This is a genomic window from Microbacterium sp. C5A9, from assembly GCF_022627955.1.
Classification (GTDB): Bacteria; Actinomycetota; Actinomycetes; order Actinomycetales; family Microbacteriaceae; genus Microbacterium.
Map to the genome: position 1 here is coordinate 230,687 of NZ_JABXGD010000001.1, position 56,632 is coordinate 287,318.

General features: G+C 69.4%; 54 protein-coding genes and 1 tRNA gene (1 of these 55 only partly in view). 37 read left to right on the top strand and 18 right to left on the bottom strand.

The window, feature by feature from the left end; all coding sequences use genetic code 11:
* The 3 genes from HWD99_RS00980 to HWD99_RS00990 form a co-directional block, all read left to right on the top strand.
* Positions 1-1,081 carry the 3' portion of a SpaH/EbpB family LPXTG-anchored major pilin gene (locus HWD99_RS00980; RefSeq protein WP_241794373.1) on the top strand. 401 nt of this gene lie to the left of the window's left edge, so only the last 1,081 of its 1,482 coding nucleotides appear in the window; its start codon lies off the left edge, out of view; the stop codon is at positions 1,079-1,081.
* Between the two features lie 139 nt (positions 1,082-1,220).
* Positions 1,221-2,162 carry a class C sortase gene (locus HWD99_RS00985; RefSeq protein WP_241794374.1) on the top strand — a complete coding sequence of 314 codons (942 nt, stop codon included), beginning with the start codon at positions 1,221-1,223 and terminating at the stop codon, positions 2,160-2,162.
* The gene (locus tag HWD99_RS00990; protein WP_241794375.1) at positions 2,159-2,791 is read left to right on the top strand and encodes a hypothetical protein; all 633 of its coding nucleotides are present in this window, start codon (positions 2,159-2,161) and stop codon (positions 2,789-2,791) included. The genes HWD99_RS00985 and HWD99_RS00990 overlap by 4 nt, the downstream gene beginning before the upstream one ends.
* On the opposite strand, the gene HWD99_RS00995 is transcribed toward HWD99_RS00990, so the two are convergent.
* Positions 2,792-4,378, bottom strand: coding sequence for a CdaR family transcriptional regulator (locus HWD99_RS00995; protein WP_241794376.1), 1,587 nt, complete (start codon positions 4,376-4,378; stop codon positions 2,792-2,794).
* Between the two features lie 175 nt (positions 4,379-4,553).
* Between HWD99_RS00995 and HWD99_RS01000 the strand changes: the two genes are divergently transcribed.
* The 15 genes from HWD99_RS01000 to HWD99_RS01070 all read left to right on the top strand — a co-directional run bounded on the left by HWD99_RS01000 (position 4,554) and on the right by HWD99_RS01070 (position 18,393).
* The gene (locus HWD99_RS01000; RefSeq protein ID WP_241794377.1) at positions 4,554-4,802 is read left to right on the top strand and encodes a hypothetical protein; all 249 of its coding nucleotides are present in this window, start codon (positions 4,554-4,556) and stop codon (positions 4,800-4,802) included.
* Positions 4,799-5,455 (top strand): transporter substrate-binding domain-containing protein, encoded by a 657-nt coding sequence (locus HWD99_RS01005; RefSeq protein WP_241794378.1) that lies wholly within the window; start codon positions 4,799-4,801, stop codon positions 5,453-5,455. The genes HWD99_RS01000 and HWD99_RS01005 overlap by 4 nt, the downstream gene beginning before the upstream one ends.
* Before the next feature lie 5 nt (positions 5,456-5,460).
* Entirely contained in the window at positions 5,461-6,384 is a 924-nt protein-coding gene (locus HWD99_RS01010; protein ID WP_241794379.1) for an amino acid ABC transporter permease, read from the top strand.
* Positions 6,381-7,148: an amino acid ABC transporter ATP-binding protein gene (locus HWD99_RS01015; protein WP_274617895.1), complete on the top strand. Its 768-nt coding sequence runs from the start codon at positions 6,381-6,383 to the stop codon at positions 7,146-7,148. Before HWD99_RS01010 ends, HWD99_RS01015 begins: the two co-directional genes overlap by 4 nt.
* A gap of 28 nt (positions 7,149-7,176) precedes the next feature.
* Positions 7,177-8,343, top strand: coding sequence for an alpha-hydroxy acid oxidase (locus HWD99_RS01020; RefSeq protein ID WP_241794380.1), 1,167 nt, complete (start codon positions 7,177-7,179; stop codon positions 8,341-8,343).
* Positions 8,340-10,409: a sigma-70 family RNA polymerase sigma factor gene (locus HWD99_RS01025; RefSeq protein WP_241794381.1), complete on the top strand. Its 2,070-nt coding sequence runs from the start codon at positions 8,340-8,342 to the stop codon at positions 10,407-10,409. Before HWD99_RS01020 ends, HWD99_RS01025 begins: the two co-directional genes overlap by 4 nt.
* Before the next feature lie 49 nt (positions 10,410-10,458).
* Complete coding sequence (locus tag HWD99_RS01030; protein WP_241794382.1) at positions 10,459-11,781, top strand: SufS family cysteine desulfurase; 1,323 nt, start codon at positions 10,459-10,461, stop codon at positions 11,779-11,781.
* The gene (gene sufU, locus HWD99_RS01035; RefSeq protein WP_241794383.1) at positions 11,778-12,212 is read left to right on the top strand and encodes a Fe-S cluster assembly sulfur transfer protein SufU; all 435 of its coding nucleotides are present in this window, start codon (positions 11,778-11,780) and stop codon (positions 12,210-12,212) included. Before HWD99_RS01030 ends, sufU begins: the two co-directional genes overlap by 4 nt.
* A 4-nt stretch (positions 12,213-12,216) precedes the next feature.
* Complete coding sequence (locus HWD99_RS01040) at positions 12,217-13,227, top strand: N-acetyltransferase (RefSeq protein WP_241794384.1); 1,011 nt, start codon at positions 12,217-12,219, stop codon at positions 13,225-13,227.
* A 27-nt stretch (positions 13,228-13,254) separates the two neighbouring features.
* Positions 13,255-13,896, top strand: coding sequence for an NADPH-dependent F420 reductase (locus tag HWD99_RS01045; RefSeq protein ID WP_241794385.1), 642 nt, complete (start codon positions 13,255-13,257; stop codon positions 13,894-13,896).
* A 70-nt stretch (positions 13,897-13,966) separates the two neighbouring features.
* Positions 13,967-14,626 carry a GntR family transcriptional regulator gene (locus HWD99_RS01050; RefSeq protein WP_241794386.1) on the top strand — a complete coding sequence of 220 codons (660 nt, stop codon included), beginning with the start codon at positions 13,967-13,969 and terminating at the stop codon, positions 14,624-14,626.
* A 121-nt stretch (positions 14,627-14,747) separates the two neighbouring features.
* Entirely contained in the window at positions 14,748-14,957 is a 210-nt protein-coding gene (locus HWD99_RS01055) for a heavy-metal-associated domain-containing protein (RefSeq protein WP_241794387.1), read from the top strand.
* 8 nt (positions 14,958-14,965) lie between these two features.
* Entirely contained in the window at positions 14,966-17,200 is a 2,235-nt protein-coding gene (locus HWD99_RS01060; RefSeq protein ID WP_241794388.1) for a cation-translocating P-type ATPase, read from the top strand.
* Between the two features lie 73 nt (positions 17,201-17,273).
* Positions 17,274-17,519 (top strand): hypothetical protein, encoded by a 246-nt coding sequence (locus HWD99_RS01065; RefSeq protein WP_241794389.1) that lies wholly within the window; start codon positions 17,274-17,276, stop codon positions 17,517-17,519.
* A 10-nt stretch (positions 17,520-17,529) separates the two neighbouring features.
* Complete coding sequence (locus HWD99_RS01070) at positions 17,530-18,393, top strand: hypothetical protein (protein WP_241794390.1); 864 nt, start codon at positions 17,530-17,532, stop codon at positions 18,391-18,393.
* Between the two features lie 30 nt (positions 18,394-18,423).
* Here the strand turns inward: HWD99_RS01070 and HWD99_RS01075 are convergent, their stop codons facing one another.
* Positions 18,424-19,263, bottom strand: a complete 840-nt coding sequence (locus tag HWD99_RS01075; protein ID WP_241794391.1) for an SDR family oxidoreductase — start codon at positions 19,261-19,263, stop codon at positions 18,424-18,426.
* Positions 19,264-19,387: 124 nt separating this feature from the next.
* Between HWD99_RS01075 and HWD99_RS01080 the strand changes: the two genes are divergently transcribed.
* Together HWD99_RS01080 and HWD99_RS01085 are read left to right on the top strand one after the other, a co-directional pair.
* The gene (locus HWD99_RS01080) at positions 19,388-19,966 is read left to right on the top strand and encodes an asparagine synthase (RefSeq protein ID WP_241794392.1); all 579 of its coding nucleotides are present in this window, start codon (positions 19,388-19,390) and stop codon (positions 19,964-19,966) included.
* A 66-nt stretch (positions 19,967-20,032) separates the two neighbouring features.
* A tRNA-Arg gene (locus tag HWD99_RS01085) sits at positions 20,033-20,105 on the top strand.
* A gap of 78 nt (positions 20,106-20,183) precedes the next feature.
* On the opposite strand, the gene HWD99_RS01090 is transcribed toward HWD99_RS01085, so the two are convergent.
* On the bottom strand, positions 20,184-21,116 hold the full coding sequence (locus tag HWD99_RS01090; protein WP_194762796.1) for a LysR family transcriptional regulator: 933 nt from the start codon (positions 21,114-21,116) through the stop codon (positions 20,184-20,186).
* Positions 21,117-21,187: 71 nt separating this feature from the next.
* On the opposite strand from HWD99_RS01090, the gene HWD99_RS01095 reads away from it, so the two are divergent.
* A complete protein-coding gene (locus HWD99_RS01095) occupies positions 21,188-22,918 on the top strand; it encodes an L-aspartate oxidase (RefSeq protein WP_241794393.1) in 1,731 nt (576 codons plus the stop codon).
* Positions 22,919-23,060: 142 nt separating this feature from the next.
* On the opposite strand, the gene HWD99_RS01100 is transcribed toward HWD99_RS01095, so the two are convergent.
* Positions 23,061-23,372 carry a hypothetical protein gene (locus HWD99_RS01100; RefSeq protein WP_241794394.1) on the bottom strand — a complete coding sequence of 104 codons (312 nt, stop codon included), beginning with the start codon at positions 23,370-23,372 and terminating at the stop codon, positions 23,061-23,063.
* A gap of 132 nt (positions 23,373-23,504) precedes the next feature.
* Here HWD99_RS01100 and HWD99_RS01105 point away from each other — a divergent pair, with 132 nt between their 5' ends.
* From HWD99_RS01105 to HWD99_RS01120, 4 genes are read left to right on the top strand one after another with little or no spacing between them, the layout of a single operon-like run.
* Complete coding sequence (locus HWD99_RS01105) at positions 23,505-25,001, top strand: L-serine ammonia-lyase, iron-sulfur-dependent, subunit alpha (RefSeq protein ID WP_241794395.1); 1,497 nt, start codon at positions 23,505-23,507, stop codon at positions 24,999-25,001.
* Positions 25,002-25,046: 45 nt separating this feature from the next.
* On the top strand, positions 25,047-25,799 hold the full coding sequence (locus tag HWD99_RS01110) for an AAA family ATPase (protein WP_241794396.1): 753 nt from the start codon (positions 25,047-25,049) through the stop codon (positions 25,797-25,799).
* Between the two features lie 37 nt (positions 25,800-25,836).
* Positions 25,837-26,613: an ABC transporter ATP-binding protein gene (locus HWD99_RS01115; RefSeq protein WP_241794397.1), complete on the top strand. Its 777-nt coding sequence runs from the start codon at positions 25,837-25,839 to the stop codon at positions 26,611-26,613.
* Positions 26,610-27,344, top strand: coding sequence for an ABC transporter permease (locus HWD99_RS01120; RefSeq protein ID WP_241794398.1), 735 nt, complete (start codon positions 26,610-26,612; stop codon positions 27,342-27,344). Before HWD99_RS01115 ends, HWD99_RS01120 begins: the two co-directional genes overlap by 4 nt.
* Positions 27,345-27,394: 50 nt before the next feature.
* Here HWD99_RS01120 and hrpB read toward each other — a convergent pair whose 3' ends face one another.
* From hrpB to HWD99_RS01165, 9 genes are all read right to left on the bottom strand, one after another.
* On the bottom strand, positions 27,395-29,947 hold the full coding sequence (gene hrpB / locus HWD99_RS01125) for an ATP-dependent helicase HrpB (RefSeq protein ID WP_241794399.1): 2,553 nt from the start codon (positions 29,945-29,947) through the stop codon (positions 27,395-27,397).
* A gap of 98 nt (positions 29,948-30,045) precedes the next feature.
* A complete protein-coding gene (locus HWD99_RS01130) occupies positions 30,046-31,650 on the bottom strand; it encodes an SPFH domain-containing protein (RefSeq protein ID WP_241794400.1) in 1,605 nt (534 codons plus the stop codon).
* Between the two features lie 107 nt (positions 31,651-31,757).
* Positions 31,758-32,186, bottom strand: a complete 429-nt coding sequence (locus tag HWD99_RS01135) for a MarR family winged helix-turn-helix transcriptional regulator (RefSeq protein WP_241794401.1) — start codon at positions 32,184-32,186, stop codon at positions 31,758-31,760.
* A gap of 240 nt (positions 32,187-32,426) precedes the next feature.
* Complete coding sequence (locus tag HWD99_RS01140; RefSeq protein ID WP_241794402.1) at positions 32,427-33,023, bottom strand: DUF1349 domain-containing protein; 597 nt, start codon at positions 33,021-33,023, stop codon at positions 32,427-32,429.
* Between the two features lie 41 nt (positions 33,024-33,064).
* The gene (locus HWD99_RS01145; protein WP_241794403.1) at positions 33,065-33,763 is read right to left on the bottom strand and encodes an ABC transporter ATP-binding protein; all 699 of its coding nucleotides are present in this window, start codon (positions 33,761-33,763) and stop codon (positions 33,065-33,067) included.
* A gap of 5 nt (positions 33,764-33,768) precedes the next feature.
* Positions 33,769-36,036, bottom strand: coding sequence for an FtsX-like permease family protein (locus HWD99_RS01150; RefSeq protein WP_241794404.1), 2,268 nt, complete (start codon positions 36,034-36,036; stop codon positions 33,769-33,771).
* Between the two features lie 53 nt (positions 36,037-36,089).
* Positions 36,090-36,767 carry a TetR/AcrR family transcriptional regulator gene (locus tag HWD99_RS01155; protein ID WP_241794405.1) on the bottom strand — a complete coding sequence of 226 codons (678 nt, stop codon included), beginning with the start codon at positions 36,765-36,767 and terminating at the stop codon, positions 36,090-36,092.
* Positions 36,767-37,534, bottom strand: coding sequence for an ABC transporter permease (locus HWD99_RS01160; protein WP_241794406.1), 768 nt, complete (start codon positions 37,532-37,534; stop codon positions 36,767-36,769). Before HWD99_RS01160 ends, HWD99_RS01155 begins: the two co-directional genes overlap by 1 nt.
* Entirely contained in the window at positions 37,521-38,471 is a 951-nt protein-coding gene (locus HWD99_RS01165; RefSeq protein ID WP_241794407.1) for an ABC transporter ATP-binding protein, read from the bottom strand. Before HWD99_RS01165 ends, HWD99_RS01160 begins: the two co-directional genes overlap by 14 nt.
* Before the next feature lie 265 nt (positions 38,472-38,736).
* Between HWD99_RS01165 and HWD99_RS01170 the strand changes: the two genes are divergently transcribed.
* Entirely contained in the window at positions 38,737-39,312 is a 576-nt protein-coding gene (locus HWD99_RS01170) for a VanZ family protein (protein WP_241794408.1), read from the top strand.
* A gap of 50 nt (positions 39,313-39,362) precedes the next feature.
* Here the strand turns inward: HWD99_RS01170 and HWD99_RS01175 are convergent, their stop codons facing one another.
* From HWD99_RS01175 to HWD99_RS01185, 3 genes are all read right to left on the bottom strand, one after another.
* Positions 39,363-40,016 carry a GNAT family N-acetyltransferase gene (locus tag HWD99_RS01175; protein ID WP_241794409.1) on the bottom strand — a complete coding sequence of 218 codons (654 nt, stop codon included), beginning with the start codon at positions 40,014-40,016 and terminating at the stop codon, positions 39,363-39,365.
* Between the two features lie 79 nt (positions 40,017-40,095).
* A complete protein-coding gene (locus tag HWD99_RS01180) occupies positions 40,096-41,391 on the bottom strand; it encodes a type II toxin-antitoxin system HipA family toxin (RefSeq protein WP_241794410.1) in 1,296 nt (431 codons plus the stop codon).
* Positions 41,388-41,675 carry a helix-turn-helix domain-containing protein gene (locus tag HWD99_RS01185; RefSeq protein WP_241794411.1) on the bottom strand — a complete coding sequence of 96 codons (288 nt, stop codon included), beginning with the start codon at positions 41,673-41,675 and terminating at the stop codon, positions 41,388-41,390. Before HWD99_RS01185 ends, HWD99_RS01180 begins: the two co-directional genes overlap by 4 nt.
* 263 nt (positions 41,676-41,938) lie before the next feature.
* Here HWD99_RS01185 and HWD99_RS01190 point away from each other — a divergent pair, with 263 nt between their 5' ends.
* The 4 genes from HWD99_RS01190 to HWD99_RS01205 all read left to right on the top strand — a co-directional run bounded on the left by HWD99_RS01190 (position 41,939) and on the right by HWD99_RS01205 (position 46,502).
* On the top strand, positions 41,939-43,210 hold the full coding sequence (locus HWD99_RS01190) for an ABC transporter substrate-binding protein (RefSeq protein ID WP_241794412.1): 1,272 nt from the start codon (positions 41,939-41,941) through the stop codon (positions 43,208-43,210).
* An 82-nt stretch (positions 43,211-43,292) separates the two neighbouring features.
* Positions 43,293-44,216 carry a carbohydrate ABC transporter permease gene (locus HWD99_RS01195; RefSeq protein WP_241794413.1) on the top strand — a complete coding sequence of 308 codons (924 nt, stop codon included), beginning with the start codon at positions 43,293-43,295 and terminating at the stop codon, positions 44,214-44,216.
* Complete coding sequence (locus HWD99_RS01200; protein ID WP_241794414.1) at positions 44,213-45,151, top strand: carbohydrate ABC transporter permease; 939 nt, start codon at positions 44,213-44,215, stop codon at positions 45,149-45,151. The genes HWD99_RS01195 and HWD99_RS01200 overlap by 4 nt, the downstream gene beginning before the upstream one ends.
* Positions 45,152-45,179: 28 nt before the next feature.
* Positions 45,180-46,502 carry an L-fuconate dehydratase gene (locus tag HWD99_RS01205; protein WP_241794415.1) on the top strand — a complete coding sequence of 441 codons (1,323 nt, stop codon included), beginning with the start codon at positions 45,180-45,182 and terminating at the stop codon, positions 46,500-46,502.
* Between the two features lie 23 nt (positions 46,503-46,525).
* Here the strand turns inward: HWD99_RS01205 and HWD99_RS01210 are convergent, their stop codons facing one another.
* The gene (locus tag HWD99_RS01210) at positions 46,526-47,275 is read right to left on the bottom strand and encodes a FadR/GntR family transcriptional regulator (protein WP_241794416.1); all 750 of its coding nucleotides are present in this window, start codon (positions 47,273-47,275) and stop codon (positions 46,526-46,528) included.
* Between the two features lie 146 nt (positions 47,276-47,421).
* Between HWD99_RS01210 and HWD99_RS01215 the strand changes: the two genes are divergently transcribed.
* Genes HWD99_RS01215 through HWD99_RS01245 form a run of 7 tightly spaced genes read left to right on the top strand, consistent with a single transcriptional unit; the run spans position 47,422 to position 55,043 of the window.
* Positions 47,422-49,806, top strand: coding sequence for a glycoside hydrolase N-terminal domain-containing protein (locus HWD99_RS01215; RefSeq protein WP_241794417.1), 2,385 nt, complete (start codon positions 47,422-47,424; stop codon positions 49,804-49,806).
* A gap of 41 nt (positions 49,807-49,847) precedes the next feature.
* Entirely contained in the window at positions 49,848-50,870 is a 1,023-nt protein-coding gene (locus tag HWD99_RS01220) for a zinc-binding dehydrogenase (RefSeq protein WP_241794418.1), read from the top strand.
* Between the two features lie 5 nt (positions 50,871-50,875).
* Complete coding sequence (locus HWD99_RS01225) at positions 50,876-51,844, top strand: aldo/keto reductase (protein ID WP_241794419.1); 969 nt, start codon at positions 50,876-50,878, stop codon at positions 51,842-51,844.
* On the top strand, positions 51,841-52,707 hold the full coding sequence (locus HWD99_RS01230; protein ID WP_308220667.1) for an amidohydrolase family protein: 867 nt from the start codon (positions 51,841-51,843) through the stop codon (positions 52,705-52,707). Before HWD99_RS01225 ends, HWD99_RS01230 begins: the two co-directional genes overlap by 4 nt.
* 13 nt (positions 52,708-52,720) lie before the next feature.
* Positions 52,721-53,479, top strand: coding sequence for an SDR family oxidoreductase (locus HWD99_RS01235; protein WP_241794421.1), 759 nt, complete (start codon positions 52,721-52,723; stop codon positions 53,477-53,479).
* Positions 53,476-54,078, top strand: a complete 603-nt coding sequence (locus tag HWD99_RS01240) for a bifunctional 4-hydroxy-2-oxoglutarate aldolase/2-dehydro-3-deoxy-phosphogluconate aldolase (protein ID WP_241794422.1) — start codon at positions 53,476-53,478, stop codon at positions 54,076-54,078. Before HWD99_RS01235 ends, HWD99_RS01240 begins: the two co-directional genes overlap by 4 nt.
* Positions 54,075-55,043: a sugar kinase gene (locus HWD99_RS01245; RefSeq protein WP_241794423.1), complete on the top strand. Its 969-nt coding sequence runs from the start codon at positions 54,075-54,077 to the stop codon at positions 55,041-55,043. The genes HWD99_RS01240 and HWD99_RS01245 overlap by 4 nt, the downstream gene beginning before the upstream one ends.
* 94 nt (positions 55,044-55,137) lie before the next feature.
* On the opposite strand, the gene HWD99_RS01250 is transcribed toward HWD99_RS01245, so the two are convergent.
* A complete protein-coding gene (locus HWD99_RS01250; protein ID WP_241794424.1) occupies positions 55,138-56,436 on the bottom strand; it encodes an ABC transporter substrate-binding protein in 1,299 nt (432 codons plus the stop codon).
* Positions 56,437-56,632 lie beyond the last annotated feature (196 nt).

Consider the following 56,632-nt stretch of genomic DNA (forward strand, 5'->3'; position numbering starts at 1 on the left):
CACCCTCGCGGGCCTCGACCTCGGTGTGTACTTCGTCGTGGAGACCGCACCGCTTGCAGGCTCGACCGGCGTGGCCCCGTTCCTCGTGACGGTCCCGCTCACCGATCCGGCGAACGACGACAACTGGCTGTACGACGTGCACGTCTACCCGAAGAACGCGCTGACCGAGGCCACCAAGACGGTCGAGGACTCGGAGGATGTCAAGGTCGGCGACGAGATCGACTTCACGATCACGACCGACATCCCCAACGTCGCGGTCATCGACGGCTACAAGGTCGTCGACACCCTCGACACCAAGCTCGACTACGTCGATGCCGCCGTCACCCTGGTCGACGGGACGGCGCTCGCCGCGAGCGACTACACGGTCGTCCATGACGCAGCCACCAACACGGTCACGGTCGAGTTCACCGCCTCAGGTCTCGCGGTCCTCGCCGCTCACCCTGCCACGCAGGTCCAGGTCGTGCTCACCGCTGCGGTGAACGCGGTCGGCGAGATCAGCAACACCGCGGTGCTGTACCCGAACGCCGGTTCTTACACGGTCGAGCCGGGCGAGCCCGGTGGGCCCGTGGTCACTCCCGAGGTCATCACCAAGTGGGGCGACATCACGATCGAGAAGACCGACAAGGCCGGCGCACCGCTGACCGGTGCGGTGTTCTCGGTCTACCCGACTCAGCAGGACGCGCTCGACGGCACCAACGCCATCACGCTCGGCGGGGCGACCGAGTTCGCGGTCGGCGCCGACGGCACCGCGACCCTCTCGGGCCTGCGCTACTCCGACTGGGCCGACAACGCGACCGTCGCTCCGGGCGAAGACGGCTACCAGACCTACTGGCTCGCCGAGGTCGTCGCTCCTGACGGCTACGAGCTGCTCGCGGCTCCGATCGAGTTCACCATCACGGCTGCCACCACGGCCGCCGGGGTCGATCTCGAGGTCGTCAACGTCCCGTCCAACGCCGGCTTCAAGCTGCCGCTGACCGGTGGTGCAGGAACGACCCTGTTCCTCGCCGGCGGCGTGCTGCTCCTCGCCGGAGCGGTCCTGCTCGCCATCCGCAACCGCCGCAAGGCCAGCGCCGAGGCGTAAGCGAGAACCGGCCGTGCGGGGGAGGTGTCGAGGTCCCTTCCCCCGCACGGCCCATCGCTGTCTGAAGTCCATCGCGCACGCCTCCACCGCGCGCACCGCCGAGACCCGTGCGCCGCGCCCCTCCGAGCAGAGAGCCGTCATGACCGTCACCCACCCGCCCGCGCCCAATGCTCCTTCGCGGTCACGACCCCGCATCCGGCGCACCTCGTGGGGGTGGAGCCAGACGATCATCGTGCTGATCGCGACGATCGGGATCGGCGTGCTCGTCTATCCGACCGCCGCATCGTGGTTCTCCGCCTGGAGTCATGACACCGATGTCGACGGCTACGTCTCCGCGGTCGAGCAGATCCCCGACGGCGAGGTCGTCGAGATGCGTGATCGAGCAGAGGCCTACAACCAGAACCTGCCGACCGGGCCGCTGCGCGATCCCTACGCACTGGGATCCGACGGTCAGCAGACGGCCATCGGCGAGGGCGCCGACGCGTACTTCAACACCCTCGTCACCGAGGGCGCCGAGGCGATGTCGCGCGTGCGCATCCCTGCGATCCACGTCGATCTCCCGATCTTCCACGGCACCGACGAAGACGTCCTCGCCCGGGGCATCGGCCATCTCTACGGGTCCTCGCTGCCGGTCGGCGGCCCGGGCACGCACGCGGTGCTCACCGGGCACAACGGCTTCGTCCAGGCCACGCTGTTCGACGACATCGACGACCTCGTCGAGGGCGACCTCATCGTCATCACGACCCTCGGCGAAGACCTGTACTACGAGGTCGATCAGACCGAGATCGTGGTCCCGGACGACACCGACTCTCTGAGGCAGGTGCCGGGGCGGGACTACATCACTCTGGTGACCTGCACGCCGACGGGTGTCAACACGCACCGACTCCTCGTGCGCGCCGAACGGGTCGATGCGCCCGCTGACGACGCTTCCGTCATGACGATCGACGACTCCACGGATCCGGCAGGGCTCCCGTGGTGGGCGCTGCTCGTGATCGGCGTGCCCGCCCTCACCGCCATCGTGGTGATGCCGCGCCGACATGCCCGTCGCCGGTCGAGCGCCGACGAGCCGAGCATGCCGTGACCACCGAGCTGCTGCCGGCGCGCGATGAAGAATACGCGCCTGGCGCGCCGGGGCCGCCCCGCGGGCGGACCCCCGAGGCCACCGCCCTCGTGCGGCCCCGGGGGCGTGGTCGCAGCGGGCTCCTGCTCGCCAGCATCGCGCTCGTCGGTCTCGGACTGAGCTTCCTGGTCGCCTCCACGGCGGCTCCGGATGCCGTCGACCGGGTCACAGGCGAGATCAAGGTCTCCGTGCAGAAGCAGCTGCAGCAGATCTTCGCGCCGGCCGCCCTTCCCGAGCTCCGCCTCGGGGCGGAGGGAGGACTCGTGCAGCTCGACGAATGCGACGGCACCTTCACCGAGATGGTCAGCTACCGGATCGACGGTGTACCCCCGCTCTTCGCCGCGCACAACAACTGCGGCGGAGACATCATCCTCGGCTGGGAGCTCGGGCAGCGCGTGACGGTCGAGGGGTCCGACATCGTCTACGAGGTCGTCGAAGAGCGCCACACGCCGAAGTGGTCGGACATCGAGGCGCTCGTCGGCATGTCCGGCGAGTTCATGGTGCAGACCTGCTACTACGGCGAGAATCGCATGCGCTTCCTCGCGCTCGCTCAGGTCGACCGCAGCCCCGCGCGGACTGACTCAGGGTGATCAGCGCGGAGCCGCCGAGAGACGCAGCCAGAGCCACAGCCGGGTGTCGGGCGAATCCAGGTCGACGCCGAGCTCCGTGCGGATGACGTCGAGCCGATAGCGCACGGTGTTCTGGTGCACGTGCAGTGCCATCGCCGTCTCGCGCACGCTGCCGAGGAGGTCGAGGTAGGTGCGCACGGTGCGGATCAGATCGGTGCCCTGCGCCGCATCGTGCTCCGTGATGATGCTCGCGGCGTCGCCGACCGTGGAATCCAGGCCGTCGATGAGGTCGGTGACCTGGAGGACTGCCAGGCGATCGCGCATCTCGTCGAACGTGGCGATGCGGGCCGGGCGGGTGCGTTCGAGACCGTGGGGTGCGCCCAAGAGCATGCTCACAGCGGCGCTGGCCTCCCGATACGACCGCGCGATGCCGGCCATGTCGTGCGCCCGGCTCCCGATCCCCGCGATCAGGGAGGTGTCGGTGCGGATCACCGACTGAGCGAACGTGCGGATCCGTGCCGTGGGGGAGCCGGGTACCAGCGTCACGGCCTGGGAGCCGATGACGGCGGTATGCGAACCGGGGAACGCCGCGCTCGAGACACTGATCGCCAGGTGCTGGAGGCGGTGGATGCCGCGCACGGCTTCGACGTCGTCGAACGTGTCCACCCGGAAGCACACGAGGGTGCAGCCCGCTTCGGGACGGATGAGCAGCTGTGCGGCGGCGCTGCGGGCATGACGCTCGTCTTCGAGCAGTGTGCGCAGCAATGCGGAGTTGCGGTGATCGCGCTCTGCCGCGTTCTCGCGTGCCCGGAGGAGGTGCTGAGCGGCGATCGGCTCCGCCTCCTCCAGCAGTTTCTGCGTGCGCGGCGCGAGCTCCGGGTCCACCTGGATCACCCAGATCGATCCCAGCAGTTCACCGGCGGCGCGCACCGCGACTCCGACGCGGCCGAACTGATCGGTGTCCGAGGGGAAATGGCGAGACGTCGGGGCGCGAAGGAGGGCGTGATAGTCGGGATCGTGCGAGACGGGCACCTCTTCCTGCAGCATCAGGGTGCTGCGTCGGCGGATGTCGTCGATCGGCTGATCGCTGTGCGTCGAGTACCCGACGACCTGCCCCGAGGCGTCGACGACGCTCACCGCGCCCTCGGCGAGGGTCGCCAGCGCGTTGGCGAGTCCGAAGACGTCGCCCAGCCGCACGCCGGTCATGTGGCCGACGGAGTGCGCGCTCAGCAGGGATCGGAGCACCGCGGCGAGCTGCGCCCAGTCGGCGTCGTGATGCCCCAGAACGGGCGTGCGCAGACCGGCGTCCCGGATCGAGGGAACGCCGTCGTCGTTCGCGTTGCGACGGACGACGATCGCTGCGACGCCGACCTCGTCGACCGCGACGGCCAACGCAGCGGCGTCGGCAGGGGAGACACCTGATGCGAGCACGATGCGATCCCGGTAGTCGGTCACGGGGGTGGCGGGGTCGTAGAACATCACCCCCGTATAGGTCCTCGAATGCGCGGTCGAATCCGCGGTGAGAGGCGAGAGCATGCCGTCGGCGACAGTCAGGGCATCGTGCAATGTCGGCATACCGAAATCCTGCGGGTCAGGTCGTGAGGTCATGGACAGTCCTCCATCTAGAGTCGTCAACTGCCAGAGGAATCTACATATCGGTTATATCGGTGTCTCGCGAGACTGGGAAGACGAGGGCGACGAGGCACCTCGTGGGAATCGGATCGTCGTTCTCGCACGTCACCCAGATGGATTCCGGGTACCGCCGCCTCGACAGGACACCCACATGAACAGTTCACCGTACCTCCCGCTGCGCAGATCGATACCGATCGCCGCAGCCGTCGTCCTCCTCCTCACCGGATGCTCCACCTCGACGGGCGGCGCTCCGGCCGCACCGGACGAACCGACCATGGACCCCGTCCCCGAGGCGATCGCTCTCCTCCCCGACGAGCTGCAGCAGGGCGGCACCCTGCGCGTGGCCATCCCCACCAACGAGCCGCCCACGCAGTTCTACCGCGAGGGACACAGGACATGACGGGGATCAATCCCGACATCGCGCGACTCCTCGCCGGAGCCCTGGGGCTGGACCTCGACATCGAGGTCACCACCTTCGACACGATCATCCCGGGCATGAGCGCCGGTCGATACGACCTGACGGTCTCGTCGATGACGCCGACCGAGGAGCGCATGGAACAGCTCGACTTCGTCGACTACGTGCAGATGGGCAGCGCACTCGCCGTGCCGGCCGGAAACCCTCAGCAGATCGACTTCGATGCTCTCTGCGGTACGCGGGTCGCGGTTCTCAAGGGCTCCTACCAGCTGACGGTGAACGTGCCCGGCCTCGACGACGCATGCCTCGCTGCCGGGGAGGAGCCGCTGAACGTGCTGCAGTTCCAGGACACACGTCAGGCCATCTCCGCCCTCCTCAGCGATCGGGCCGATGCGGTCTACGCGGATTCGCCGATCCTCGGCTACGCGGTCGCGCAGGACTCGAAGCTCGAGGTCGGCGACGAGAACGACTTCGCTCCCGTCGCTGTCGGCATCCCGCATGAGGCGGGGACGCTCGAGGCCGTCGCGGCCGCGCTCGAGGCCGTGATCGACTCGCCGGAGTACGCGGACATGCTCGCCGACTACGGGCTCGAGTCGATGGCTATCACCGAAGCCCGCGTCAACGTCCCCCAGGGATGATCGGCATGGATCCCGCAGAGACGGCCCCGGGCAGCGTCACGGGACTCCAGCAGACGCTCACCTCGCTCCAGGTGCAGAAGCGCCGCCGTGTCGGCACCCTGGTCGGCGGCGTGGTGCTCAGCCTGCTCGTGGCGTTCTTCCTGATCGACGTCGCGACGAACCCGCGATTCGGCTGGCCGGTCGTCGGCTCCTACCTGTTCGACCCGCAGGTCCTGCAGGGCATGCTGCTCACCCTGGTGCTCACGGTCGTCTCGATGACGGCCGGCATCATCCTGGGCGTGGTCCTCGCGATCATGCGCGTCTCGGGCAATCCGGTGTTCGCCGCGGTGAGCGGGGCGTACGTGTGGTTCTTCCGCGGCACCCCTCTGCTGGTGCAGCTCATCTTCTGGTACAACATCGCCGCGCTCTACCCCGTGATCGCCCTCGGCCTTCCGTTCGGCGGCCCGAGCATCGTGCTCGGTTCGGCGAACGTCCTGGTCACTCCGCTCGGGGCGGCCCTTCTCGGACTCTCGCTGAACGAGGCGGCCTACATGGCCGAGATCATCCGCAGCGGCATCTCCTCGGTCGACGAGGGGCAGCTCGACGCGGGACGAGCGCTCGGCATGACCCGATCGAAGCTGCTGCGCCGGGTGATCCTGCCGCAGGCGATGCGGGTGGTGATCCCGCCCACCGGCAACCAGGTCATCTCGATGCTCAAGGGCACCTCCCTGGTCAGTGTGCTGGCGATCTCCGACCTGCTCTACGCGGTGCAGTCGATCTACTCGCTCAACTACGAGGTCATCCCGCTGCTCCTGGTGGCGTGCATCTGGTACCTCGTGCTCACCACCGTGCTCAGCGTCGTGCAGTCGCGCCTCGAGGAGCGCTACGGACGCGGTTTCGCTCCTCGGCGTTCCCGACCCGCGAAGCGAACGAAGGAGGCTGTCGCATGACCGCGAACATGGTCGAGATCCGCGGGGTGCAGAAGTCCTTCGGGCACACCCCGGTGCTCACCGACGTGTCGCTCGTGATCCCGACAGGGAGCGTGACCTGTCTGATCGGGCCGAGCGGATCGGGGAAGACGACGCTCCTGCGCTGCGTGAACCGTCTGGAGACGGTCGACGCGGGGATCATCCTCGTCGACGGCGAGCTCGTCGGGGCGACACGGCACCGCGGCCGTCTGATCGAGGCCAAGGAGTCGGCGATCGCCAAGACGAGGCGCCACACGGGCATGGTCTTCCAGCGGTTCAATCTGTTCCCGCATCGCACGGCGCTGGAGAACGTGACCGAGGGGCCGACGCAGGTGCTCGGACGGTCGCGAGCCGAGGTGGCGGGGGAGGCCATGGTGCTCCTCGAACGCGTCGGCCTCGCCGACAAGGCGTCCGCGTACCCGCAGGAGCTCTCCGGAGGACAGCAGCAGCGCATCGCGATCGCGCGTGCTCTCGCGATGAAGCCGAAGCTCATGCTGTTCGACGAGCCCACCTCGGCTCTGGACCCCGAACTCGTCGGGGAGGTCCTCGCCGTGATGAAGGATCTCGCTCTCGAGGGCATGACGATGATGGTCGTCACGCACGAGCTGGGCTTCGCGAGAGAGGTCAGCGATCAGGTCGTGTTCATGGCCGGCGGCGTGGTCGTCGAGAGCGGACCGCCCGGCGAGGTGCTCACCCGCCCCCGACACGACCGCACGCAGGCGTTCCTCGCCCGGATCCTGCACTGAATCCCCACACACCACAGGAGAGTGCGTCATGCGCGACATCCACAGCATCGATGACCTCCGCCGCCGCGCGAAGAGGCGCCTGCCGGCGATGGTCTACGACTTCATCGAAGGAGGGGCTCTGGACGAGCTCACCCTTCGCCGCAACCGCGAGGCGCTCGAGGCCCAGCTGCTCCCCCAGCGGGTCCTCGTCGACACCTCGCAGCGCCACGCGACGGCGAGCATACTCGGAACCCGACTCGACCTTCCCCTGGTCGTCTCCCCGATGGGGCTCCTGACGGTGTGCCACCCCGACGCCGACGTGGCCATCGCGCGGGCAGCCGCGACCGCCGGGAGCGTGTTCACCCACAGCCCGTGGTCCGGCTGCTCGCTCGAGGAGGTGACAGACGCGGCCCCGGGTCGCGTCTGGGCGCAGATCGCCTTCTGGAACGACGCGTCGGAGACCGAGCGCCACATCGACCGCGCCGCCGCACTGGGCATCGACACGCTGGTCGTGGCGGGGGACGTCGCGGTGTCGAGCAAACGCGACCGCGATCTGCGCCACGGCACCGGCATGCCGCCGAACCCGCCCCTGCGCGACGTGATCGACACCGCGCTGCACCCCGGATGGGTGCTGCGCTGGCTGCTCGGACGGCGCATCACCTGGGGCTCCTACCGCATCGACGGGCGCCCCATCCGCATGGGCGAGATGGATGCGTGGATGGACCGGAACTCGAACCAGGCGGCGACCTGGGGCGACGTCGCGCGTCTGCGCAGTCGGTGGAAGGGCAACCTCGTCATCAAGGGGGTGATGACCCAGGCGGATGCACGGCTCGCCGTCGAGCACGGGGCCGACGGCGTGTTCGTGTCGAATCACGGAGGTCGCCAGTTCGACGGCCAGCTCGCGACGATCGAGGCTCTGCCGTCGGTCGTGGATGCGGTCGACGGGCGTGCCGCCGTGATCATGGACGGCGGCATCCGTCGGGGGAGCGACATCGCGAAGGCGCTGTCGCTGGGGGCCGACGTGGTGGCGGCAGGTCGCCCCTTCGCGCTGGGTCTCGCGGCCGGTGCGCAGCCAGGCGTCGAGAAGGCCTTCGAGCTGCTCCGTGACGAGCTGCTCACGGTCATGGGCTTCCTCGGCGTGGTCCGCATCGACGGTCTCCCCGACTCGCTGTGCGCATCGCACGACGCCAGAGAGGGCATCGAGGTGGCTCCGTGAGTCGACCGCTCTTCCGTCCCTGGCATGTCGATGCGGAACTCAGCGATCACGATCTGGTCGAGGCGACGCGCGCGGGTGACAGCAACGCCTACGGGGTGCTCTGGGACCGGCACTCGCCGGCCGCGCTCCGCGCGGCGCGCGCCATCACGAGCTCGATCGATCCGGAGGATCTCGTCAGCGAGGCCTTCGCCAAGACCTTCAGCGCGATCAAGAACGGCGGAGGCCCGACCGATGCCTTCCGGCCGTATCTGTTCGCCGCGGTCCGCAGCGCTGCGGCCACTTGGGGCGGCAGGCAGAAGGACGTCGCCTTCGAGCACATCGACGAGCTGCCGGTCGACGAGACCGACGACTCTCTCGACCTCCTCTCGGACAAGGCGCTGCTGAAGACCGCGTTCCACGACCTCCCCGAACGATGGCGCACGCTGCTGTGGTACCTCGAGGTCGAGGGCATGAAGCCTCGAGAGATCGCACCGCTGATGGGACTCAGCCCGAATGCGGTGTCCGCCCTCGCCGCCCGCGCGCGAGAGGGGTTCAAGACGGCGTGGCTGCAGGCTCACATCGCCGACCCCGAGCGGGACGCCGAATGCCGGTGGGTGTGCGAGCGGCTCATCGCGCAGGGTCGGCGACGTCACATCGCCCGTGCCGACAGGGCGCGCTTCGACGCCCACCTCGAGACGTGTCATCGCTGCGCCATCGCGGGTGCGGAGATCGCCGAGGCCTCATCGAAACTGCGCGCGCTGCTGCTGCCGATGATCATCGGAGCACCGGCCGCGGCACTCTACTCGGCAGGGGCGCCCGCTCCCGCCTCCGCCGGGGTCACGAGCGGTGCGGCGACGCCCGCCGGACCGCTGCTCGTCGCGGCCGGTGCGATCGTCGTGGTGGGTGTGGGCGCCGTGGCGTTGACCGCGCAGTTCCTCTCCGCCGGTGGGCCGGAATCCGGCGCGGGTGCGCCGACCTCGGTGCTCGTCGAGTCGCCGAGTCCGATCGTTCCCTCCGGTTCCGGCGACGGGGATGCGGCGGCGCCGGCGCCGTTCCTCTCGCCGCTGGTTCCGGCTCCGGATGCGTCATCGGTTCCCGTGCCTCACTCCGACATCGTGCCGGGGGCCGAGGTCGATGACGAGCCCGACGGCGACGCCCCGGAGCGGTCGTCGACCCGGGTCGACGCCACGAGACCCGTCGACTCTGCGCCGATCGCGCTGCCGACGCCGCGGACGATCCTTCCGGCGGGTCCCGACTCACCCTCTGAGCCCACGGAGGGGCCGACTCCGGCGCCGACAGCACCTCCGCTGATCGAGCCGTCCGCGCCGCCCGTCCCGCGCCCGACGCTCGAGCCGACTCCGGGTCCGACCGCCGAGCCGACGCCGCGCCCGACGGTCGAGCCGACGCCGCGCCCGACGGTAGAGCCGACGCCGCGCCCGACGGTAGAGCCGACGCCCACCCCGGGCCCGACGGTCGAGCCGACGCCGGGCCCGACGGTCGAGCCGACGCCGACCGGCGGGCCAAGGGAGCGCCCCCTGACGATCGCGTGGGTGGTCCCGCCGCACGTGACGATCGCGCCGGACGTCACCGGCTCCGGGACACCCGGAGCAGAGGTGGTGATCGTCGACGAGGGCGGAGTCCCGGTGGGCTCGGCAGTGATCGCCGACGACGGGTCGTTCGCCGTCGCGATCGATCCCGCATCCCTGCACCAGGGCATGACGATCACGGCCCGACAGACGTCTCCGATCACGGGGGAGGAGACGCGGAGCGACCCGGTCGGTCCGGTCGTCTTCGACCTCCCCGCGGTGCTCGGTGCGGGCGGGGTCCGCGTGGTGGAACGGATCGACCTCGATCTCGACGGCAGGAGCGACGACGTGGAGCTCACTGTTCTCGGGCTCGCGGGGACGTCCGTGCTCGTGTCCGTCGACGATCGTCCGCTGCCCGAGGCGGTCCTCGTGAGCGGATGGCGGCGGGAAAGCCTGCTCGACGTGCATCCCGGCCTGCACCGCATCACGCTGCGCTACATCGATCCCGTGTCGGGCGACCTCGGACCCGAGGCGGTCGAGCACATCATCGTCCGCCCCTGACCGACGCGGATGCGACCCCGCCGGAGGCGCCAGATGAGAAGCTAGAAGGATGAGCACTGCGCCCGAAGCCGATGTCATCGCCCTGTCGAGCGGCCGTCCGCTGACGGAGGAGGAGGTGCAGGGGCTCCGCCGCGATTTCCCGATGCTTCAGGCGGAGGTGAACGGACACCCGCTCGCGTATCTCGATTCCGGAGCCACGTCGCAGCGTCCGCTCGCCGTTCTCGACGCCGAGCGGGAGTTCGCGACCACCCTCAACGCCGCCGTCCACCGCGGAGCCCACACGCTCGCCGCCGAGGCGACCGAGGTCTTCGAAGACGCCAGGGCGACGGTCGCGCGCTTCGTCGGCGCCGACGAGGGCGAGATCGTCTGGACATCGAACGCGACCGAGGCGCTGAACCTCATCGCCTATTCGATCTCGAACGCCTCGCTCGGCCGCGGCGGCTCCGCAGCAGAGCGCTTCCGGCTGCGCGAGGGCGACGAGATCGTCACGACCGAGATGGAGCACCACGCGAATCTCATCCCGTGGCAGGAGCTCGCCGCACGCACCGGCGCGACGCTGAAGGTGATCCCGCTCGACGACGACGGCGCCCTGCGTCTCGACGCCGCTGGCGACATCATCGGCGAGCGCACCAGGATCCTCGCCGTCACGCATGTCTCCAATGTCCTCGGCGTCATCAACCCCGTCGAGCAGCTCGTGGCGTCGGCGCACGCCGTCGGAGCGCTCGTCGTCCTCGACGCGTGCCAGTCGGCGCCGCACCTGCCGCTCGACGTGCGGGCCCTCGACGTCGACTTCGCCGTGATCTCCGGGCACAAGATGCTCGGCCCCACCGGCATCGGCGCCCTCTACGGCCGCCGGGAGCTGCTCGAGGCGATGCCGCCCTTCCTCACGGGCGGGTCCATGATCACGACGGTCACCACGACCGAGGCCGCGTACCTTCCGCCGCCGCAGCGCTTCGAGGCCGGCACGCAGCGCGTGTCGCAGGCGGTCGCGCTCGCCGCCGCGATCGACTACCTCTCGGCCGTCGGCCTCGCGCGCATCGCCGCTCATGAGGCCGAGCTCGGTCGTCGCCTCGTCGACGGGCTGACGGCGATCGACGGAGTCCGTGTGCTCGGCGCCGGCATCGCGCTGCCGCGCGTGGGCCTCGCGAGCTTCGATGTCGAGGGGATCCACTCCCACGACGTGGGCCAATTCCTCGACGACCTCGGCATCGCCGTGCGCGTCGGGCATCACTGCGCTCAGCCGCTGCATCGCCGACTCGGGGTCACCTCGTCGACGCGCGCGAGCACGTATCTCTACACGACCAGGGCCGAGGTGGATGCCGTGATCGACGGTGTCTCCGGAGCCATCGACTTCTTCCGGAGGGGCGCATGAGCGACCTGCAGGGCCTGTATCAGGAGCTGATCCTCGACCATTCGCGCACGCCGCACGGCTACGGCCTGCGGGGCGAGATCGCCGCGCAGTCGCATCAGGTCAACCCGACCTGCGGCGACGAGGTGACCCTGCAGGTGCATCGTGCGGGTGACGGTTCGATCGAGGCGATCGCCTGGGAAGGGCACGGCTGCGCGATCTCGCAGGCATCCGCGTCGCTCCTCGCCGAACTCGCCGAGGGGCTCACGGTCGACGACCTCGAGGTCCGGATCGCCGCATTCCGCGAGGCGATGCGGTCGAGGGGCAAGATCGAACCCGACGAGGAGCTGCTCGGCGACGTCGCGGCACTCGGCGGCGTCTCGCGCTACGTCGCGCGGGTCAAGTGCGCCATGCTCGCCTGGGTGGCGGTCGAGGACGCACTGCACAAGGCATGATGACATGCAGCTGACACCGGTCGACGGACACCGTTTCGACACGTGGCGCGAGCAGACCAGAGCGCGTCTCATCGCGCTGCGGCAGGAGTCGGGAATCCTCCGGGGTGAGGACGCGGTCGTCGACGCCGAGGCGTTCCTCGACCAGCTTCTGCCCGAGGGGCGCGACACCGAGACGTCGAGCATCGTCCGCATCATCGACCGCGGTCGCGAGATCGGCACGCTGTGGATGGTCGCGGCGGGCGGCATCCTGCACCTGGTGGACCTCGCCATCGACGACGTGCCCGAGCGGAGAGTGGCGGACGACCTGTTCCAGGCGATCACCACGATGGCCCGGCGCAACGGAGTCGAACGTCTGAGCATCTCGCTGCACTCGACGGACGCCGCCGGGCTGTCCTTCGTCGAGGGTCGCGGATTCCGCTGCGCCTCGATTCGGATGCTGCTCGAGCCGCTGCCGGATCGGCTGTCGTCGCCGCCGGGCGCCGTGTCGCAGGACTCGGCAGCGCAGGCGCGGGGTGGGAGCGTCGAGCTGCACCCGATGACGGGGGAGCGGTTCGAGACCTTCGCCGCGGCGTCCGAAGCGGCCTTCAGCGCCGATCTGGTCGCCTCAGGCCGGTACTCCGAGCACGATGCCCGCGTGGAATCGGCTCGGCAGATGGCGCTCGAGCTGCCGGACGGTCTCGACTCGGCCGGACAGGAGCTGTTCACGGCGCAGGTCGACGGCGCCGAGGTGGGAGTGCTCTGGATCGGCATGCGGGTGCGCGACGGGCGTCCCCACGCGTTCATCCTCGACATCGAGGTGGCCGACGGGCACAGACGCCGCGGCTACGGACGCGGCATCATGCTCGCAGCCGAGGAGGAGGCCCGCAGACTCGGTGCCGACTCGATCGGACTGCACGTGTTCGGCTTCAACGAGCAGGCGATCCGGCTCTACGAGGGGCTCGGGTACCGGAGGGTCGAGGAGCGATTCCTCCTCGACATCGACGGGGACGACATCGGCGGTCATCCCCGGGAATAGTCGCGCGCCGGCGGTGTTGGCCCCGACATGACCACTCTCGGAATCATCGGTGCAGGACACATCGGCAGCCAGGTCGCGCGCGTCGCGGTGGCGAACGGATACGACGTCGTGATCGCGAACTCCCGCGGTCCCGAGACCCTCGCGGACCTGGTGTCCGAGCTGGGGTCGCGGGCGAGGGCGGCGACCGCGGCGGAAGCCGCCGAGGCGGGCGACGCCGTGGTCGTCACGGTGCCCCTCGGCAGGATCGGCGAGCTGCCCGTCGAGCCGCTCGCCGGCAAGATCGTGCTCGACACGAACAACTACTACTTCGAGCGCGACGGCCACATCGAGGCCCTCGACAAGGGTGAGACCACGACCTCGGAGCTGCTGCAGGAGCAGTTGCCGACCTCGCGCATCGCCAAGGCGTTCAACCACATCTTCGCGGCCGACATCACGACCGACGGCGCACCCGCAGGGACCCCGAACCGTCGCGCCCTCGCGACGGCCGGAGACGACCCCGAGGCGGTCGCCTTCGTCACGCGCTTCTACGACGAAGCCGGCTTCGACACCGTCAACGTCGGTCCGCTGAGCGAGTCGTGGCGTGTCGAGCGCGGCCGCCCCGCATACGTGGTGCGTCAGAACGCGGAGGAGCTCGAGGCGAATCTCGCGCTCGCGAACCGTCTGCCCTGACGCCGAAACGGGATACGGGATACGGGATACCAAACTTGTCCCCCCGATCCGCGAGTGAGAGAATCCCGGTATGGCGGATGTGGGGGCTGCCGGCGAACTCGAGTCGGTGCGGGTGACGCGCATTCTGCGTGACGACATCATCCTGGGGCGCCGCGCGCCCGGATCGCGCCTGGTCGAACGGGACATCGCCGCGGAGCTCGAGGTCTCCCGGCTGCCCGTGCGCGAGGCCATCCGCGCTCTCGTCGGCGAGGGGATCGTGATCGCGCGACCCCGCACCTGGGCTGTGGTCCGCGAGTTCACTGCAAGAGACATCCAGGACTTCGGCGAGGTCCGCGAGGCGATCGAGACGCTGATCTTCGTGTTCGCCGCGCAGCGGCACTCCGACGAGGGGCTTGCGCGACTGCGGTCCGCCTACGAGCGGGAGGTCGTCGCCGCGGAGGCGGATGACGCAGAAGGTGCGCGGGTCGCCGCCGCGGAGTTCCATGAGATCGCGGCACGGCTCGCCGGCAACGAGATGCTCGGCGAGCTGATCGGCGTGTTCATCACTCGGCTCCGGTGGCTGTTCGGGCAGCACGACGACCTGCCTGCGATGGCGGATGAGCACCGGGTCATCCTCGAGGCCGTGGCCGCTCGCGACGTCGACGCCCTGCGCGTGTTGATCCCGCGTCATCTCGCCAGCGGACAGGCAGCGGCGGAGAGTCGACTGGCCGCACGGTCGTCGTCGCGCTGACGTCCCCCGTCTCGCTCGGGCCTCGGCGGATCCCCGGTGCGGGAATACCCCGAGGAGGGGTACAGTTATGCCTGATGGGATACCCCTGGGGGGTATGCAACCCGGATCGAGAGGACAGAGAATGACCACCACCACGTACGCCGTCACCGGAATGACCTGCGGACACTGCGAGGGCTCGGTGCGCAGTGAGGTCTCCAAGCTGCCCCACGTGACCGACCTCGCGGTCAGTGCCGCGTCCGGCACCCTGGTCATCACGTCGGACGCTCCGGTCGACGATGCCGCCGTGCTGGCCGCCGTCGACGAGGCCGGCTACAGCGCCGCGCGAGTCTGAGTCACGCCATGACCGACACCGCCGTCTCGTACGACCTCGACATCAGCGGCATGACCTGTGCGTCGTGCGCCGCGCGGATCGAGAAGCGACTCAACCGCATGGAAGGTGTGTCGGCGTCGGTCAACTATGCGACGGAGAAGGCCCACGTCGACGCCGGCGCGGGCGTCGCCGTCGACGACCTGATCGCCGAGGTCGTCCGCACCGGGTACTCCGCGGCGGTTCCCCGTGAGGATGCCCACGACATCGCCGACCCTGCCTACCGGCGGCTTCGGCTGCGCCTCATCATCGCCGCGGCTCTCGCGGTCCCGGTGATCGCGCTGTCGATGATCACGCCCCTGCAGTTCCCGGGCTGGCAGTGGGTCTCGCTCGTCCTCGCCACGCCCGTGGTCACCTGGGCCGCCTGGCCCTTCCATCGCGCAGCCGTGCTGAACGCGCGGCACCGCGCCGTCACCATGGACACGCTGATCTCGGTGGGGGTGACCGCCGCCTACCTCTGGTCTCTCTACGCCCTGTTCTTCGGCACGGCGGGGATGTGGGGGATGACGCATCCGTTCCGCTTCGCCATCGAGCGCGGCGACGGTCTGGGCAGCATCTATCTCGAGGTCGCGGCCGGCGTCACGATGTTCCTGCTGCTCGGTCGGTTCCTCGAGCAGCGATCCAAGCGGCGCGCCGGCGCCGCACTCCGCGCGCTGGGCGAACTGGGCGCGAAGGACGTCGCCGTCCTCCGCGACGGTGTGGAGGAGCGGATGCCTCTCGATCGGCTCCGGGTCGGAGACGCGTTCGTCGTGCGACCGGGAGAGAAGATCGCCACCGACGGCATCGTCCGCGATGGCACCTCCGCTCTCGACGCCTCCATGCTCACCGGGGAGTCCGTGCCCGTCGAGGTGCGGCCGGGCGACTCCGTGACGGGCGCCACCGTCAACGTGGGCGGACGCCTCGTGGTGACGGCGACGCGTGTCGGGGCCGACACCCAGCTCGCGCGCATGGCCCGTCTCGTCGAACAGGCGCAGTCGGGCAAGGCCGAGGCGCAGCGTCTCGCCGACCGGCTCTCGACCGTGTTCGTGCCCATCGTCTTCGCGATCGCGGCGCTGACGCTGGTCGTCTGGCTGGCGATCGGGGGAGGCGCGGCGGCCGCGTTCACCGCCGCCGTCGCCGTCCTCATCATCGCGTGCCCGTGCGCGCTCGGACTCGCGACGCCGATGGCGCTGCTCGTCGGCACCGGACGTGGTGCCCAGCTCGGGGTCCTGATCAAGGGGCCGGAGGTGCTCGAGTCGACCCGTCGCGTCGACACCATCGTGCTCGACAAGACCGGCACCGTCACGACCGGGCGGATGACGCTGCTCGAGGTCATCCCCGCGGCGGGTGAGGACTCCGACGACGTGCTGCGAGCGGCGGCAGCCCTCGAGGACGCATCGGAGCATCCCATCGCGCAGGCGATCGTGCGTGGTGCGCTCGAACGCGGCGGCGATCTGTCGACGGCCACCGACTTCCGGTCTTTCGGCGGACGCGGTGTCACCGGGGTCGTCGACGAGCGTGCGGTCGTCGTCGGGCGACCCACCTTCCTCGCCGACTGGGCTCTCACCCTCGACGACGAGCTCGCGACGGCGTTCGCGAACGCCGAAGACGATGCGCGCACCGCCGTCGTGGTGGCCTGGGACGGTCGGGTGCGAGGGGTGCTGGTGGTCGCCGATCAGGTCAAGCCCTCCAGCGCCGAGGCGATCGCCGCGCTGCGCGGCCTCGGTCTCGACCCCGTGCTGCTCACCGGCGACAACGCCCGCGCCGCCGAGAGGGTCGCCGACGGCATCGGCATCAGTCAGGTGCGTGCCGGGGTGCTCCCCGAGGGCAAGGTCGCGGAGATCGTGGCGCTGCAGCAGCGGGGGCGGGTCGTCGCGATGGTCGGCGACGGCGTCAACGATGCTGCGGCGCTCGCGCAGTCCGACCTCGGCATCGCGATGGGCACGGGCACCGACGCCGCGATCGAGGCATCCGATCTCACGCTGGTGCGCGGCGACCTGTGGGGCGCGGTCGACGCCATCCGCCTCGCGCGGCGCACACTGGGCGTGATCCGCGGCAACCTCTTCTGGGCGCTCGCCTACAACGTGGCGGCGATCCCGCTCGCCGCGCTCGGGCTGCTGAACCCGATGCTGGCGGGGGCCGCCATGGCGTTCTCCAGCGTGTTCGTGGTGCTGAACAGTCTGCGCCTGCGGCGATTCCGCTCGGCAGCACCCGTCGCCACGAGGTAGCAGGCGCTCTGGTCGAGGGTTATATTGACCCTACGGAATCGTTCCGGACGCACATCTTCATCTGGGGAGCGATATGCGGGGTGTCGCTGTGGTCTGCGGGGGGCTGCTGGTGATCGGCGGAGCGGTGCTCGTGGTGGTCGCTGACCAGCAGCGCGTCGATGCCCTGGGCGACGCACGCTCGGCTGTCGTCGAGGCGAGGGAGCAGCTCGATGCGGCGCGCGAGGTGAACCTCGTGCTGGCCGAGAAGCTCACGGAACTCCGCGCGCGCATCTCCGCACAGGATGCACAGCTCTCCGACGACACGGGGTTCCTGCAGTGAGGTCCGCTGCATGATCAGAAGGGTCGTGTCGGTCGCGGTCGTCGCCGCCGTGCTTCTCGCCGGCGGGGCCGTCAGTCGCGCGGCGGCACTCGACTCCGAGCGCGCGCAGGTGATCGCCGAGCTGCAGGCGCTCACGGAGTCCGCCCGCGCCACCCTCATGCGCACCGATCATCTCGAGGGGTCGATCTCGATCGCCGAGAGGGAGTCAGCCGAGCGAGCGGCCGTCCTCGAGGTGCGACCCGCGTTCCTCGCCGAGATCGTGGCCTTCGACGCCGCCATGACGGGGGCCGAGGGAACGGTCGACACGGCGGCCCATCGGGCGGCCGCGCTCTCGGCGCAGCAGACCGTGCTCGCCGAGCGCCGCGACCCGGCCGCCGTCGTGGCGGCGACCGCGACCGTGCACGCGCTGACCGATCGGATCGGCGACGAGGTCAGCGCCTGGCAGGCCGCGCAGTACGCGGCCCCCGCCGGGCCCGCGTGGACGTCGAGCGGACCAGACGGCTACGCCCGGGTCAGGGCCGCTCTCGATCGCGTCGGCGGGCAGGGCGTCGGGCTCTATGAATCCGCATCCTGCGCCGGGGGGACGGCCCCGGCGTGCGCCAACAGCAACGGCTACATCAAATACCGGTCCGACGTCACGGGGTGGAGCGCCGACCGTCTCGAATGGGCGATGGCGCACGAGCTCGCGCACATCTACCAGTTCCGGGTGTGGGGTGCCCTGACCTCGTCCGACGCCTACGGGGCGATGTTCGGCGGAGATCCCGAGCTCCTCGCGAACTGCATGGCCGTGGTCCGCGGCTTCCCGGGCTCGGTCGGCTGCGACGCCGCTCAGCAGCAGTGGGCGTCGGGAATCTGGGTCGGCGCCGTCGGGTGAGCGGACGCCCGGGCGTCGGGCGTCGCATCGTCAGTCGGCCGGAGTCGTCGTGTCCACGGCCTCCCGCAGGGGACGCCGCATCACCCGCCAGTAGCCGGTGGGCCAGAGGCGCGTCAGAACATCGACGAGTCGTGCCTGGCGTCCGACCATGGTCCGTGCGCGGCGTCGCTCGGTCGCCGCGACGATGATCGCCGCGGCATCCGCGGGCTCCGTGCGGTACATCGCCGCCTGTGCCGCCGCCGCGCGTGCGGCCACCGCGGGGTCGACCCCCGCGGCATAGCGCCCGTGCAGGATGATGCCGGTGCGCACCCCCGCCGGGTATACCGCGCCGACCGTCACCGAGGTGCCCTCGAGCTCGTGACGCAGCGCCTCGGAGAAGCCGCGGACCGCGAACTTGCTCAGCGAGTAGGGGATGCGACCTGCGGGCGCCGCCAGGGCGTACACGCTGGCGAGGTGGGTGATGTGCGCGGCCGGCGCGGTGCGCAGAGCCGGCAGCAGTGCTTTGGTGATCGACACCGTGCCCCAGAGGTTCACATCGGTCAGCCAGCGCATCTCCTCCATGGTCAGCTGGTCGAGTGTGCCGAGCATCGAGGATCCGGCACAGGTGATCAGCGCGTTGATGCGCGGATGCCGTCGGATGATCTCATCGGCCGCGGCGGCGACCGCGGAGTCGTCGCGCAGATCGACGACGTGCGTCGTCACGGTGGTGTCGCCCAGCGACGCGGCCACGGCGGACAGCGCCGTCGCATCGTGGTCGATCAGCGCGAGGTGCACTCCGCGTCGGGCGAGGAGGCGGGCGATGTCGGCGCCCATCCCGTGGGCTGCGCCGGTGATGACCGTCGTGTTCCCGGCCAGCGCGAGTCGCGCCATGGGCCCTCCTCCCTCGATGGGTCGCCGCGAGCCGAGTCCGTCCGGCGACTCGGGCCGATTGCGAAACATTCTGGCCCACAGCAACCGGGAGCGGAACGGGTACGCTCGATGCAAGGAGGTTGCGGTGGGACGAACTGCGGATGCCATCGCGGAAGGCGTCGCGATTGCGACCGCTGCCGCGCGCCTCGCCGTCAAGAATCACATCCTGATCGGCACGATCGCCGAGAACGGGATCTTCGACACGGACAAGTACATCGCCGATGCCCGCGAGGCGCTCCGGGCGATGGCCGAGGAGTCCGAAGAGGTCGAGCGCAATCTCGTCGCTCTGCGCAAGCGAGCACGTGGACGCCACTCCGACCCGTCGGGAACCCACGACTACCGCGATCGCGACGTGCGCAACCTCCGGCGTCGCGCCAAGCAGTCGCACGGCGTCGCCACGAAGCTGCGCGAGCTGATGGGCGACGACGCGGCGTTGCGCACCATCGTCGAGGAGGCCCGCGCGGGTGCCTGGGCCGATGTGCGGCACAACCTCGATCGTCGGCTCCGCGTCGAGGGGATGCGTCCCGACCAGGACCCCGATTACGACCGCATGCGCGAGGCGCGGATGCAGGCGCTGCGGCTCGTCGACCTGCAGGCCCTGTCGTCGCAGCAGCGCGCCAAGGCGAAGCGCAACGCGGCGAAAGAGGCGGACGAGGCCGACTGAGGCGCCGATTCGCATTCACGCTGAGACTGTTATAGGCTGTTCCACGGCCCGCTGAGCGGTCCAGGAGCGCCCGTAGCTCAATGGATAGAGCATCTGACTACGGATCAGAAGGTTAGGGGTTCGAGTCCCTTCGGGCGCACATCACCCGGAATCCCCGTCGCGAGAGCGGCGGGGATTTCTGCGTCTCCGGGGGCCCTGCGGGGAACGGCCGGCGCCCTCAGTCGAGAAGGCTCGTGATCGCCGGGTCGCGTCGCGCGTAGTCGGCGGCCGTGGTGAGGATCACGTCGCGCATCGCGGCGACGGCCACGGCCGGCGTCACGTCCGCGCGATGCGCGAGGCTCACGGTGCGCCGCATCATCGGATGCGTGAGGCGCACCGAGCGCAGCGCCGGCTGATCGAACAGCACCATCGCCGGGACGACCGCGACGCCGACTCCGCGTTCGACGAAGCGGAGCACGGCATCCATCTCCGCCCCCTCGAGGACATGGTTCGGCGTGATGCCCGCCGAGCGGAAGGCCGCATCGGTGGTGGCGCGCAGCTCGTAGGTCTCGTCGAGGGCGATCAGCGGAAGTGTGGCGAGGTGCTCGAGGCCGATCGCGGGTGTGATCGCGACGGGAGGCTGGGATGCCGCGGAGACCACGACCAGCTCCTCGGTGAGCAGCGGCATGCGCGTCAGGCTGAATCCCGACGGGGGCGGGCCTGTCGACTCGGTGATCAGGGCGATATCGACCGCGCCGACCGCGAGCTGGTCGACCAGCAGGCGCGACCCGCTCTCGTCCAGGTGCAGGTCGACGCCGGGGTGAGCGGCGTGGAAGGCGCTGATGGCCTCGGCGACGAGGCTGATGCACAGTGTCGGGGGAGCGCCGAGTCGCACGCGCCCGCGGCGGAGCCCGGCGAGCTCGCCCATCTCATCGCGGATCGCCTCTGCTTCGGCGAGCATGCGCTGGGCGCGGGGGAGCAGCGCCTCGCCGGCGGCGGTCAGTGCGATGTGGCCGCGCGCGCGGTGGAACAGCTCTGCACCGAGTTCGCGCTCGAGCGTCGAGATCTGCCGACTCAGCGACGGCTGCGCGAGGTGCAGCGACTCGGAGGCGCGGGTGAAGTGGCCGAGGCGGGCGACCTCGACGAACCCGCGGAGCTGCTCGAGGTTCATGCTTGCAGTCTATCGATTCCAGTAGAACTATGCATTGGAGTTATTAGGTGGCCCTAACTAGCGTCGAATCCATGAGTACTCGCGAACGTCAGATCTCCACCACGGTCCTCGTCATCGGGACCGGCGGATCCGGGCTGCGCGCGGCGATCGAGGTCGCCGAGCACGGCATCGACGTCCTCGCCGTCGGCAAACGCCCCCGACAGGATGCCCACACCTCCCTCGCCGCCGGCGGCATCAACGCCGCGCTCGGCACCATGGACGAGGGTGACAGCTGGCAGCAGCACGCCGCCGACACCATCAAGGAGAGCTACCTGCTCGCCAACCCGCACACCGTCGAGATCGTGACGCAGGGGGCCGAGCGCGGCATCCGCGACCTCGAGCGCTGGGGCATGGACTTCGCCCGGGAGGATGACGGTCGCATCTCGCAGCGGTTCTTCGGGGCGCACACCTTCCGTCGCACGGCCTTCGCCGGCGACTACACCGGACTCGAGATCCAGCGCACACTCGTGGCCAAGGCCGAGCAGCTCGAGGTGCCGATCCTCGACCACGTCTACATCACGCGCCTGCTCGTGCGCGACAACGTCGTGTTCGGCGCCTACGGCTTCGACCAGTCCGACGGCACGCGCTACCTGATCCATGCGGATGCCGTGATCCTCGCCGCCGGCGGACACAACCGCATCTGGCGCCGCACCTCGTCCCGCCGCGACGAGAACACCGGCGACTCGTTCCGTCTCGCGGTCGAGGCCGGGGCCCGTCTGCGCGACCCCGAACTCGTGCAGTTCCACCCCTCGGGCATCATCGAACCCGAGAACGCGGCGGGCACCCTCATCTCCGAGGCGGCGCGCGGCGAGGGCGGCATCCTGCGCAACGCGCTCGGCGAGCGGTTCATGTCGAAGTACGACCCCGAGCGCATGGAGCTGTCGACCCGCGACCGCGTCGCCCTCGCGGCGTACACCGAGATCGCCGAGGGGCGAGGCACCGAGAACGGCGGCGTCTGGCTCGACGTGTCGCACCTGCCGCGCGAGACGATCATGACCCGACTGCCCCGCGTCTACCAGACGATGATGGAGCTGCAGATGCTCGACATCACCACCGAGCCGATCGAGATCGCGCCCACCGCGCACTACTCGATGGGCGGCGTGTGGGTGCGTCCCGATGATCACCAGACCGACGTCGACGGGCTCTACGCCATCGGCGAGGCCTCGAGCGGGTTGCACGGAGCCAACCGTCTCGGCGGCAACTCGCTGATCGAACTGCTCGTCTACGGGCGCATCGTCGGCCAGGCGGCCATGGCGCACGCGGCCGGTCTCGACGCCCAGCGTCGCTCGGCGGATGCCGTGGCACAGGCCCGAGCCGAGATCGACGACCTGCTCGCCGCGGACGGTCGGGAGAACGTGCGGGCGCTGCAGCGCGCGATCCGCAACACCATGACGCAGCACGCCGGTGTCGTGCGGTCGGAGGAGGGACTCCGCGCGGGACTCGCGGACCTCGACATGATCGAGGGACGGATGGAGGACATCGGCATCCACCCCGACATCGCCGGCTTCCAGGACCTCGCCCACGCGTTCGACCTCAAGGCGTCGGCGCTCGCCGCTCGCGCCACGATCGAGGCGGCGCTGGAGCGTCGCGAGACGCGCGGATGCCACAACCGCAGCGACTACCCCGACACCGATCCCACGCTGCAGGTGAACCTCGTCTGGTCGCCCACGGGCGGTGTGACGCACGAGTCGATCCCCGAGATCCCCGCCGAGATCGCGGAACTCATGCGCGAGGTCGACACCGAGGGCAAGCTCGTCGAGTAGGCCCCGCCCGCGGTCGCCGAGCCTGTCGAGATCGCGTGCGATCCGACAGGCTCAGCGTCCCGGAAGGCCGCTCAGGGACCGAGTCTGCTCAGCGACCGGGTCTGTTCAGGGACCGGGCCGGCTCAGCGACCGGCAGACCGGCTCAGTCCTCGTCGTCCGGTCCGTCGATGACGCCGATCCCGACCGCCTCGTGGTCAGGCTCCGCCTCGTCGCGCGAGGGGGCCTTCGGCTCTTCCGAGGGCTCCTTCTCGGTGCTCGGCTCCTCGAGGTCCTCGGTGCTCGGGACCTCCGAGGGGTTCGCGTCCTCGAGCGACTCGGCCTGGTCCGGCGCCTGGGCGTCGTTGCCGGCATCAGTGAACTCCCCGGCATCGCCCGACGACGGGGTCGGGGTCGGCGTCTGGGCTTCCGCGTCGAGGTCGGCGGCGGGGTCCTGCTCGGGTGTGCTGTTCGTCATGACCGTCCCTTTCACTGGTGGGTTGTCACCAGCATCGCCGAGCAGGCCGCGTGCGCGAAGGGGCTTGACGGCGCCCCCGGATCCTCCGCGTCGCGATTCTCGACGTGCGCGGGAGAGACGTACGCTGGAGAGGTGACAGCGTACGTCTCGGCTTTCGACCTCTTCTCCATCGGAGTGGGGCCGTCGAGCTCCCATACGGTCGGGCCGATGCGGGCGGCGCTCGACTTCGCCCGTCGGCTGGGCGAGGCGGGCGCGCGTGATCCGGTCTCGCGCATCGGCTGCACGCTCTACGGGTCGCTGGGCGCCACCGGGATCGGACACGGGACGCCGGATGCCGTCGTCGCCGGCCTCCGCGGGCTCGCTCCCGAGACGTGCGACCCCGCCGACGTCCGCTCCGCGTGGACCGACCTGCGCGAGGGCTCGACACTGCGCATCGACGGAGGGCAGGAGATCCCCTTCGCGAAGGACGACATCGTGTTCGCACCGCGCACGCGGCTGCCGGGCCATCCGAACGCCATGACCATCACCGCCTGGGACGCCGACAGCGGCATCGTCGCGGAGGAGACCTACTACTCGGTCGGCGGCGGGTTCATCCGACGTGAGGGCGAGGATGCCAGGCTCGAAACGGCGCCGCTTCCCCATTCCTACGCCGACGCGGCATCGCTGCTCGCCCTGTGCGACGAGCACGGGCTGTCGATCGCCGAGCTCGCGCGCCGGAACGAGACCGCGATGCGCCCCGAGGAGGAGGTCGCGGCCGGGCTCGATGCGATCTGGGACGCGATGGCGGGCTGCGTCGACGCCGGTCTGCACGCCGACGGTGTGCTGCCCGGCATGCTCAAGGTGAAGCGCCGCGCGAGCGCGATCCGCACCCAGCTGGAGGAGGCCGAGGCAGACGGCCATCGCGAGCTCCCGGGCGAGTGGCTCGGGGCGTTCGCCCTCGCGGTGAACGAGGAGAATGCCGCGGGCGGCCGAGTCGTTACCGCTCCGACGAACGGTGCGGCCGGCATCCTGCCCGCCGTCGCGATGTACTGGTGGCGATTCCTCGCCGACTCCGGGCTCGGGGCCGGCAACGCGGTCACCCCCTACGGGGAACTCGTCGGCAGCGCGCTGCTGGGCTTCGACGGAACCCGCGCGCTCGACCCGCTGCAGACGGATGCCGATGCCGAAGCGATCGCCGAGGCGAACCGGCGCCGAGGCATCCGCCGGTTCCTGCTCACCGCGACGGCCCTGGGCTCTCTGTTCAAGGCCAACGCCTCGATCTCGGGGGCGGAGGGCGGATGCCAGGCCGAGGTGGGCTCGGCGTGCGCGATGGCGGCCGGCGGACTCACGGCGGTGATGGGCGGCACGAACAGGCAGATCGAGAACGCCGCGGAGATCGCGATGGAGCATCATCTCGGTCTCACGTGCGATCCGATCGGCGGGCTCGTGCAGATCCCGTGCATCGAGCGCAACGCGATCGCGGCGTCGACGGCTGTCACGGCCACGCGGCTGGCTCTGCGTGGCGATGGAAGTCACTACGTCTCGCTGGACGCGGTCGTCGAGACCATGCGGCAGACCGGCATGGACATGTCGACGAAGTACAAGGAGACCAGCGAGGGCGGACTCGCGGTCAACGTCATCGAGTGCTGACCGGCGCCGAGCACGGTGTCGGCGGCAGCGGGTACTCTCGCGGAGATGGACTCGATCTGGACACCGGGCAGCCGTCGACGACGTGAGCAGCCTGTCGTGGCGGTGCGGGCGAACGACGACGCCCCCGAGCCCGGAGGGGCCTGGCCGACGAGCATTCCCGCCGTCGCGCAGGTGCTTCGAGAAGGCATCGATCTCGCCCCGGGCGTGACCTTCCTCGTCGGCGAGAACGGCAGCGGCAAGTCGACTGTCGTCGAGGGCATCGCCGTGGCCTACGGGCTGTCGCCCGAGGGTGGCTCGCGATTCGCCCGCCACAGCACCCGCCCCACGGAGTCGCCGCTGTCGGACTGGCTTCGCGTGCAGCGCGGGGTCGGGGCGGACCGGTGGGGCTTCTTCCTCCGCGCCGAGACGATGCACTCGTTCTACACCTATCTCGAAGAGAATCCGTCGTCGAGGGGCGATGTGCCGTTCCACGAGATGAGTCACGGCGAGTCGTTCCTGGCGCTGCTCGACAGTCGCTTCGACTCGCCCGGCTTCTACTGTCTCGACGAGCCCGAGGCGGCGCTGTCGTTCCAGTCGACGCTCGCGCTCATCGCCGTGCTGCAGCGGATCGTCGACGACGGAGGTCAGGTGCTGTGCGCCACGCACTCGCCCGTGCTCGCCGCGCTTCCGGGGGCGAGCATCCTCGAGGTCGGGGAGTGGGGAATCCGTCCTGCGGACTGGGCTGATCTCGAGATCGTGAACCACTGGCGGTCGTTCCTGCAGGACCCGCCACGGTACCTCCGCCATCTGCTCGACTAGGGGTCGCCCGCACGGCCGCCAGGGCGGATAATCGAGCATGGCGAACGGCTCGGCGGTCGAGATCTCGGAGCTGCGTGTGCGCCGGGGGAAGACCCCGGTGTTCGACGGACTCCGGCTGTCGATCCCGCGGGGCGAGATCACCGGTCTGCTCGGCCCGTCGGGCTGCGGCAAGACCACCCTGATGCGCGCGATCGTCGGGGTGCAGCGGATCGATGCGGGCACGGTCACGGTGCTCGGCGAACCGGGGGGATCATCCCGGCTGCGCCATCGCGTCGCCTACGGGACGCAGGGGGCGGCCGTGTACGCCGACCTCACGGTGCGCCAGAACCTCACGTACATCGCCGCAGTGCTCGGGGCGCCGAAGGGCGACGTCGACCGGGTCATCGACGAGGTGGGCCTGCGCGCGCAGGCCGGCCAGCTCGTCGAGTCGCTCAGCGGCGGTCAGACCACGAGGGTCTCGCTGGCGATGGCGCTGATCGGGTCGCCCGAGCTGATCGTCCTCGACGAGCCGACCGTCGGGCTCGACCCCGTACTGCGGGTGGAGCTGTGGACGCTGTTCCGCGCGCTGACCGAGCGCGGTGTCACGCTCATCGTCTCCAGTCACGTGATGGACGAGGCGCTGCGCTGCGATCGACTCCTGCTGATGAGATCCGGACGGATCATCGCCGACACGACTCCCTCCGCTCTTCTGGCCGACACCGGCACGGCCGATCCCGACGCCGCCTTCCTCGCAGTCATCGAGCGCGACAGCCGAGCGCACGACGGGTCGTCGCGGCCCCGCACCCGACGTGAGCGACGGGGAGCGGCGGAATGAACGTCCGCCGGATGCTCGCGACGGCGGCGCGCGTGCTCGGTCAGCTCCGCCACGACCCGCGGTCGATCGCGCTGATGCTCGTGGCGCCGAGCCTTCTGGTCGGCCTCTTCGCGTGGCTGTTCAGCGACCAGGACGGCGTGTTCGATCAGTTCGGCGGCGCGATCCTCGCCCTCTTCCCGTTCATCGTGATGTTCCTGATCACGTCGATCACCACGCTGCGCGAACGGCGCTCGGGCACGCTCGAGCGCCTCATGACCACCCCGCTCGGCAAGGCCGACTTCATCCTCGGCTACGCGCTGGCATTCGGACTGATGGCCCTGCTGCAGGCGGTCGTCACGGTGTCGTTCGCGGTCGGCGTCTGCGGCCTCGACGTGGAGGGCGAGCTCTGGCAGCTCGGACTGGTCGCCGTCGTCGACGCGCTGCTCGGGACCGCCCTCGGCCTGCTCGCGAGCGCGTTCGCGCAGACGGAGTTCCAGGCCGTGCAGTTCATGCCGCTGCTCGTCTTCCCGCAGATCATCCTCGGCGGGCTGTTCATGCCCCGCGATCAGATGCCCGATGTGCTGCACGCCATCTCGGACTGGCTGCCCCTGAGTCATGCGATCGACACGATCAACGCCGTCACCGCGGGGGAGGAGGGGTGGGACGTGTACGGGCCGCTGCTCGTGGTCGTCGCGTTCGGGGTCGCCGCGCTCGTGCTCGCATCGTCGACCCTGCGGCGTCGCACCCGCTGACGAGGCGTCGCACTCGTTCGTCCGCTGACCGGCGCCGAGATGCGTCGTGCTCAGCGCGCGGCGCGGTTCTTGGTGTGCCTGGTCGGCGCCGCAGCCCAGGGGTCCTCCGGCCACGGATGCTTCGGATACCGCCCCCGCATCTCCGCACGCACCTGGGCGTAGGGGCCGGACCAGAACGAGGCGAGATCGTCGGTCACGGCGAGCGGTCGCCCCGCGGGGGAGAGCAGGTGGAAGAGCACCGGCACGCGGCCGTCGACCAGGCGGGGAGTCTCGGCCCAGCCGAAGCACTCCTGCAGCTTGACGGCGACGACGGGGCGGGCTGTCGGGTCGTCGTGCGGCGGGTAGTCGATGCGGATGCGCGACCCCGTCGGCACCTCGAGCCGGTCGGGTGCGAGGTCGTCGAGGTGCACGGCCTCGGGCCACGGCAGCAGACGACGAAGCGCGGTCGTCAGATCCAGGCGGCCCGCGGGAGCCCCACCGGCCAGGGAGTCGAGCTCCGGTGCCAGCCAGGCGTCGAGTGCCGCGAGCAGACCGACATCCGAGACGTCCGGCCAGGGGCTGCCGAGCTCGCGCCGCAGCAGCGCCAGTCGCCGGCGCAGGGCATCGGCGGTGTCGGACCAGGTGAACATGCCGAGTCCCTCTCGGCGGAGCGCGCGGCGCACGGCGTCGCGCCCCTCGTCGGCGGACGGCCGCACCGGCGCCGAGGAGCGCAGGATCGCGCCGATGCGGCGCTCGCGACGGGCCTGCACCCGCCCTGCGGCGAACTCGGCCTCGACGCGATCGGTCATCAGATGGTTCGCCGCCATCCCGATCTGCTGCTCGGTGAGTGCGGATGCGGCACGGATGATCGCGCCGGATCCGGCGGTCACGCGGCCGGACGCGCGTGCGACGTCGGCGACGGCGAGCCATTCGACGGCCGCGAGCGGACCGCGCATCGCCGCACGGGTTCCGGAGGCGAGCAGGAACGTCGCGCCCTCCGCCGTGCGTTCGACGCGGTGGGCGATGCGCTCGGGGAATGCCAGTGCGATCACGAGGCCGACGCCGTCGAGGTCCGATCGGACGCCGGGGGTCGGCGCGACCATGCGCTCGAGGCGGTCCGCGTCGGTGCGCCACCGCCGGGCGTCGGCTGTGCGCCCGCCCCGCAGCGCGACCAGGCCCTGCGCGACATCGGCCTCGGCGAGGCGCACGTCGCCCCCGAGCAGCGCGACGACCTCGGCGGCGAGCCGGGCTCCGACCGCCGGTGCGCCGTCGCGGAGCGCGCGGGCGAGCCGCGGATCGGTGGGGATGCGCGCGAGAGTGCGGCCCTCGGCGGTGACGCGCCCCTCGTCGTCGACCGCTCCGAGCCCGCGCAGCACGGTGACGGCATCCGTCAGACTGTCGGCGGGCAGCGGGTCGATCATGCGCAGTCCCGCGCCACCCGGTGCGCCCCAGCAGGCGAGCAGCAGAGCGCTGTCCGCCAGGTCGGCCACGGCGATCTCGGGAACCGGGCGCGCGGGGGCCGCGGCGTATGTGCTCTCGTCGACGCACCGGACGACGGCTCCCGGACCCTGGCGGGTGGCGCGTCCCGCGCGCTGCACGCACGACGACCGGGAGGCGGCGGTGGTCACGAGGCCCGTCATCCCGCGGGCCGCATCGCGCTGCGGATGCCGCGACAGGCAGCTGTCCACGACGAGTCGCACCCCGGGGACCGTGAGCGAGGACTCCGCGAGCGAGGTGGTCACGATGATGCGCGGAGCATCCTGAGCGCGTCGGCCGCGGATCACGGCGTCCTGCTCGGCCGAGGGGATCTGGCCGTGCAGCTCCCGCACGTCGAACGCGCCCCTCGTCTCGCGGAGGCGGCGGGCGATCTCCGACACCTCGCGGGCGCCGGGCGCGAACACCAGCACGTCGGCCGCGGGATCGTCGCGGGTGAGATCGAGGGCGGCGGCCGTCGTCGTGCGCGCCACATGGTCGAGGAATCCGCGGGTGACTCCGCGTTCGTCGAGGCGCGGCACGGGACTCGGCGCCCAGCTCTCGGCGAGGGGGAAGGCCGGCACGTCGTGCTGCACGACCGGGGCGGGGTCGTCGTCCGTGCCGATGACGGCGGCGATGCGCGCGGCGTCGAGCGTGGCGGACATGGCGATGAGCGTCAGGTCGTCCCTCAGCTCGCGCACCTCGGAGAGCAGCCCGATCAGCAGGTCGGTCTCGAGGGCGCGCTCGTGCACCTCGTCGATGATGACAGCCGCCACTCCGTCGAGTCCCGGATCGTCGAGCATCCGCCGCAGAAGCACGCCGGCTGTGACGAACTCGACCCGGGTGTCGGCCCCCGCCGAGCGCTCGCCGCGCACGGCGAAGCCCACCCGGGTGCCGAGCGGCGAACCGTCGAGGTGCGCGAGACGACGTGCCGCTGCTCGAGCTGCGACGCGGCGCGGCTGGGTGACGATCACGCGACCCGTCGAGCGCGCCGCCAGCAGCGGCGGCACGAGAGTGGTCTTGCCCGTGCCGGGCGGTGCGCTCACGACCACCGATCCACTCGTGTCGAGTGCGGCAGAGAGGTCATCGAGTGCTGCCGCGAACGAGAGTCCCGCGCCGATGGCGGCGAGGTCGAAGGCGGGTCGAGGCATTGCTCCAGTCTGCCGGAACGCGCCGGATGCAGAAGATGCCGCGACCGATCGGTCGCGGCATCCGCTGTGTCCGGCTGCCAGCCCGGCTGGCTCTGCTGCTACTCCGCGGCGGGCTCCGCCGGCGCCGACGCGGGCGGCGGGGGAGTCGTGGGGTTCGGCTGGCGGGTGGGCGCCGGCGAGGAGGCCGCGGCCACACCCTCTCCGATGCCCCGGCCCACAGCCTGGCCCTGGATGATCGACGCGAGGTCGAGCCCGGTCGCCGAGCTGACGCTGTCGAACACCGACTTCAGTGCCTTCGCGCTGTCGGCGCCGACGACGTTCGACGCTCCGTCGTCGCCGGATCCGCCGATGATCGAGACGTTGCCGATCGCGGCGTAGCCCTTCGAGAACTCCGCCATGATCGACGGCAGCACATCGAGCACGCGCTGCGAGAGGAACGCGTCCTGGTTCGACGCGATGGCCTTCGCCTCGGCCTCGACGGCGGCGGCTCGCGCCTCACCCTCGGCGCGGATGGCGTCGGCCTCGGCGTTCGCACGCAGGCGGCGGGCCTCGGACTCGGCCTCGGCCTGGGCGCGCAGCGCGTCGGCCTCACCGGTGGCGCGGGCGATCGCGGCCGCGGCCTCACCGTCGGCCTTGGCTTTGTCGGCCTGAGCCTGCTGCTCGGCGATGCGGGTGCGGGCCTCGGCCTGCTTGACCTGCTCGATCGCGCCGGCCTCTGCCGCACGCTCACGCGTGTAGAGCTCGGCCTGCGCGCGGGTCTCGGCCTCGTATCGCTGGGCATCGGCGACGCGCTTGACGTCGGCGTCGAGCTGAGCCTGGCGGTTCTCGGCCTGCTGCTGCAGCACGGCCTGCTGGGCCTGCTCGCGGGCGAGGTTCTCGGCCTGCTCCGCCTCGGCGCGCGCCCGGCCGATGCCGGCGTTCGCGTTGGCGGTGTTGGTGTCGAGCGCGGTCTGCTCGACCAGGTTGGCTTCCTGGTTGGCGATGTTCTTCTGGTTGATCGCGCGGTCGGCGTTGGTCTGCGAGATCTCGGCGGACTGACGCTTCGCCTGGATCTCGGGAGCACCCAGCGACTGGATGTAGCCGACCTTGTCGGTGATGCCCTTGATCTGGAAGGAGTCGAGGATCAGACCCTGCTCGGCGAGCTCCTGCGAGACGTCGGCGGCGATCTGGTCGGAGAACTTCTTGCGCTCGCGCATGAGCTCGACGACCGACAGGGTCGCGACGATGCCACGGAGCGCACCCTCGAGCTGTTCGGTGGTGAACTGCTCGATGGCCTTGTCCTGCGAGGCGAAACGCTCGGCGGCACGGCGCACGAGGATGGGGTCCGAGCCGATCTTCACGATGGCGACGCCGTCGACGTTGAGCGTCACGCTGTCGAGCGACTGCGCCTCGGCGTTCAGCGAGACCTGACGCGAGCGCAGCGAGATGATCTCGTGGCGCTGCGTGATGGGGTTCACCAGCGACTTGCCGTTCACGATGACCGTGACGGGCGATTCCGACATCTCGTCTCTGGTCGAGCCGTCCGCGCCGATGACAGCGCGTGCCACCTTCTGCTTGCGTCCCGAGATGACGAGCGCCTCATCGGCGCGCGCCACCTTGATCCAGCTGCGTGCGAACAGCAGCAGGATGAGCAGGACGACGACAGCGGCGACGACCGCTATGCCGACGATGACGAGGATGCCGACGATTCCGGCGATCTCCATGAATGACCTCCCTGGTTCCCCCCGAGGGGGTGGTCTGACGTTCCGGCGCGAAGATGCTGGAACTCCGTTCCACCCTGCCAGAAAACGGCGGAGGCCGTCGGGATGGGTCAGCGACCGCGGAGCTTCTCGGCCAGGTCGCGCAGCGTCTTCAGCTCGGCGTCCTCGAGCACCGACATCCGCTCGGCGATCGATCGGCCGTGCACGGTCGCCAGGCTGCGGAACTCGCGGGCTCCGGCCTCGGTCGCGGTGATCAGCGCTCCGCGTCCGTCTTCGGGGTCGGGGGCCTTCTCGACGAGACCGCGCGACACCATCCGGTCGACCAGACGTGAGACGCTCGGCTGACTGATGAGCATGTTCGAGGTGACGTCGCGCAGGCGTGCGGTCATGCCGGGCGATCGCGTGACCGTCAGCAGCACGTCGTACTCGGCCTGCGCGAGATCGCTGCCCTCGAAGTCGGTGTTCATCTCGGTGAACAGCTCGTGCTGAGCGCGGAACAGGCTCTCCCATGCCTCGAGGGCGAGCTTGCGATCGGTCATGGGAACAGCGTACTGGCAACAGTAAAGGGCCGGTCGGAGAGGCTCCCGACCGGCCCTTGTCCCTTGCACCAAGAGTGTCCTGCAATCACATGAGGTGGATGCCACAGCAAACATTCACCGTGCGATCACTCTATAACGGCGAGATAACGAATGCAACGGTTTGATCACGGAATCTTTGCGGGCCCGTCTCCCGTCGAGCATTGCGCGCTCGACCTCCCGGCGCTGCTGTCGAGCCCGGTGTCAGGAACCGTCGCGGAGATCGGCCGGACCTCCTGCCGAGAAGCGGATCCGGCTGAAACGCGAGATGCAGTCCTCTCCCATCGGCGCCTGTGACATGAAGCCCACCGTCACAGGGAGGTCGGACTTCAGCCGGAACACCCGGACGAACTCCCACCGGTCGCCGTCATCGGACGCGTGAAAGGCGAACGCGTCTCCGATGCGGGCGACTCTGAGATAGACGAAGTCGAGCCCGACGACGGCGGAGTTGCAGTCGTCGGAGAACTCGTTGGTCACGACGCTGACGACCATCGCCCGGCCGTCGGGCGAATACTCGAAGCAGAGCTTCGCCCAGTGGCGTTCATCGCTCCAGAGCCCCAACACTGCGGCGTCGAACGTCGTCCGTTCCCCGACCACGCGAGCTCGAGCGCTCAGCGTGAAGTCGCCGTCGGTCCGAAAGCCCAGCATGCTCGCGCGGTGCTGTGCAGGACCGCCGAGCGGGTCGTTGGTCCAATCCCCTCCCGGCGCCGCGTGAAGGGTGAGCTCCCCGGCGTCGTCGTCATAGCTCGCATCCAGTTCGCCGTTCGTCCATTCGAGCGTCGGCAGGGCGGGTACATCCATGGTCATTCTCCTCAATGTGAGTGCGGGTGTGCGGGTGGGGGCTAGGCGGGAACGGCGTCGATCATGCGCCCGTCGACGAGATGGCGGCGTGAGCGTGCCCGTCGCGCGACCACAGGGTCGTGCGTGACGACGATGATGGTCATGCCCGAGGCGTTCAGCTGATCGAACACGTCGAGAACGTCGTCGGTCGCCTCACGGTGCAGGGCGCCCGTCGGTTCATCCGCGATGAGGATCGGCGGGCGATTCACGAGTGCGCGGCAGATGCCGACCCTCTGCCTCTGACCACCGGAGAGTTCGTGCGGCGCACGGGTGCCGAGCTGCCCGATTCCGAGCCGATCCATGAGCTGCGCGGTGGCGGCCAGGGTCTCTGTGGACACCCTGCCCCGCCGTCGCACCGCAGGGAGAAGGATGTTGTCGATCACGGACAGCTCGTCGAGGAGGTCGGTGCGCTGGAACACGAATCCGAGCGTGGTGCGCCGGACGTGTGCAAGGGCCCTGTCGTCGAGCGCCGAGAGGTCGTCGCCGCCGATGTGCACCGATCCCGACGACGGCCGGTCCAAGCCGCTCAGGCACGACAGCAGAGTCGTCTTCCCGGATCCGCTGGGACCGGTGAGAGCGAGATAGTCGCCGGCGATGACGTCGAGGTCGATCGCGTCGAGCACGGTGGTGAAGTCGCCGGCGGCCGACTCGAAGCGTCGGGTGACTGCGCGCGCCGTGATGAGTGAGGACGATGGATGCATGGCGGTCAGCTTTCGTTGAGAAGTGCCGGGCTGTGGGCTGAGGCGATGAGGCCGCCGACCACGGCGGCGGCAGCCACCACGGGTCCGGTGATCAGGCTCCAGCCATTCGCTGCGACGAGGTCTGTGGCGCCCCCGCCGAATGAGGAGAGCGTGGCGCCCAGCACTCCGGGCCCGAGCGACTCCGTCGCTATCCACCCGAGAAGAAGACCCGCCCCGGCGACTCCCACCGACCGGACCAGGGCGATCGTGCGCAGCTCACCCCGCGACCAGCCGAGAAGCCGCAGCAGGCGCAGGTCGGACTCGTCGCGAGCGGCCTCGAGCCGCCCTCGCAGCGCGAACACCAGGAGCATCACCACCGCGGCGGCCACCCACGCGATCATCGCCGCCGTCTTCAGGCGCTCGACCGTGTCGCCCAGCGTGTAGTGGACGAACCGGTCCAGCTCGGTGACCGCCGCCGCGGGGTGGTCGAGCGCGAGTGCCGAGGCCTTACTCCTCTGATCGACGCCATCGCGGAGGTCGATCACGAACGTCTGCCACAGGGGGACGCCCTGGTCGCCGTGCAGTTCGACGGTCTTCCCCGACCGTCCCCCGTTCGTGATGTCGTGATACACGCCCGTGACGCGGTATCGATGACTCGCACCACCCGAGTCCACCTCGACGGACTGACCGACATCGACGCCGGCCTCTTCGGCGGCGAGCGTCGACAGCGCGATGTCGCCGGGCACCGCGGGCGCGTCACCGCGGGCATACGAGAGGGGGAACGCCGACATGTCGCCGACTTCCAGGGCGACGTCCTCGGTGCGGGTGTCGGCGATGAGCGCGACCCGAAAGCTGGTCGTCCTCGCGAACCGGTCGATGTCGGGGTCATCGTGCAGGGATCGTTCGAGCTGTGCCCCCGCGTCGGCGTCGCCACCCTCGCGGAGGAACGCGCGCAGGTCGCTCTGGCCGACCCCCATGGTGGTGACGAAGTCGGGCGCCGCGACCGTCTGGGTCACTCGCTGGGGCAGAGCCCCCAGCGCGACGGCGCAGCCGACCATGACGATCAGCAGCACGGCGGCGGTGACCCGGGTCGTGAGGCCACGGACGGCGAGGCGGACACCGACCGGGATCGGAAGGTGCCAGCGCAGCGGACGCGGACGGCGTCGGGTCGGCGCCGATACGCCTGGCCTCGTCAGCGCGAGCAGGGGGCTGACGCGGCGCACCCGGCGCAGCAGCTGCGCCGCGAGCGCGGTCGGGATCACGGATGCGACCACGACGGCCAGCAGCATCGCGAGGTTCCCCGGGTCGTCGCGCCCGACCGAGGGGGCGACATCGCCCCCTCGGAGAAGCGCGGATGCGGGGAAGACCAGGAGCAGGGCGACCAGCACCGCGAGGCCCGAGTGCACGGCGTATCCGAGGAGCAGTGTCGAGGAGACCTCGCGGTGAGAGAAGCCGATCGCCCGCATCACACCGATCCGGCGTGCATCCTGTTCGAGGGCGGTGAGGACCATGATCCGCAGGCACAGCATCGTGATGGCGAGCAGGACGATGCTCACCAGAATCGTCAGGATGGCGACGATGCCGTCTGTCAGCGCGGTGATCAGACGCAGCAGGCTCCCGTCGACGGCCGCACCGTTGGCCGGGAGCCCGGCCTGGCGGTATGCCTCCGCGAAGCGATCACCCGCATCGTCGACCAGGCGGAAGGTGATGATGTGCTCCACGGGAAGCCGTTCGGCGAGGTCGTTCCAATCCCCCTCGGACACCACGAACCGCTTGGAGTTGACCAGGCTCGGCCCCATCTGGGCGTCGTGGACGATGTCGGCGACGGTGAACGTCCGCACGTCGCCGTGCGCGGAGATCTCGACCGGGTCGCCGCGCACGAGATCGTAGGCATCGGCGTAGTAGCCGGGCACGGCGATCTCACCGTCGCGGACGTTCGTCGGCGTGCCGTCCGGTCCGAGAAGGAAGTCGAATCGAGGACTCTGGGTGACCAGCAGGAGGTCCATCACGCCGTCGCGCGCGGCGTCCGACGTCCCCTGCACGCGGAGATCCTGATTGTCGAGCTGGAGAGCATCCTGCACCTGGTGGTCGTCGATGATGTCCTGGTGCGTTGCGACGAAGGAATCCAGGGACGCGGTCTCCAACGGACCGACGTGCATCTGCACGGCGTCCGGCGCTTCGGCGAGTGCGAAGAGCCGTTCCGTCGCCCCGATCGTCGAGACGAGGGTGGCGACACCCGCGCCGGCGGTGGCGGAGCTGATCGCCATCAGCAGGATCAGCGAGACGCTGCTCACGGGATTCCCGCGGATGCGAGCGAATGCCATCCGCCACGCGGTCGAGGACGCCCTCACGATGCCGGGGGGAGGGCGAACGGCCAACCATGCAGGATGGCGCCGATGCCCGCCTCGAACTGCCGTTCTGCCGACGGCGCCCACCCTGCGGCGATGATCCGGCCGAGGTGGGGCAGCGAGGACAGCAGCGTGGCCTCGGTGTCCTCGTGCTCGTGCTCGTGCTCGTCCTCGGTCGTCTTCGCCTCGGCGGACTCCGACCCTGCGGGGGTGCTGAACTCTCCCATCGCTGAGGCGACGGTGATCATCACGAGCACGTTGACGAGGTCGCCGAGGGCCGGGTCGACGGGAGCCCCGAGGTCGAGCAGGATGCCGATGGCCTCGTCGGCCACGGCGAGCGCCGCCGGAGAGGTGATCGGGTGCGTCGCGACGATCGGGATGAGTCCGGAACGCGCGGCGAGCTCGGCGCGGATGACCCGCATCAGTTCCCGTGCATAGGTGCGCCAGTCCGGCACGCCGGAGGCGGAGGGCAGGGAGAGTCCCGTCCAGAACTCGTCGGCGAGTGCGGCGGCGAGGTCCGACTTCCCGGCGAAGTGTCGATATGCAGTCATCGGATCCGCTCCGAGTGCGGTGCCCAGGCGGCGCATGGTGAGCTGATCCAGGCCGTCGGCGTCGATCAGCTCGAGAGCCGCCGTCAGTACGTCGGTGCGGGAGAACCGCTCCGGTCGAGGTGTCATCATGAGATCCCTTTCCCCCTGCGCAGGGCGAGCAGAGCGACGGCGAGCAGGACGAAGCCGGCACCGAAGCCGAAGAGCGCCATCGACGGGCCGAGCGCGTCGAGAGCCCCGGCGCGATCCAGGGTGAGTGAGCGCATGGCCTGCAGTGCCCAGTATGCAGGTGACGCCGGAGCGATGGTCTGCATCCAGGTCGGCAGCGCTTCGACGGGTCCGAATGCGCCGCCGACACCCGCCATGAGCATGGCGAGCACGTTGCCGATGACGAGTGCGAGCTCGAGAGATCGGGTTGCCGACACCAGCAGCAGCCCGAAGCAGATCATCGCCGACGAGAATGCCACGAGCACCAGGATCAGCCCGAGCACGGAGCCGTTGGGGCGATAGCCGAAGAGGAGCGCCCCGCCGACGAGCACGGCCGCGAACTGCAGCAGCTGGGCGGCGAACGCCGTCAGCGACTTGCCGAGGAGGAGGTCGACGCTGCGGGCCGGCGACGTCCGCAGTCGGTCCCACGTGCCCCACTGATGATCGCGGAAGAACGCCGTGACGACCTGCTGGACGCAGAGGAGGGCGAACAGCACGGCCAGGCCGGGGACGGCGTACTCGACGCCGGACGCAGAGGCATAGCCGGCGGTGGCGAGCTGCGCCTGCGCACCGGGGACGAAGAACGGCACGAAGACGAGTGGAATCACCGTCATGACCACCACGGGTGACGGGTCACGCCGCAGGATCCGCGCGTCGATCGCAGCGACCGCGAGGCTATGCCGCAGCACGGTGGCCTTCCTCGTCGTCGAGCGTCGGCGTCTCCTGCGCGCGGAGCAGACGCACGTACGCGCTTTCGAGGGTGGGGCGAGGGAACCGCACGTCGACGATCGCGCTCGCGCTCTCGCCGAGACGCGCGATCAGCTCGGCGAGCAGCTCGCCCGCACTCGTGCCCGTCGAGCCGCGCACGAGCCAGTCGCCCTCGCGCACCCAGCCGGCAGGCGGCGGAGTGCTGGTCTGCAGGCGCACCCGCACACCGTCGCTGCCCTGCGACCTCACCACTTCGCTGACGTCTCCGAGGTCTCGCAGCACGCCGTCCTGCAGGAGCGCGAGCCGTGCCGGGAGCTGCTCGAGCTCGGTGAGGTAATGGGTGGTGTAGAGAACGGATGCTCCGTCGTCGGCGATGCGGCGCACCAGGTCGAGGATCTGCTGGCGCGATTCCACGTCGGCGCCGACGGTCGGCTCGTCGAGGAACAACAGGCGCGGGGCGTGGGTGAGCGCCATCGCGAGGTGCAGTCGACGCTGCTGCCCGCCGCTGAGCTGTTCGGCGCGGACGCCGGTGCTCTTCGTGAGCCCCAGCCCCTCGATCACTGCCGCGCATCGTGCGCGCAGCTCGCGTCCGCGAACGCCGTGAAGGCGAGCGAACGCCTCGACGTTCTCTCGCACGCTGAGGGAGGGGTAGATGCCGAGGCGTTGGGGCGCGCTGCCGATCAGGGGGGCGGCGTTCTCGCGGCGGGATGCGAGGTCGATGCCGTCGACCGTGACCGACCCGGAATCGGGTGCCAGCGACCCGGTGGCGATGGCGATCAGGGTGGACTTGCCTGCGCCGTTGGGTCCGAGGAGACCGAGGATCTGACCCGCGGGCAGGGTGAGATCCACGCCGGAGAGCACCGCATGCTCGCCGAAGGACCGCCGGATGCCGCTCAGCCCCAATCGTGTGTCGCTCATGATTCCCCTTCGTATATCTACACCGTAGACTAACTGACGAGGCTGCGTCGTCTCAGCTGGCGCGATGGCGCGACGCTCGTGTCCCGTGCCTCCCTCGACCGATCGTGTTCGACAGGGGAGGGGGAGACGCGAACACCGACGCGATTCGTGCGATGTGCAGCCGCCTCAGCCGCGCACCGCATGCCTGCGCGCGAGGCGGTTCCCGATACTTGTACGATCGGTGCGGTGCGCCCGCACCGCACCATGCAGTCCCCGAAAGCAGTGAATGAAGTTCATCGAAGTCCCCATGCTCCCGATCGTGATCCCCTTCGGAGTCGTGGTCTTCCTCCTGCTGATGGCGGTCCTCCGCTCCCGCGGTCGCGTCACGCTTCCCCGGGCGAGCGTCGCCGCCGTGCTCGCGGTCTATGCGGGTGGTGTGCTCGCCAACACGGTCTTCCCGATCTTCCTCCGCGTCGGGACGGGGTTCTACGACGGGCCGCGTCCGTTTCCGCTCTACCTCGTGCCGTTCGTCGACTACGGGGTCGAGGACGCTCTCATCAACGTCGCGGTGTTCATCCCGCTCGGGATGCTCGTCCCGCTGCTCGCCGCGCGGCCGAGCTGGTGGAAGGTGGTGGTGATCGTCGCCGGTGCGAGCCTCGCCATCGAGCTGACGCAGATGGCCACCGCACGGATCGCCCTCGGCGGGCACCTCGCGGACATCAACGACTGGCTGACGAACATCCTGGGCGGGATCATCGGCTACGGCCTGTTCGTGCTCATGACGCGCTCGACGACGGTCGCCGGGTTCGTCGACCAGTTCCGGTGGCCGGTGCGCGAGCGCGCGGACAGCCAGCCGGCCTGACGGCCGAGGCGGAGCCTCGTCGCGTGCGGAGACGATGAGTCCCGGCTTGTTCAACGGCTCCCGTCATATGAACTGCTGCCTGTCATCGCCGGTGGGTTGCCGGGGCGATCGGCGACGATCGGCGAACTCATACGCGTCAACCGTGTGAGAGCTTGCGACGTCGGCGCAGCGAGGACGTGCAGCGCGATGGCGTCGCCGGTCAAGGGAACGTGACCGATCGGATCGAAGTGCCAGTGGCGGTACATCGCCTGCGCCGCGGTGGCTCGTTCGTACACGCCGATGAAGGTCTGGGTTTCGGACCGGCCCTCGAGGAGTTCTCGCACGCACGCCCGAGCTACGCCCCGCCCGCGCTCCGACTCCCGCACCGCCAGCTCATGCACCACGAGAGCGTTCTGCGGTGTCGCGAGGGCGGCGGCCGCCTGCTCGCTGCCAGCGAGTTGCGACAGGATGCGCTGCCAGGGGGCGTCATCGCTCAGTCCGTGAGCCAGAGCGAACCCCACCAGTTCTCCGTCTGCTCGTGCCGTCACCAATCGGCCGTCGCGGGCGAGCATCGCTGGCCCCCATTCTGCGATTGTTCGGAGCTCGCTCGGGTCCTCGAAGTACGGGGAGACGGAGAAGCTCGCGACGAACAGATCCGCGATGTCGTGCCAATCGGTCGCCGACGCCGACTGCGCGAACGTGGTCAGCGAGAGCGGCCGTGTCATGAGGGAATCCTACGAGCAGTCACTCTCTGATTCTGGGCCGGCATCGTCCCGCTCGGAGCCCTGGTGTCGTCCTTCACAGCTATCGGAGCGCGACGGCTTCTAGTCGGGTGGCGACCTCGACGGTTCGCTCGTCGGGGAGACCCGCCTCGGCGGCGAATTCGGACCAGCGCCTCACAGCGTCCTCGACCTCGCGCACGATGCGCCGGTAGCCGGGAACGTCGAAGATCTCGCCGACCGCATGCAGGTCGCCGCGTGTGATCGCATCGAACTTCCCGTTCACACTCATCAGGTGCTTCGCTGTCCACGGCGAGGTGGGGTTGTAGGCGAAGGTGATGTCGTACGCAGGCGACGCCTCCCAGGTGCCGGACCGATCCATGAGGAAGGCATGGTTCTTGGAATGATCGTCATTGTTGCTGGCGAGGACGTTGAACACCATGCGCCGAAACAGCTGCGCGGTGTCGTCTATGCCGAGTTCGGCGGCGGCCGTGAACAGTGAGGCATAGTCGTTCGTCTCGATCGCATTGAAGTCGATCGCCGCGATCGCACAGAGCGACTGCATGTGCAGTCGCTCGCCATCTGTTCCCGGTCGGTCGAACCGTCGCGTGATGAAATGCGCTCGTCCGCCTTCTTCGAGGAGGCGGGATTCGCTCATCTCCACACCGGCCGCGGTTGCCATCAGGTAGTACGCGAACTCGGTGCGGCCGTAGCTCATGGCCTGACCGAGCTGGTCGTCTGCGCCGACACCGTCGAACTTCACCAACCACTGCTCGAACCCCGAGGGCGCGGTGATGCCGCCGGCGCGCATCTCGCCTGTCGTCGTGTTCCATGCGATGACGGCTTTGGCCCGGGCGCCGCCGGCGGAGGTGCCGACCTGGATCAGCTCGTTCAGCGACTCAGTCGCCACCTGGGGGCTGTCGAGTTCACCGCGGAGGGCTGCGCGCGCAGCCTCGACGAGGTGGTTCATCTCGACCGCGGTGTGCTCCACTCGTGGAGACGAGGCTGGGGCGAAGGTGAGCGCGCCCATGCCGCGCGCTCCGACATAGGCGAGGCGGTCGAGAGCGTTGACGTCGCGCGGAAGCACCCCTTCGCGCGCGAGGACGCTGTCGATGATTCCGTTGCCGAAGCGATCGGGGACCGAGTCGGCGAGCATCGGCGGCAGCCCCTGATAGGTCTGCTCGTTCAGCCCCGGGAAGCTGAAGACGCGCTGCGACCGTCGCGGCGGTGAAGCGGGCATGAGCACGGGGGCGAGCTCGATGCCACGGCGGCGCCAGGACGACGCGTATTCGAAGGCGTACGCGCGGCCGGAAGGCGCGACTGCGCCGACGAGCTCGTCCCAGATGTACACGCGGAGGACTTCGACATGCGTGTAGGTCATGGGGTCTTCTTCCGCGAGACGCGCTGGGGTTCCTGGCGACCTTCGGCTTCTCTGGCGAGAGCCAGCGGGCTCACCGTGGGTACGGGCTCCAGGGTCGCCAGCCAGTCCTCGCGCCCCAGTGCGCGCAGCACCTTGAGCAGGGTCGTCAGGGTGGACCCCTGCCCCTTCTCGAGCTTCATCAGCGTGGTGGGGCTGATGTTCGCGGCGTCGGCGAGAGCGCGCTGGTCGATGTCTTCGAGCAGGCGGGCACGCCGTATCTGAGCGCCGAACTGTGCTTCGTCCATAATCACCGCTTTTCTGTTGATTACAGTGGAATCTACCTCTAAATCACAGAAATGTATAGATTGACGTAGGCTGACCTGTCCCTCCTTCCCGCTTGGCGCATCGCTTTATTCATCAGATGAATATGCCGTATTGCATGGCTTTCACTGATAGAAATCGCTTAAGTCGTGTAATGTGTCTGATGAAAGCACCTCATGTGGCCAACGAAGCCCTGCAAGCGTCGTCGGCCTGGAACCCACACACCAAGGTCACAACGGAGGACCCGATGACACACACGCGACCGGCGATGGCGCTGGCTCTGACCGTGGGCGCAACCCTGGCGCTCACCTCGTGCGCGAGCGGCGGCGCACCCGCCGATGAGGGTGGAGTCACCACCATCAACTACTGGAGCTGGGACGGTGCCCCGGGCGAGGCCGTCGTCACCCCGATCATCGAGGCCTTCGAGGCCGAGAACCCGGACATCGCGGTGGAGTATACCGAGATCCCGCAGGGCGACTACAAGGCGAAGGTCGCCCAGTCCCTCGGCGCCGGCGAGGACATCGACGTGCTCGGAGTGCAGCCGAGCGCATGGGCCAGCGAAGTGGAGGACTACCTCCTGCCCGTCTCCGACTGGGAGAACGGCGACGAGCTCACGTCGAAGTTCCAGGAGTCGACGATCGACCAGACGGAGCGCCTCTTCACCGACGGCACCCTCCTGTCCGTTCCCCTGTATTCGACGGGATCGGCCATCGGCATCTACAACGCCGACATCCTTGCGGAGCTCGGCGTGGAGCCGCCGCAGACCTGGGACGAGTTCAAGGCTCTCAGCGACGCGCTCGCCGCACAGGGCGGGGACATCCTCCCCGTCACGATGCCGGGCGACGACTGGTTCCAGGACGAGGTCGCACTCACCATCGTGGGCCAGAGCGATCCGGAGTTCTTCAACAGCGTCCGCTATGACGACGGAGAGTGGAACACCGACTCCTACGTCGAGGGCCTCGAGCAGTACAAGGCGCTCTACGACGACGGCACCTTCGACGCCGCCACGCTGGACATGGACTACGGCACGGCGATGACCGTGTTCGAAGAAGGCAAGTCCGCCGTCGCGTTCAACGGCTCGTGGGAGGTCGGTCGCATTCTCACCGGCAACTACGGCGTCGTGCCGGTGCCCGCGGAGTCGGCCGAGGACGTATCGCTTCGCGCGTTCCTCGACGTGCTGGTCGGAATCCCCGCAGAGTCGCAGAAGCAGGAGGCGGCCGCGAAGTTCGTCGAGTTCCTCTCCACCGGTGCCGGTGTCGACGAGTGGGCGAGCGCGCTGAAGGGTGTGCCGGCTGTCGACGGCTACACGCTCCCGGAGGGCGTGCTGACCACCGACCTGCAGAAGCAGAGCTACCAGACGCTCCTCGACCTCATCAACAACCCGCGCGGCGACCGGAACAACATGGGCGCCTTCTCCGATTCCGTCGGGGCGAACGTCAAGCAGGTCCTGCTCGGGTCCATGACGGCGAAGGAAGCCGCAGACGCTGACCAGGCAGAGCTCGAAAAGGGCAACTTCTGAGCCTGAGCCGCACCCGCCCGGCTCGCGCACCCGAGTGATGCGCGAGCCGGGAAACCCCATCCGTCCTACCTGGAGCACTCCCGTGAGCACCGAAACCCGCGAGCGCGAGCAGTCCACCACGAAGCGCCGGAAGCGCGGCAACGGGCTCGTCGCCCTCGTCTTCCTCAGCCCGCTGCTGGTGATCTACCTCGTCTACTTCCTCTACAGCATCTTCTTCCTCGGCCAGACAAGCATGCAGCGCGTCGGTATCTCCCTGCTGCGCCCCGTGGAGGTGGGCTTCGAGAACTTCGCGCTGCTCCTGTCGGATTCGGTGTTCTGGCAGTCCATCGGCAACAACCTCGTCTACGCGGCCATCAGCATCGTCGCCGCACTCACCGTCGCCTTCTTCATCGCGGTCTCGCTGTCCACCGGGGTGCGGGGCCGACGCGTCTTCTACCTCGTCTTCCTGCTGCCGGCGCTCATGCCGGTCTCGCTCGTGGCCACCATCTTCGGCTCGATGCTGCAGGAGCGCTTCGGCGTCCTCAACGAGACCCTGCGCGGTGTGGGGCTGGGAGCTCTGGCACAGTCATGGCTCACGGAACCCGGGCTCGCATACGGTGCCGTCGCAGTGATCTTCTGCTACCTGATCGGGTTGCCGGTCATGTACTACACGGCCGATCTCGCCGCACTCCCGACGTCGTCCCTCGAGGCGGCGCGGATCGACGGCGCCGGCACGTTCCGCATCATGCGCTCCATCATCTATCCGATGATGCGAGGCACGCACATCACCGTCATCCTCGCTCTGCTGCTGGGTTCCTTCCGCGCTCTGGAGCAGGTGCTGTTCTCCACCGACGGCGGCCCCGGAACCACGACCGAGATCGTGGGCACCTACCTCTACGGGTACGTGAACTCCGGCGGCAAGACCATCGGCTTCGCGTCGGCGGCATCCGTCGTCGTCCTGCTCATCGCCCTCGTCATCTCGCTCGTGCAGATGTACGCCACCCGCACCCCGAAGGCCGACCGATGACCACCACGCAGATGCCCCCGGTCTCGACGGAGACGACGACCGTCCTCGCGCGCGAAGCCGCGCAGCGGTCCACCCCGACGCGACGCGAACGACGCCGGATCGCCGCAGCGGACAACCCGATGCGACTCGTCATCACCCGAGGGCCCGACCGGGCGGTGATCTACGGACTCCTCATCGTCATGGGTGTGCTGTTCGCCTTCCCCCTCTACGCGATGATCGCGAAGTCCTTCCAGGGCGCCGGGATCGACAACTACCTGACACTGTTCACGCAGCCCGTCGGGGGCGTCCCGATCCTCATGACGTACGTGAACTCGTTCGTCATCGGCGTTTTCCATGCGCTCCTCGTCGTCGTGGTCTCGACGACTGCGGGGTATGCGCTCTCGAAGGTGAGGTTCCGCGGACGCGAGCTGAGCTTCGTCGGCATCCTGCTGTTCCTCGCCGTGCCGGGGACAGCGCTCATCGTGCCTGTCTTCCACATCACCGGCGAGCTGGGACTCTTCAACACCCACCTGGGTGTCGCGCTGCCCGAAGCGGCACTGACGATCCCCTTCGGCGTCATGCTCATGCGGAACTACGGACGCAACCTCGACGACTCGCTCATGGAGGCGGCGATGCTCGACGGGGCGGGTCACTTCCGCGCGTTCTGGCACGTGTTCCTGCCGCTCGCGCGACCCGTCATCGTGAACCTCATCGTCCTCTGCTTCATCTGGTCGCTGCAGGACTTCCTGTGGCCCTCCATGCTCTTCACCGACCCGTCGCTGACGAGCGCCGCCCAGGCGGTGTCCTCGTTCTCGAACGTCCTCGGCCGCAGCCCCGCAGACTTCGGACGCTACAACGCCAGCCTCGTGCTCCTCGCCGTCCCGGCGGTGCTGTTCGTGCTGTTCGGTCTCCGCTTCATCGTCAACGGACTGACCAGCGGCAGCACCAAGGACTGACCTCACCTCTCTCAGAAGAAAGACCGATATGACCATCATCATTGGCGTCGACGTCGTCGACGTTCGCTTTCCCACTTCTCTCACGGCCGACGGCTCGGACGCGATGAACAAGGACGGCGACTACTCCGCCGCATACGTCATTCTTCGCACCGACGATCCGGACCTCCGCGGGTTCGGATTCACCTTCACCATCGGCCGCGGCAACGACATCTGCGTCCTCGCCGCCGAACAGCGCGCTCAGCCGCTCATCGGGCGCGATGCGGACGAACTGCTCGACGACCTCGGCGCGACATATCGCGAGCTCAAGAGCGACTCGCAGCTGCGCTGGCTCGGCCCCGAGAAGGGCGTCGAGCACCTGGCCATGGCCGCCGTCATGAACGCGCTGTGGGACATGGCGGCTCGTCGAGCAGGCAAGCCCCTGTGGCGTCTGCTCTCCGACATGTCGCCGGAGGAACTCGTCGACATCGCCGACCTGCAGTACCTCAGCGACGCTCTCACCCGGGAGGAGGCCGTGGGGCTCCTCACCGATCTGGCGCCGACGCGGGCGGATCGGATCGCCGAGCTCGAGCGCGATGGGTACCCCTGCTACACCACCAGTGCGGGCTGGCTCGGCTATTCGGACGAGAAGATGCGACGTCTGCTGCGGGAGGCGGTCGCCGAGGGCTACCGGCACGTCAAGCTCAAGGTCGGCGCGGACCTGCAGGAGGACATCCGTCGCTGCCGCATCGCGCGCGAGGAGATCGGTCCGGATGCTCACCTGATGATCGACGCCAACCAGGTGTGGGATGTGCCGCAGGCCATCGACTGGGTCAGGGAGCTGGCCGAGTTCGACCCGCTCTGGATCGAGGAGCCCACGAGCCCCGACGACATCCTCGGCCATGCGGCGATCCGTCGCGCCGTCGCTCCGATCGGCGTGGCCACGGGGGAGCACGGCATGAACCGTGTGCTCTTCAAGCAGATGTTCCAGGCCGAGGCCATCGACTTCTGCCAGCTCGACTCAGCGCGCCTGGCCAGCATCAACGAGATCCTCGCCGTGTACCTCCTGGCCAAGAAGTTCGATGTGCCCGTGTGCCCCCACGCCGGCGGGGTCGGGCTGTGCGAACTCGTGCAGCACCTCTCGATCTTCGATTACGTCGCGATCTCGGGGAGCCTGGACAACCGCGTGACCGAGTTCGTCGACCACCTGCACGAGCATTTCGTCGACCCCTGCATCGTCGAGAACGGCGCGTACCGGGTGCCGACGCTGCCGGGGTACTCGGCCGAGATGCACGAGTCCACACTCGTCGAGTTCGCCTACCCGTTCGGCACCTACTGGGCGGGCGCCGCCGTGGTCGAAGCGCAGACCGCTTGAGAGCGCGTGCGGGGCGAAGCCCCTCAGAGTTCGGTCGAGCTCTGGGGGGCTTCGTGCAGGAAGTCCTCGACCGCCAGCAGGTGGTTGGCCATGCGGATCTGCGCGGCGCTGCTGTCTCCGTCGGAGATGGCGCGCAGAATCGCCCTGTGCTCGCCCAGAGTGACCGCGTCGGCGTTCTCGTCGGAGATCGCCCTCCACAGGCGGTCCCGCACCGTGCGAGACGACAGTGCTTCGATGAGAGCGGCAAGCACCGCGTTGCCCGAGTTGCGTGCGATGAGCTGGTGGAACCGGACATCCGCGTCGATGACCGCCTCGTGATCGCGGTCCGCGATCGCCTGTTCGCTCTCGTCGAGGATCGCGGTGGCTTCCTCGAGCGCCTGGGGGGACATCACGCCGGCGGCTCGTCCCGCGGCTTCGGTCTCCAGGACTCGACGGACGGAGTGCACCTGGGCGACTCCTGCGGAGTGCTGCAGGTCGACGACGAAGCCCATGGGCGCGAGGAGGATCGACGGCTCCAACGCCGTCACGTATGTGCCGGCGCCCTGCCGCGCTTCGAGGACGCCCATGCTCGACAGCGCCCGGATGCCTTCCCGCAGCGACCCACGGGAGACGCCGAGTCGAGGTGCGAGATCCTTCTCGATCGGCAGCTTGGAGCCGGGCGACAGCTCGCCGCCGAGAATCATCTTCTTGATCTCATGGACCACCACGTCACTCTGCGACATCGCCGTGCGGTCGTCGAGAATCGGCAGGTCGGTGAGAGCATCCTCAGACATATTCGTCCAATCAATCCATGTGCTTACTGCGTCGGAAGCGGCTTTTCTGGCCATCTGCGCCGGGTATGGTTCATAATAGATCTGATCAATCCGAAGCGGGGTCAACCCGCCCCACCCGCCCAGACTGCCGACGGAGCCAGCACCGCATGACCGCTCACGACCTGATTCTCCATACGCCCGCAACTGCGTGGACGCAGGCGCTTCCCCTCGGGAACGGGCATATCGGCGCGATGGTCCACGCCGCTGAACGAGAGTTGCGTCTGCAACTCAACGATGACACAGCTTGGTCGGGTTCGCCCGCGTCGAATCACTGTGACCCGGTGATCTCCCCCCACGATGCGATCGATACGGTCGACCGTGCGCGCACCGCGGCTCTCGCCGGCGACTACGTCGACGCGGCGGCGGCCGTGCAGCGTCTGCAGCATCGCCACACGCAGAGTTACCTCCCGTTCGCGGACGTCGACGTCGTGTTCGGCGCAGACCGCGAGGATCCGGTGTCGTTCCATCGACGCCTGGATCTCGCCCGCGCTCATCACCTGACTCGCACGGAATGGCCGGACCTCGTCGTCGAGCAGCGCACGTACGTCAGCGCTCCGCACGACGTGCTGGTGCACGAGATCTCGACCAGTGCGCCCACCGACGTGGTCTTCGCCATCAGCTCGATGCTTCAGGTGCTCGATGCGTCGCACAGCGACGACGGTGGTCGGCTTCTCGTGCGCATGCCGAGCGACGTCACACCGTCGCATGACTCTGCAGAGGAGGGAGTGGCCTATACGGACGACCCGCACCTCGAGGGTGCCGCCGCCTTTCGGCTCATTCATGACGGGAGTGCGAGCTATTCCGCCGATGGAAGCAGCGTCTTCGCAACGGTCAGGGGTGCTCGTACCATCACGGTCGTGTACTCATCGGCGACCACGTTCGAGGGCATAGGGAGGATGCCTCGGGGGACCGCTCAGGGCGCTGGGGACACCGCCGAGTCGCGCGTGCAGTCAGCGATATCCGACGGCGTCGACCACGTCGTCCAGCAGCAGATCGCGGACCACGGGGAACTCTACGAGCGCGTGGAGCTCCAGCTCGGGACCTCGACGCCGCTGCCGCTCGACGCCCGGCTGGAATCCGTCAACGCGCACGCCGTCGCCGACATCTCGGGCGATCCGGAACTGGCGGCCCTGATGTTCCACTACGGGCGCTACCTCCTGATCTCGTCGTCGCGTCCCGGTACGCTCCCGGCCACGCTGCAGGGCATCTGGAACGATTCCCTTCGACCACCGTGGAGCTCCAACTACACGACGAACATCAACGTGCAGATGAACTACTGGGCGGCCGAGTCGGCGGCGATGCCGGAGCTCGTCGAACCGTATCTCGACCTCATCGACGCGTTGGCGCGCGAGGGGGAGCGCACGGCGACCGACCTCTACGGTCTTCCCGGCTGGACCGCTCATCACAACACCGATGCATGGGCGTACACGCGCCCGGTCGGCGGGGGCAGGCACAACCCCAAGTGGGCCTTCTGGCCGCTCGCAGGCCTCTGGCTCAGCCGGCAGTACACCGACAGCGCGCGCTACCGCGGAGCAGACCGTGCACTTCTCGAGCGCGCCTACCCGGTGCTGCGTTCGGGCGCGGAGTTCGCACTCGCGTGGCTCGTGGAGACCGAGACCGGCGAGCTCGCGACGGCACCGTCGACGTCGCCGGAGAACGACTTCCGCACGCCGGACGGCGAGATCGGTGAGGTCGCGGTCAGCTCCACCCTCGACATCTCGCTGATCGGCGACCACCTGCACGCGCTCGTCGAGACGGCGGAGGCGCTCGGGATCCGGGACGACCTCGTCGTGGAGCGTGCTCGCCGGACGGCTGACCGGCTGCCGGGCATTCCCCTCGGGCCGTCCGGTGCTGTGCAGGAGTGGCGCGACGTCTTCGAGCAGGTGGACCCGCACCACCGGCACCTGTCTCCGTTGCTCTTCCTCTACCCCGGCGACGGTCCCGTCTCGGATGACCTGGCCGCCGCGGCGACCGCATTCCTCGACGAACGCGAAGACGAGTCGACCGGGTGGTCTCTCGCCTGGAAGCTCGCGCTGCGGGCACGGCTGCACGATGCCGAGCGGATCGACGATCTGCTGGCTCTCGTCTTCCGTGACATGAGCATCGATCGGGGAGCCTGGGTCGGCGGCGTCTACCCGAACCTTCTCGCCGCGCACCCACCGTTCCAGATCGACGGGAACTTCGGGTATGTCGCGGGGATCGCTGAGGCGCTCCTGCAATCGCACCGTGGCGAGATCGAACTGCTGCCGGCACTCCCGCGCTCGTTCGGCGACGGATCCGTCGAGGGACTCATCGCCCGTCCCGGCATCCGCGTCGACATCTCGTGGACCGTCGTCGACGAACAGGTTCAGCTGACCCGCGCGGGGCTGACCGCCCTCAACGAGGGCGCACTCGGCGCGCACATCACGCGTTTCGCGGATCGTCGACGTCCGGTGACCCTCTCCTCGGTCGGCGCCCGCGTCGACATCGACATCCGCGACCTTCACTCGTGACGCGACGCGTCACCCGTCACCTCCTCTGAAAGGAGCAGCGCATGCGCGCCGCACAGTACACCGGCAACGGGTCCATCGAGACCGTCGAGACCGCCGAGGCCGCGCCCGGAGCCGGCGAGGTCCGCATCCGTGTGGCCTACACCGGCATCTGCGGGACCGACCTGCACATCCTGCACGGGAACATGGATCACCGGGTCACCGTCCCGCAGTCGATCGGCCATGAGATGAGCGGCACGGTGGATGCCGTCGGCGACGGCGTCGACGGAGTGACGCCGGGGCAGGCCGTGACCGTCATGCCCCTCGTCTGGTGCGGGGACTGCCCTGCCTGCCGGGCGGGCAACTCGCACATCTGCCAGAACCTGGACTTCGTCGGCATCGAGACGCCGGGGGCTCTTCAGGAGCTGTGGAATGTTCCGGCATCGGTCGTCATCCCGATTCCCGACGGCGTCTCCCTCGCCCATGCGGCGTTGGTCGAGCCGCTCGCTGTCGCCGCGCACGACGTCCGCCGTGCACGCCTCGTCGCCGGCGAGACGGCACTCGTCATCGGGGGAGGACCCATCGGCCAGCTGATCGCGCTGGTGGCCGCTCGTACCGGCGCGAGGGTCATCGTCGCGGAGCCGAACGCCGACCGTCGGGCCCTCGCCGCAGCCAACGGCGCGCACGTCGTCGATCCGATCTCCGAGAACCTCGGCGACATCGTCCAGGAACTCACCGCGGGAGCGGGCGCCGATGTCGTCTTCGAGGTGGCGGGGATCCCCGCGACGGCGCTCGACGCCACCGCTCACGCGAAGGTCCGCGGACGTCTGGTGATGGTCGCGATCCACCCGAAGCCGGTCCTCATCGACCTCCAGCGGGTCTTCTGGCGGGAGCTCGAGATCCTCGGTGCTCGCGTGTACGAGCGGGAGGACTTCGAGCGCGCCATCGACCTCATCGCCGCCGGTGAGATCCCCGCTGACACGCTCATCACCGACATCGTCCCGCTCGAACAGACGCTCCAGGCCTTCGAGTCGCTGGGCAACGCCCAGGCGATGAAGGTGCTCGTCGACGTGCGCGCGCACGGCTGATCCGCATGGTGACCGTACCTGCTCTCGGGCTGGGAACCTCGCAGCTCGGCAACCTCGGTCGTGCCGTCTCCGATGACGACGCGGAGGCGGTGATCACCGCCGCCTGGGACGGCGGCATCCGCTACTTCGACACGGCCCCGCATTATGGGCTCGGTCTCTCGGAGACACGCGTCGGCCGTCTGCTCCGGGACCACCCGCGCGACGAATGGGTCCTCTCCACGAAGGTGGGCCGCGTCCTGGTGCCGAGTCCGGACACCGCCCACCAGCGTGACGACGAAGGGTTCGATGTTCCGGCGGTCCTCCGACGCGAACGCGACTACTCCGCCGACGGGGCTCGTCGATCCATCGACGACAGCCTTGAGCGCCTCGGCGTGGATCGCATCGACATCGCCTACGTCCACGACCCGGACGAGCACGGGGAGCAGGCGAGCAGGGAAGCCATTCCTGCACTCCTACGCCTCCGCGACGAGGGGGTCATCGGTGCCGTCGGCGTGGGGATGAACGATTCGACCATGCTCGCCCGGTTCGTCACCGAGTGCGATATCGACCTCGTGATGTGCGCCGGCCGGTTCACCCTGCTCGAGCAGCCGGCGCTCCGCGATCTCCTGCCCGCGGCGCAGTCGCGCGGGGTGGGCGTGGTCATCGCCGGTGTCTTCAACTCCGGGCTGCTCGCGACGCCCCGCCCCCGTTCCGGCGCGACGTACGACTACGCGGAAGCGGAGTCGGACCTCGTGCGACGTGCCAACGACATCGCCGACATCTGCGAGCAGTACGGGACGACCCTGCCGGTGGCTGCCCAGGCGTTCCCGTGGCTGCACCCCGCTGTCCGGTCGGTGGTCGTCGGCTGCCGATCTGCCGCGCAGGTCCGGTCGGCGCTGGTCGCCGACGCGCATGCAGTTCCTTCCGATCTGTGGGAGGCGCTCGCGGCGGCAGGATTCGTGGCACGGGAGCTCCTCCCGGAGAGCGCCCGGTGACCGTCGTCGACGCACATCTGCACGTGTGGGATACGACGCGGAACAGACACCCGTGGTTGGACGACGAGCCCGACCTCCGCGCGCCGTTTCTGCCGCAGGACGTCGAATCGCAGCTCGTGACCCGAGCGGTGTTCGTGCAGGCCGACGCCGCCGACGGCCTCGAGGAGGCACGGTGGGTGCAATCGCTCGCGCCGTCCTGGCCGCACCTGGCAGGCATCGTGGCCTTCGCGCCCGTCGAAGACCGAGCCGGACTCATCGACGCCCTGGATGCACTCGCCGACCTCGAGCACTTCGTCGGCGTTCGACGCCTCGTGCAGGACGAACCGCCCGGCTTCCTCACCAGCACCGGATTCGTCGAGGGGCTGCGGGAGCTCGCGCGACGAGACGTGCCGTTCGACGCCTGCGTCCGGTGGCATCAGCTCCCGGAACTGGTCGACGCGGTCGCGCAGGCCCCCGATGTGCAGATCGTTCTGGACCACCTCGGCAAGCCGCCGGTCGCTGCGGGCTACGACAGCGACGAACGGCGGCGATGGAGCACTGCGCTGCGTGCCCTCGCTCAGCATCCGAACGTGTCCGCCAAACTCTCCGGACTCGCACCGGAGGCCCGACCCCAGGGTCCCCTCTTCGCGCAGGTGGAGCCTTTCGTGCGCGAGGCGCTCGACCTGTTCGGGCCGCACAGAATGCTCGCGGGCAGCGACTTCCCGGTGTCGGCCGCAACCGATCACCACCTCGAGTACGACCGGTGGTTCGAGTGGATCCGGGACGATCTGGGATTCGACGACAGCGAACGATCCCTCGTGCTCCACGACAATGCCGAGCGGATCTACACGCTCGCGCCGGTCGATCGACCGGCGCCCCGATGACAGAGGAGAACATATGACAACCGCGATCTTCGACCTCACCGGCCTCACCGCCGTCGTGACGGGAGCGCGCCGAGGGATCGGCTTCGCCATGGCCGAATCCCTCGCGGCCGCCGGAGCAGACATCATCGCCGCATCCGCGAGTCAGGAGGCGGACGGCGGTGCCATCGGTCGCCGAGTCCGGGACCTCGGACGACGGTTCGAGGGCCATGCCGTCGACTTCCGCGACCGCGACGCCGTCATCGACTTCGCGGATTCCGTCGCCGACCGCGCCGACATCCTCGTCAACAACGCCGGGACGATCCGTCGTGCTCCGGCGGCCGAGCATCCCCTCGAGTGGTGGGACGAGGTCATCGACGTCAACCTGACCAGCCCGTTCATCCTCTCTCAGCGGGTCGGCGCGTCGATGGTCGGGCGGGGCGGCGGCCGGATCATCTTCACCGCGAGCCTGCTCACCTTCCAGGGTGGGATCAACGTTCCCGGCTACGCCGCCGCCAAGTCGGGGATCGCCGGGGTCGTGAAGGCACTCGCCAACGAGTGGGCGCCGGCCGGCGTGACCGTGAACGGCATCGCTCCGGGATACATCGCCACCGACAACACGGAGGCTCTCCGCGAAGACCCTGACCGGTCGGCGTCGATCCTCTCGCGGATCCCCGCCGGACGGTGGGGGCGCCCCGAGGATCTGGGCGGCGCCACGGTGTTCCTCGCCAGCCCCGCCGCGGCCTACGTCACCGGCGTGATCCTCCCCGTCGACGGTGGATGGCTCGGACGATGAACGAGCTCTTCGCCCAGCGCATCGTCCCGCTCGCGTCCATCGCGGATCCGGCGCATGTCCAGGCCATCGGAGACGGCCTGGTCGACGGCGGTCTGCCCGTCGTCGAGGTGGCGCTTCGGGGATCTCACGGCGCACCGGCTCTCGCGGCCCTCGCCGCCCGCGGCGACCTCCTCGTCGGAGCGGGAACCGTGCTGTCCGTCGAGCAGGCGAGGGGAGCGCTCGATGCGGGTGCGGCCTTCGTCGTCACGCCGGGGCTCGACGCCGAGGTCGTCCGGTATGTCACCGGCGCCGGCGTACCCGTGGTGCCAGGGGTGCTGACGCCCACCGAGGTGCAGGCGGCGGTGACGCTCGGTCTCGACCGGCTCAAGCTCTTCCCCGCAGGTGTCTTCGGCGGACTCGCACTGCTCGACGCCTACAGGGACGTGTACCGCTCCGTGCGGTTCATGCCCTCCGGCGGAGTCCGCCAGGACAACCTCGCCGAGCACCTCGCGCATCCTTCCGTCTTCGCCGCGAGTGGAAGCTGGATCACCGCAGCCGCCGGCGACGGTCGGGAGGCTGTCGCCGAGCGCGCCCGCGCGGCGCGGGAAGCGGCCGGATGAGCGGCGAGATGCGCGGCCTCGATGTGCTCGCCGTCGGCGAGAGCCTCGGACTCGTGATGCCAGACACCGTCGGGCGTCTCGCGCACACCCGAGGGGCGCGAATCGGCTTCGGCGGTGCGGAGAGCAACGTCGCGATCGGTGTCTCGCGGCTGGGCGGGACCGCCGGGTGGGCAGGGCGCCTCGGCGCCGACGGTCTCGGCGACCTCATCGCCCGCGAGCTGCGCGCCGAGGCCGTCCAGGTGCACGCGGTCGTCGACCCCGAGGCAGCCACCGCCGTGATGATCAAAGAACGGCCGAGAACAGGGGCGACCCGGGTCACCTATTACCGGTCCGTGCAGGCCGGGAGCAGGCTGACGGAGGCCGACATCCCCGACGGGCTCATCGAGAACTCGCGCATCCTGCATCTGACCGGGATCACCGCCGGGCTCGGCGAGCGTCCGCTCTCGGCACTCCACCGACTCATCGACCGCGCGCAGGCTGCGGGGACCACGGTGTCCTTCGACGTCAACCACCGGCCGTCGCTCTGGCAGCACGGTCGCGACGCGGCAGACGCGTATCGCACTCTGATCCGTCGATCCGACATCGTCTTCGCCGGCGATGACGAAGCACGTCTCGTGACGGGGAAGGACGATGCGAGCGAGCAGCGGGACGCCCTTCGGGACCTCGGACCCGCCTGCGTCGTCATCAAGCTCGGGGAGCGAGGAGCTGTCGCATCCGAGGGGGCCTCCGTCGTCAGTCGACCCGCGGTGCGGGTCGACGTCGTCGACACCGTCGGGGCCGGCGACGCGTTCGTCGCGGGGTGGCTGTCGGAGACGATAGCCGGGGCGGACCTCGAGACGCGGACGCAGACGGCGGTGATCTGCGGCGCTCTCGCCTGCACGACGGAGGGGGACTGGGAAGCAGCCCCGACCCGCGCCGACATCACCGCGCTCGGGGCCGGCGATGCCGACCCGGTGCAACGCTGATCGCGCCCGCGACGTCACCCTCGATCGGAGTCCGCCCTCACGCGCACGACCCGCTCGGCCCGCGATCCGAGCCGAGCGGGTCGTCTGCGTCCGCTCACTGAGTGAGGATGACATCCATCTCGGTGAAGAACTGGTCGACGGCCTCGTCCACGGTGATCAGCCCGTATCCGAGCTCGAGCCCGAGCTGGCGGAACTTCTCCTCCAGAGAGCCGAATCCCACGATGGGAGCCGGCGGGGCGTCACCGAGGCGGTCGGCGATGGACGCTTCATAGTCGCGGATCATCTCGTCGAGTTCCCCCAGGGAGGCACCCTCGAGGGCGGTCTCCGAGGCAGGCAGGCCACGGTTCGTGCCGAAGATCTCGCCGACCTCAGGGCTGTTGACGAGGAAGTTCAGCAGCGTCACGGCCGCTTCGGGGTGCTTCGTGGTCGCGGCGACCGTGTGCAGCATCGACGGCTTCAGATACAGGTCTTTCGCTCCCTCGACCGTGACCGGAGGAGGGGACAGCTCGAACCTCGCTCCTTCTCCGAGGTTGGCGAGGAAGGACGCGCCGAAGTTGTCCCATCCGAGTTCGCTGCCGGTGAGGCGCGCGTCGAAGCCGCCGAGCGGATTGAGTTCATCGAGACGCTGTGACGGGATGGCGGCCCCGTCGCGGATGTCCTCACCGGACTCCCAGAACTCGGCGAGGCGCTCCTCATCGAACCCGGGTTCCCCGTCTTCGGTGAACAGCTCGCCTCCCTCGGCACGAAGCTGCAGTTCGAAGTTCTGGATGCGGCCGGTGAAGTCGTTCCCTCCGTACAGCGTCTCGCCCTGGGCCTGCGCAGCAGTGGCGAACTCCTCCATCCAGCTCCCGTAGTCCTGCCAATCTCCGCCTTCGAACTTCTCCACGCCGACCTCGGCGAGGAGGTCGGGGTTGGTGTACAGGCCCCAGGCGTTCGTCGAGGTGGGGACGGCATAGGTGACATCGTCGACGGCGCCGATGTCGAGGATGTTCTCGGCGAGCGGCTCCGTGTCGATGACGTCACCGAGATACGGTCCCAGGTCGAGGAGCAGGCCGTTCTGGGCGTACTGCCGGAGATAGGAGTAGTCGAACTGCATCACGTCGGGGAGCCCGCCGCCCGCGGCTTCGGTCTGACGCTTCTCCCAGAACTCCGGGAAGGTGAGGAACTGCGCGTTCACCGTGATGTTCGGGTACTCCTCGTTGAAGGCCGCGATGGCATCGACGTACAGGGCCGCACGCGTGTCGTTGCCCCAGAACGCGAAGTCCAGGTTCACCTTCTCATCGGGGTCGTAGGTGGCGGCGGGTTCCGTGCTGCCGGACGAGCAGCCGGCCAGGAGGCCGATGCCGATCGCGGCGATGACGCTGACTCGGAGGGTGCGTGATCGTGTGAACATCTTTGTCCTTTACTCGCGTGCTGACGATTGCCGGTGCAGTGGAAAGCGCTTACTAGATTACGGCGCGCCCCGCCGGCGCGCAACCATTGATCGGATCAATAGCCACGATGTGACGGATACTTGGCTTAAGAATCCCGTAAGTGTATATATTGATCTGATGAATCGCCCGGCGAGCGCCGAGCGCCCTCACCGTCGA

Bases quoted from the DNA above. Each gene is read 5' to 3' on its own strand.
- HWD99_RS00995 (WP_241794376.1), bottom strand. From the start codon at position 4,378: ATGACCTCACGACCTGACCCGCAGGATTTCGGTATGCCGACATTGCAC.
- HWD99_RS01045 (WP_241794385.1), top strand. From the start codon at position 13,255: ATGACCACTCTCGGAATCATCGGTGCAGGACACATCGGCAGCCAGGTC.
- HWD99_RS01170 (WP_241794408.1), top strand. From the start codon at position 38,737: ATGAAGTTCATCGAAGTCCCCATGCTCCCGATCGTGATCCCCTTCGGA.
- HWD99_RS01140 (WP_241794402.1), bottom strand. From the start codon at position 33,023: ATGGATGTACCCGCCCTGCCGACGCTCGAATGGACGAACGGCGAACTG.
- HWD99_RS01130 (WP_241794400.1), bottom strand. From the start codon at position 31,650: ATGGAGATCGCCGGAATCGTCGGCATCCTCGTCATCGTCGGCATAGCG.
- HWD99_RS01065 (WP_241794389.1), top strand. From the start codon at position 17,274: ATGCGGGGTGTCGCTGTGGTCTGCGGGGGGCTGCTGGTGATCGGCGGA.
- HWD99_RS01215 (WP_241794417.1), top strand. From the start codon at position 47,422: ATGACCGCTCACGACCTGATTCTCCATACGCCCGCAACTGCGTGGACG.
- hrpB (WP_241794399.1), bottom strand. From the start codon at position 29,947: ATGCCTCGACCCGCCTTCGACCTCGCCGCCATCGGCGCGGGACTCTCG.
- HWD99_RS01115 (WP_241794397.1), top strand. From the start codon at position 25,837: ATGGCGAACGGCTCGGCGGTCGAGATCTCGGAGCTGCGTGTGCGCCGG.
- HWD99_RS01250 (WP_241794424.1), bottom strand. From the start codon at position 56,436: ATGTTCACACGATCACGCACCCTCCGAGTCAGCGTCATCGCCGCGATC.
- HWD99_RS01015 (WP_274617895.1), top strand. From the start codon at position 6,381: ATGACCGCGAACATGGTCGAGATCCGCGGGGTGCAGAAGTCCTTCGGG.
- HWD99_RS01245 (WP_241794423.1), top strand. From the start codon at position 54,075: ATGAGCGGCGAGATGCGCGGCCTCGATGTGCTCGCCGTCGGCGAGAGC.
- HWD99_RS01055 (WP_241794387.1), top strand. From the start codon at position 14,748: ATGACCACCACCACGTACGCCGTCACCGGAATGACCTGCGGACACTGC.
- HWD99_RS01235 (WP_241794421.1), top strand. From the start codon at position 52,721: ATGACAACCGCGATCTTCGACCTCACCGGCCTCACCGCCGTCGTGACG.
- HWD99_RS01090 (WP_194762796.1), bottom strand. From the start codon at position 21,116: ATGAACCTCGAGCAGCTCCGCGGGTTCGTCGAGGTCGCCCGCCTCGGC.
- HWD99_RS01200 (WP_241794414.1), top strand. From the start codon at position 44,213: ATGACCACCACGCAGATGCCCCCGGTCTCGACGGAGACGACGACCGTC.
- HWD99_RS01145 (WP_241794403.1), bottom strand. From the start codon at position 33,763: ATGCATCCATCGTCCTCACTCATCACGGCGCGCGCAGTCACCCGACGC.
- HWD99_RS01240 (WP_241794422.1), top strand. From the start codon at position 53,476: ATGAACGAGCTCTTCGCCCAGCGCATCGTCCCGCTCGCGTCCATCGCG.
- HWD99_RS01165 (WP_241794407.1), bottom strand. From the start codon at position 38,471: ATGAGCGACACACGATTGGGGCTGAGCGGCATCCGGCGGTCCTTCGGC.
- HWD99_RS01100 (WP_241794394.1), bottom strand. From the start codon at position 23,372: ATGACGAACAGCACACCCGAGCAGGACCCCGCCGCCGACCTCGACGCG.
- HWD99_RS01180 (WP_241794410.1), bottom strand. From the start codon at position 41,391: ATGACCTACACGCATGTCGAAGTCCTCCGCGTGTACATCTGGGACGAG.
- HWD99_RS01135 (WP_241794401.1), bottom strand. From the start codon at position 32,186: ATGACCGATCGCAAGCTCGCCCTCGAGGCATGGGAGAGCCTGTTCCGC.
- HWD99_RS01210 (WP_241794416.1), bottom strand. From the start codon at position 47,275: ATGTCTGAGGATGCTCTCACCGACCTGCCGATTCTCGACGACCGCACG.
- sufU (WP_241794383.1), top strand. From the start codon at position 11,778: ATGAGCGACCTGCAGGGCCTGTATCAGGAGCTGATCCTCGACCATTCG.
- HWD99_RS01155 (WP_241794405.1), bottom strand. From the start codon at position 36,767: ATGACACCTCGACCGGAGCGGTTCTCCCGCACCGACGTACTGACGGCG.
- HWD99_RS01095 (WP_241794393.1), top strand. From the start codon at position 21,188: ATGAGTACTCGCGAACGTCAGATCTCCACCACGGTCCTCGTCATCGGG.
- HWD99_RS01205 (WP_241794415.1), top strand. From the start codon at position 45,180: ATGACCATCATCATTGGCGTCGACGTCGTCGACGTTCGCTTTCCCACT.
- HWD99_RS01000 (WP_241794377.1), top strand. From the start codon at position 4,554: ATGAACAGTTCACCGTACCTCCCGCTGCGCAGATCGATACCGATCGCC.
- HWD99_RS01220 (WP_241794418.1), top strand. From the start codon at position 49,848: ATGCGCGCCGCACAGTACACCGGCAACGGGTCCATCGAGACCGTCGAG.
- HWD99_RS01185 (WP_241794411.1), bottom strand. From the start codon at position 41,675: ATGGACGAAGCACAGTTCGGCGCTCAGATACGGCGTGCCCGCCTGCTC.
- HWD99_RS01060 (WP_241794388.1), top strand. From the start codon at position 14,966: ATGACCGACACCGCCGTCTCGTACGACCTCGACATCAGCGGCATGACC.
- HWD99_RS00985 (WP_241794374.1), top strand. From the start codon at position 1,221: ATGACCGTCACCCACCCGCCCGCGCCCAATGCTCCTTCGCGGTCACGA.
- HWD99_RS01050 (WP_241794386.1), top strand. From the start codon at position 13,967: ATGGCGGATGTGGGGGCTGCCGGCGAACTCGAGTCGGTGCGGGTGACG.
- HWD99_RS01110 (WP_241794396.1), top strand. From the start codon at position 25,047: ATGGACTCGATCTGGACACCGGGCAGCCGTCGACGACGTGAGCAGCCT.
- HWD99_RS01070 (WP_241794390.1), top strand. From the start codon at position 17,530: ATGATCAGAAGGGTCGTGTCGGTCGCGGTCGTCGCCGCCGTGCTTCTC.
- HWD99_RS01030 (WP_241794382.1), top strand. From the start codon at position 10,459: ATGAGCACTGCGCCCGAAGCCGATGTCATCGCCCTGTCGAGCGGCCGT.
- HWD99_RS01040 (WP_241794384.1), top strand. From the start codon at position 12,217: ATGCAGCTGACACCGGTCGACGGACACCGTTTCGACACGTGGCGCGAG.
- HWD99_RS01190 (WP_241794412.1), top strand. From the start codon at position 41,939: ATGACACACACGCGACCGGCGATGGCGCTGGCTCTGACCGTGGGCGCA.
- HWD99_RS01175 (WP_241794409.1), bottom strand. From the start codon at position 40,016: ATGACACGGCCGCTCTCGCTGACCACGTTCGCGCAGTCGGCGTCGGCG.
- HWD99_RS01020 (WP_241794380.1), top strand. From the start codon at position 7,177: ATGCGCGACATCCACAGCATCGATGACCTCCGCCGCCGCGCGAAGAGG.
- HWD99_RS01120 (WP_241794398.1), top strand. From the start codon at position 26,610: ATGAACGTCCGCCGGATGCTCGCGACGGCGGCGCGCGTGCTCGGTCAG.
- HWD99_RS01010 (WP_241794379.1), top strand. From the start codon at position 5,461: ATGGATCCCGCAGAGACGGCCCCGGGCAGCGTCACGGGACTCCAGCAG.
- HWD99_RS01005 (WP_241794378.1), top strand. From the start codon at position 4,799: ATGACGGGGATCAATCCCGACATCGCGCGACTCCTCGCCGGAGCCCTG.
- HWD99_RS01225 (WP_241794419.1), top strand. From the start codon at position 50,876: ATGGTGACCGTACCTGCTCTCGGGCTGGGAACCTCGCAGCTCGGCAAC.
- HWD99_RS01075 (WP_241794391.1), bottom strand. From the start codon at position 19,263: ATGGCGCGACTCGCGCTGGCCGGGAACACGACGGTCATCACCGGCGCA.